The sequence below is a fragment of the Massilia sp. Root335 genome, from assembly GCF_001425685.1.
Taxonomy (GTDB): Bacteria; Pseudomonadota; Gammaproteobacteria; order Burkholderiales; family Burkholderiaceae_D; genus Telluria; species Telluria luteola.
This window is the reverse complement of sequence record NZ_LMCY01000003.1, coordinates 341,863-396,599: the sequence shown is the minus strand read 5'-3', so window position 1 is coordinate 396,599 and position 54,737 is coordinate 341,863. Positions and strand designations below refer to the sequence as shown.

Annotated in this window: 50 protein-coding genes and 1 tRNA gene; 36 read left to right on the top strand and 15 right to left on the bottom strand. The window is 67.2% G+C overall.

Annotated elements, in window-relative coordinates; genetic code table 11:
- The 9 genes from ASC93_RS02140 to ASC93_RS02100 form a co-directional block, all read right to left on the bottom strand.
- Positions 1-1,010 (bottom strand): MFS transporter (locus ASC93_RS02140; RefSeq protein ID WP_229412572.1); only part of this gene is annotated, 1,010 nt, incomplete at its 3' end.
- 28 nt (positions 1,011-1,038) lie between these two features.
- Positions 1,039-1,563, bottom strand: coding sequence for a TssQ family T6SS-associated lipoprotein (locus ASC93_RS02135; protein ID WP_056436199.1), 525 nt, complete (start codon positions 1,561-1,563; stop codon positions 1,039-1,041).
- A gap of 14 nt (positions 1,564-1,577) precedes the next feature.
- On the bottom strand, positions 1,578-2,807 hold the full coding sequence (locus ASC93_RS02130) for a hypothetical protein (RefSeq protein ID WP_056436196.1): 1,230 nt from the start codon (positions 2,805-2,807) through the stop codon (positions 1,578-1,580).
- 124 nt (positions 2,808-2,931) lie between these two features.
- The gene (gene dbpA, locus ASC93_RS02125; protein WP_056436193.1) at positions 2,932-4,344 is read right to left on the bottom strand and encodes an ATP-dependent RNA helicase DbpA; all 1,413 of its coding nucleotides are present in this window, start codon (positions 4,342-4,344) and stop codon (positions 2,932-2,934) included.
- Between the two features lie 62 nt (positions 4,345-4,406).
- The gene (locus tag ASC93_RS02120; RefSeq protein WP_056436190.1) at positions 4,407-4,682 is read right to left on the bottom strand and encodes a hypothetical protein; all 276 of its coding nucleotides are present in this window, start codon (positions 4,680-4,682) and stop codon (positions 4,407-4,409) included.
- 63 nt (positions 4,683-4,745) lie between these two features.
- Positions 4,746-4,822: transfer RNA gene (locus ASC93_RS02115), tRNA-Met, on the bottom strand.
- Between the two features lie 184 nt (positions 4,823-5,006).
- Positions 5,007-6,164, bottom strand: a complete 1,158-nt coding sequence (locus ASC93_RS02110) for a class I SAM-dependent methyltransferase (RefSeq protein WP_056436187.1) — start codon at positions 6,162-6,164, stop codon at positions 5,007-5,009.
- Between the two features lie 11 nt (positions 6,165-6,175).
- Positions 6,176-6,388: a hypothetical protein gene (locus ASC93_RS02105; RefSeq protein ID WP_056436912.1), complete on the bottom strand. Its 213-nt coding sequence runs from the start codon at positions 6,386-6,388 to the stop codon at positions 6,176-6,178.
- 38 nt (positions 6,389-6,426) lie between these two features.
- On the bottom strand, positions 6,427-10,293 hold the full coding sequence (locus ASC93_RS02100) for an AAA family ATPase (protein ID WP_056436186.1): 3,867 nt from the start codon (positions 10,291-10,293) through the stop codon (positions 6,427-6,429).
- A gap of 233 nt (positions 10,294-10,526) precedes the next feature.
- Between ASC93_RS02100 and ASC93_RS02095 the strand changes: the two genes are divergently transcribed.
- Entirely contained in the window at positions 10,527-11,705 is a 1,179-nt protein-coding gene (locus ASC93_RS02095; RefSeq protein WP_056436183.1) for an IS110 family transposase, read from the top strand.
- Positions 11,706-11,713: 8 nt separating this feature from the next.
- Here the strand turns inward: ASC93_RS02095 and ASC93_RS02090 are convergent, their stop codons facing one another.
- Positions 11,714-12,982: an exonuclease SbcCD subunit D C-terminal domain-containing protein gene (locus ASC93_RS02090; RefSeq protein WP_056436180.1), complete on the bottom strand. Its 1,269-nt coding sequence runs from the start codon at positions 12,980-12,982 to the stop codon at positions 11,714-11,716.
- A gap of 136 nt (positions 12,983-13,118) precedes the next feature.
- On the opposite strand from ASC93_RS02090, the gene ASC93_RS02085 reads away from it, so the two are divergent.
- The 6 genes from ASC93_RS02085 (at position 13,119) to yiaA (ending at position 19,403) form a co-directional block, all read left to right on the top strand.
- Positions 13,119-14,363: a winged helix-turn-helix domain-containing protein gene (locus ASC93_RS02085; protein WP_056436177.1), complete on the top strand. Its 1,245-nt coding sequence runs from the start codon at positions 13,119-13,121 to the stop codon at positions 14,361-14,363.
- A 244-nt stretch (positions 14,364-14,607) separates the two neighbouring features.
- On the top strand, positions 14,608-15,231 hold the full coding sequence (locus ASC93_RS02080; RefSeq protein WP_056436173.1) for a hemerythrin domain-containing protein: 624 nt from the start codon (positions 14,608-14,610) through the stop codon (positions 15,229-15,231).
- A 105-nt stretch (positions 15,232-15,336) separates the two neighbouring features.
- A complete protein-coding gene (locus tag ASC93_RS02075; protein ID WP_056436171.1) occupies positions 15,337-18,027 on the top strand; it encodes a DUF349 domain-containing protein in 2,691 nt (896 codons plus the stop codon).
- A 20-nt stretch (positions 18,028-18,047) separates the two neighbouring features.
- Positions 18,048-18,527, top strand: coding sequence for a molybdopterin synthase catalytic subunit MoaE (moaE, locus tag ASC93_RS02070; protein WP_056436170.1), 480 nt, complete (start codon positions 18,048-18,050; stop codon positions 18,525-18,527).
- Complete coding sequence (gene crcB / locus ASC93_RS02065) at positions 18,512-18,895, top strand: fluoride efflux transporter CrcB (protein ID WP_229412571.1); 384 nt, start codon at positions 18,512-18,514, stop codon at positions 18,893-18,895. The genes moaE and crcB overlap by 16 nt, the downstream gene beginning before the upstream one ends.
- 82 nt (positions 18,896-18,977) lie before the next feature.
- On the top strand, positions 18,978-19,403 hold the full coding sequence (gene yiaA / locus ASC93_RS02060; RefSeq protein WP_056436168.1) for an inner membrane protein YiaA: 426 nt from the start codon (positions 18,978-18,980) through the stop codon (positions 19,401-19,403).
- Positions 19,404-19,425: 22 nt separating this feature from the next.
- Here yiaA and ASC93_RS02055 read toward each other — a convergent pair whose 3' ends face one another.
- Positions 19,426-20,751, bottom strand: a complete 1,326-nt coding sequence (locus tag ASC93_RS02055; protein WP_056436905.1) for a voltage-gated chloride channel family protein — start codon at positions 20,749-20,751, stop codon at positions 19,426-19,428.
- Between the two features lie 127 nt (positions 20,752-20,878).
- On the opposite strand from ASC93_RS02055, the gene clpB reads away from it, so the two are divergent.
- Entirely contained in the window at positions 20,879-23,491 is a 2,613-nt protein-coding gene (gene clpB, locus ASC93_RS02050) for an ATP-dependent chaperone ClpB (protein WP_056436166.1), read from the top strand.
- A gap of 77 nt (positions 23,492-23,568) precedes the next feature.
- Here the strand turns inward: clpB and ASC93_RS02045 are convergent, their stop codons facing one another.
- Complete coding sequence (locus tag ASC93_RS02045) at positions 23,569-24,147, bottom strand: FxDxF family PEP-CTERM protein (RefSeq protein ID WP_056436164.1); 579 nt, start codon at positions 24,145-24,147, stop codon at positions 23,569-23,571.
- Positions 24,148-24,675: 528 nt separating this feature from the next.
- Between ASC93_RS02045 and aceA the strand changes: the two genes are divergently transcribed.
- The 3 genes from aceA (at position 24,676) to ASC93_RS02030 (ending at position 28,903) form a co-directional block, all read left to right on the top strand.
- Positions 24,676-25,974, top strand: coding sequence for an isocitrate lyase (gene aceA, locus ASC93_RS02040; RefSeq protein WP_056436161.1), 1,299 nt, complete (start codon positions 24,676-24,678; stop codon positions 25,972-25,974).
- A gap of 327 nt (positions 25,975-26,301) precedes the next feature.
- A complete protein-coding gene (locus tag ASC93_RS02035) occupies positions 26,302-27,465 on the top strand; it encodes a 23S rRNA (adenine(2030)-N(6))-methyltransferase RlmJ (RefSeq protein ID WP_229412570.1) in 1,164 nt (387 codons plus the stop codon).
- 163 nt (positions 27,466-27,628) lie between these two features.
- The gene (locus tag ASC93_RS02030) at positions 27,629-28,903 is read left to right on the top strand and encodes an EAL and HDOD domain-containing protein (RefSeq protein WP_056436902.1); all 1,275 of its coding nucleotides are present in this window, start codon (positions 27,629-27,631) and stop codon (positions 28,901-28,903) included.
- Between the two features lie 3 nt (positions 28,904-28,906).
- Here the strand turns inward: ASC93_RS02030 and ASC93_RS02025 are convergent, their stop codons facing one another.
- Both ASC93_RS02025 and ASC93_RS02020 read right to left on the bottom strand, forming a co-directional pair.
- On the bottom strand, positions 28,907-29,656 hold the full coding sequence (locus tag ASC93_RS02025; RefSeq protein WP_056436158.1) for an SAM-dependent methyltransferase: 750 nt from the start codon (positions 29,654-29,656) through the stop codon (positions 28,907-28,909).
- A gap of 5 nt (positions 29,657-29,661) precedes the next feature.
- On the bottom strand, positions 29,662-30,285 hold the full coding sequence (locus ASC93_RS02020; RefSeq protein WP_056436155.1) for a Maf-like protein: 624 nt from the start codon (positions 30,283-30,285) through the stop codon (positions 29,662-29,664).
- 106 nt (positions 30,286-30,391) lie between these two features.
- On the opposite strand from ASC93_RS02020, the gene ASC93_RS02015 reads away from it, so the two are divergent.
- The 15 genes from ASC93_RS02015 to ASC93_RS01945 all read left to right on the top strand — a co-directional run bounded on the left by ASC93_RS02015 (position 30,392) and on the right by ASC93_RS01945 (position 43,411).
- Complete coding sequence (locus ASC93_RS02015; protein WP_082547735.1) at positions 30,392-30,889, top strand: DUF177 domain-containing protein; 498 nt, start codon at positions 30,392-30,394, stop codon at positions 30,887-30,889.
- A gap of 210 nt (positions 30,890-31,099) precedes the next feature.
- The gene (gene rpmF, locus ASC93_RS02010; RefSeq protein ID WP_005666806.1) at positions 31,100-31,282 is read left to right on the top strand and encodes a 50S ribosomal protein L32; all 183 of its coding nucleotides are present in this window, start codon (positions 31,100-31,102) and stop codon (positions 31,280-31,282) included.
- Positions 31,283-31,458: 176 nt separating this feature from the next.
- Entirely contained in the window at positions 31,459-32,499 is a 1,041-nt protein-coding gene (gene plsX, locus ASC93_RS02005) for a phosphate acyltransferase PlsX (RefSeq protein ID WP_056436149.1), read from the top strand.
- Between the two features lie 2 nt (positions 32,500-32,501).
- Positions 32,502-33,482, top strand: coding sequence for a beta-ketoacyl-ACP synthase III (locus ASC93_RS02000; RefSeq protein ID WP_056436146.1), 981 nt, complete (start codon positions 32,502-32,504; stop codon positions 33,480-33,482).
- A gap of 83 nt (positions 33,483-33,565) precedes the next feature.
- Complete coding sequence (gene fabD, locus ASC93_RS01995) at positions 33,566-34,501, top strand: ACP S-malonyltransferase (protein ID WP_056436143.1); 936 nt, start codon at positions 33,566-33,568, stop codon at positions 34,499-34,501.
- A gap of 36 nt (positions 34,502-34,537) precedes the next feature.
- A complete protein-coding gene (gene fabG / locus ASC93_RS01990) occupies positions 34,538-35,275 on the top strand; it encodes a 3-oxoacyl-ACP reductase FabG (RefSeq protein WP_056436140.1) in 738 nt (245 codons plus the stop codon).
- Positions 35,276-35,453: 178 nt separating this feature from the next.
- Positions 35,454-35,693: an acyl carrier protein gene (acpP, locus tag ASC93_RS01985; protein ID WP_036168404.1), complete on the top strand. Its 240-nt coding sequence runs from the start codon at positions 35,454-35,456 to the stop codon at positions 35,691-35,693.
- Between the two features lie 25 nt (positions 35,694-35,718).
- A complete protein-coding gene (gene fabF, locus ASC93_RS01980) occupies positions 35,719-36,963 on the top strand; it encodes a beta-ketoacyl-ACP synthase II (protein ID WP_056436137.1) in 1,245 nt (414 codons plus the stop codon).
- 104 nt (positions 36,964-37,067) lie between these two features.
- Positions 37,068-37,568, top strand: coding sequence for a hypothetical protein (locus tag ASC93_RS01975; RefSeq protein WP_056436135.1), 501 nt, complete (start codon positions 37,068-37,070; stop codon positions 37,566-37,568).
- A 98-nt stretch (positions 37,569-37,666) separates the two neighbouring features.
- Positions 37,667-38,269, top strand: a complete 603-nt coding sequence (rpoE, locus tag ASC93_RS01970) for an RNA polymerase sigma factor RpoE (RefSeq protein ID WP_056436132.1) — start codon at positions 37,667-37,669, stop codon at positions 38,267-38,269.
- A 112-nt stretch (positions 38,270-38,381) separates the two neighbouring features.
- On the top strand, positions 38,382-38,687 hold the full coding sequence (locus tag ASC93_RS01965; RefSeq protein WP_056436129.1) for a sigma-E factor negative regulatory protein: 306 nt from the start codon (positions 38,382-38,384) through the stop codon (positions 38,685-38,687).
- A gap of 204 nt (positions 38,688-38,891) precedes the next feature.
- On the top strand, positions 38,892-40,346 hold the full coding sequence (locus ASC93_RS01960; protein ID WP_056436126.1) for a DegQ family serine endoprotease: 1,455 nt from the start codon (positions 38,892-38,894) through the stop codon (positions 40,344-40,346).
- Entirely contained in the window at positions 40,343-40,618 is a 276-nt protein-coding gene (locus tag ASC93_RS01955) for a glutaredoxin family protein (RefSeq protein WP_056436123.1), read from the top strand. Before ASC93_RS01960 ends, ASC93_RS01955 begins: the two co-directional genes overlap by 4 nt.
- An 88-nt stretch (positions 40,619-40,706) precedes the next feature.
- Positions 40,707-42,164, top strand: coding sequence for a pyridoxal-dependent decarboxylase (locus tag ASC93_RS01950; protein ID WP_056436120.1), 1,458 nt, complete (start codon positions 40,707-40,709; stop codon positions 42,162-42,164).
- Complete coding sequence (locus ASC93_RS01945; protein WP_056436118.1) at positions 42,161-43,411, top strand: RimK family alpha-L-glutamate ligase; 1,251 nt, start codon at positions 42,161-42,163, stop codon at positions 43,409-43,411. Before ASC93_RS01950 ends, ASC93_RS01945 begins: the two co-directional genes overlap by 4 nt.
- Before the next feature lie 118 nt (positions 43,412-43,529).
- On the opposite strand, the gene ASC93_RS01940 is transcribed toward ASC93_RS01945, so the two are convergent.
- Entirely contained in the window at positions 43,530-44,504 is a 975-nt protein-coding gene (locus ASC93_RS01940) for a hypothetical protein (protein WP_056436115.1), read from the bottom strand.
- A gap of 410 nt (positions 44,505-44,914) precedes the next feature.
- Here ASC93_RS01940 and lepA point away from each other — a divergent pair, with 410 nt between their 5' ends.
- From lepA to pgsA, 10 genes are all read left to right on the top strand, one after another.
- A complete protein-coding gene (lepA, locus tag ASC93_RS01935) occupies positions 44,915-46,708 on the top strand; it encodes a translation elongation factor 4 (protein WP_056436112.1) in 1,794 nt (597 codons plus the stop codon).
- A 17-nt stretch (positions 46,709-46,725) separates the two neighbouring features.
- Positions 46,726-47,640: a signal peptidase I gene (gene lepB / locus ASC93_RS01930; RefSeq protein ID WP_056436109.1), complete on the top strand. Its 915-nt coding sequence runs from the start codon at positions 46,726-46,728 to the stop codon at positions 47,638-47,640.
- A 19-nt stretch (positions 47,641-47,659) separates the two neighbouring features.
- Positions 47,660-48,067: a DUF4845 domain-containing protein gene (locus tag ASC93_RS01925; protein ID WP_056436106.1), complete on the top strand. Its 408-nt coding sequence runs from the start codon at positions 47,660-47,662 to the stop codon at positions 48,065-48,067.
- 63 nt (positions 48,068-48,130) lie between these two features.
- Positions 48,131-48,964: a ribonuclease III gene (rnc, locus tag ASC93_RS01920; RefSeq protein ID WP_056436102.1), complete on the top strand. Its 834-nt coding sequence runs from the start codon at positions 48,131-48,133 to the stop codon at positions 48,962-48,964.
- Positions 48,965-48,966: 2 nt separating this feature from the next.
- On the top strand, positions 48,967-49,893 hold the full coding sequence (gene era / locus ASC93_RS01915) for a GTPase Era (protein ID WP_056436897.1): 927 nt from the start codon (positions 48,967-48,969) through the stop codon (positions 49,891-49,893).
- A 21-nt stretch (positions 49,894-49,914) separates the two neighbouring features.
- Entirely contained in the window at positions 49,915-50,712 is a 798-nt protein-coding gene (gene recO / locus ASC93_RS01910; RefSeq protein WP_056436100.1) for a DNA repair protein RecO, read from the top strand.
- A gap of 22 nt (positions 50,713-50,734) precedes the next feature.
- Positions 50,735-51,520 carry a pyridoxine 5'-phosphate synthase gene (pdxJ, locus tag ASC93_RS01905; RefSeq protein ID WP_056436097.1) on the top strand — a complete coding sequence of 262 codons (786 nt, stop codon included), beginning with the start codon at positions 50,735-50,737 and terminating at the stop codon, positions 51,518-51,520.
- 2 nt (positions 51,521-51,522) lie between these two features.
- Positions 51,523-51,933: a holo-ACP synthase gene (gene acpS / locus ASC93_RS01900; RefSeq protein ID WP_056436894.1), complete on the top strand. Its 411-nt coding sequence runs from the start codon at positions 51,523-51,525 to the stop codon at positions 51,931-51,933.
- A gap of 143 nt (positions 51,934-52,076) precedes the next feature.
- Entirely contained in the window at positions 52,077-53,945 is a 1,869-nt protein-coding gene (gene uvrC, locus ASC93_RS01895) for an excinuclease ABC subunit UvrC (RefSeq protein ID WP_056436891.1), read from the top strand.
- Positions 53,946-54,069: 124 nt separating this feature from the next.
- Positions 54,070-54,654 carry a CDP-diacylglycerol--glycerol-3-phosphate 3-phosphatidyltransferase gene (gene pgsA / locus ASC93_RS01890; protein WP_056436094.1) on the top strand — a complete coding sequence of 195 codons (585 nt, stop codon included), beginning with the start codon at positions 54,070-54,072 and terminating at the stop codon, positions 54,652-54,654.
- Positions 54,655-54,737 lie beyond the last annotated feature (83 nt).

The following is a 54,737-nucleotide window of genomic DNA, read 5'->3' as shown; positions in this document are numbered from 1 at the left end:
CCCATCAGCGGCGAGCCGATCGCCAGGACGATCGGGAACGGCAGCAGCGCCGCGCCCGCCTGCTTGGCCGTGTAGTGCAGGGCCTGGATCAGCACATAGGGCACGAGCAGCATCAGCGCGCCCAGCGCGCCGTACAGCAGGAACGTCATCAGGTTCAGGCCGGAGAAACCGTGCGACCCGAACAGTTTCAGCGGCAGCATGGCCTTGTCGCCGGCGCGCCGCTCGACCCACAGGAACGCGAGCAGGACGACGACGCCGGCCGCCATCGCCAGGCTGGACGTCGTCGTCACGCCCTTGTCGGCCGAGGCGGCGGCCAGTCCCCACGTCAGGCAGCCGAGGCCGGCGCTGGCCAGCAGGGCCCCGGCCGGATCGAGCGCGACCGGCTTGTCGCCGCGCGGCACGCGCACGTAGCGCCAGCCGAGCAGCATCGCCAGCGCCGCGATGGGCAGGTTGATGTAAAAGACGGCGCGCCAGCCAACCGTGTCGATCAGCCAGCCGCCGAGCAGCGGCCCGATGGCGCCCGCGGCGGCGCCGGCCGCGGCCCAGATCCCGATCGCGCGGCCGCGCGCCTTGCCTTCGAATGTGGCGCCGAGGATGGCGAGGCTGTTCGGCAGCAGCAGGGCGGCGCCGACGCCCTGCAGCACGCGCCCGCCGACGAGCAGCCACAGGCGTGGCGCCCACGCGCACAGCAGCGAGGCGAGCGCGAACGCCGCGATGCCGGCAAGCAGGATGCGGCGCCGGCCGTAGCGGTCGCCGGCGGCGCCGCCCAGCAGTAACAGGGAACTCAGCGGCAAGAGATAGCCGCTGACCACCCACGACAGGTTCGCGCCCGCACCGCCCAGGTCGTGGCCGATGGCGGACAGGCCCACGTTGACGACCGAGCCGTCGATGAACGCGAGGCTGCTGGCCAGGATCGACGTGGCCAGCACGAGGTTCGGATGCGCGGCATGGCCGCTGGCCGGGGTGCTGTCGGCCAGCGGGCGGTCGCAGTGGGCGGGCACGGTGCTCATGTGGCGCGCGGTCCGGGGCCGGCCGCGGTCAGCGCGGCGTGGCCGCCTGTTTGGCCTTGGTGAACACGGGCCCCCACAGCGGATGGCCGTGCTCGCCCGGCGCCAGGTCGAACGACGGATCGAGCCGCAACGCGCGGTCGAACGCCTGCCGGCACGGGCCCGGCCGCGACGTCACGCAATAGCTGAAGGCCATGTATTTCAGGGCCGTGAGGCGCGTGGCGAGCGGGCCGTTGTTGACGTCGCGCGCGGACAGGCGCCGGATCGCGCCGTTGTAATCGCCGTCGTTGTACAGGCGGATGCCTTCCTGCAAGCCGGCGCTTGGGGCCGGCGTCTCGTCGCGGTCGCGGTCGCGCGGCCTTTCCCTGGGACGCGACGGCGGTTCGCGCGGCGGCGGCGCCTCCCGTTCCACCGGCGCGACCGCCTTCGGATGGCTGGGCGTGCGCGCCGGTTTCCTGTCGAAGCCGGGAAAGTCGGCGCACCCGCCGAGCAGGGCGGCCGTGACGGCCAGCAGCACGGCGTGGACGAGGGGACGGGCGGGGCGCTGGATAGTCATGGGTCTCCGGGCGGTCATCGGGACTCGTCGTTGAAGTCGACGCCGATCAGGCCATCGCCGCTCGCCGTGTCGACCTCGAGCACGCGGTCGTGGAAATTCGGGTTCGTGACGCGGATCGCGTGGCGGCCGGGCGTCAGCACGAGGCGTTTGACGGGCGGGCTGACGCCGCGGTCGACGCCATCCACGTAGACGATGCCCCAGGGCTGGATTTGCAGCCTGTACAGATTGCCGTTCGGCGTCACGACGACGCCCGGCAGGCGGCTCGCAGGCAGCGGGCGGTCTTGCGCGCCGGCAGCTGCCAGGGCGGCCGCCGGCGCCGCGGCGGCGCCGTCGGCGGTGGGGCCGGCCGCGTTCGCGTCGGGCGCCACCGATGCCTGGGGCGCCGAGGCGGGATAGCCCGCGCTGCTTTCCGTCGCGCTGCCTGCCGGATTGGGACCGTTGTCTGCGGCGCGTGTCCCGTCGCCTTGCTGCGGCAGGGTCAGCACGATGTGGTCGAAGGAGCCCGTGTCGCGCATCTCGGCGAACATGGTGACGACGAGCGCGACGAGGACCGCGCCGCCGCCCGCCGCGACGGCCCAGCGTTGCCAGCGGCTCAGGCTGAATGCCCGGCGCGGCCGTTCGGCGCCCTGCATGAAGGCGGGCAGGCCGGCGCCGCCGGACGCCGCCGCACGCAGGGTGCCGGCGTCAGGCGCGACGGCAGGTGGATCTGCGGGGCCCGGCTGCGGCGCGACGGCGTCCGGTGCCGCGTGCATGTGCGGTACCGCCGCGGCGCCCACGGCCGGCCCGAGCGGGACGATGCCGAGCAGGTCGCGCAATTCCCCGATGCTGCGCGGACGGCGCGCCGGGTCGGGATCCATGCAGCGGTCCACGGCCGTGACGAGGGAGTCGCTATAGCCCTCCGCCCGGCCTGCCAGCGGTCCGGCGGGCGCGAGCTCGTGCGTGATCGCGTAATGGACGATGCGCGCCAGCGCGTTCAGGTCGTCGCTCTCCTGCGCGTCCGGCGGGCCGACGTCGGTGGGGATGAGCAGGGGCTCGCCATTTTCGTGGAACACGATCGTGTCGGGCGTGATGGCGCGATGCGGCATGTGCATCGCGTACTGCAATTCGAGCGACTGCAGGATCTGGCGGAAGATCTTGCGGCACCAGACCTCGTTGACCTGCTCGGGACTGTATTCGACGATGTCCCTGACGGTGCGGCCTTCGAGGTGATGCTGCTCCGGTCCGATGGTAGTTAGGCTGGTCATTTTGCTAAGGCATGGGCTTGGCAAAATCATGCCAGATTTGGAGGTCCCATGCCCCGCGCTCTGCTCAACCGTGCGCGCCTGTTACAAATGTTACAAAGTGGCCGGCCGCGCAGGCGGCCCTGGCTCAGTCTTCGATGAAGCGCATCTTGAAGTTGCGGCCCTTGATGACGCCGAAATCCGGGCCCAGCGGATTGCCGTCGTTCAGCCGGTCGAATGCCTGGTGCGCGATGCGGCGGTCGAGCGCGACGTAGCTGACGAATTCGAAGATATTGATCTTGCCGACCTGTTCCTTCAGCAAGCCCGCATCGCCGGTCAGCGCGCCCAGCAGGTCGCCGGGCCGCAGCTTGTCCTTCTTGCCGCCCGACACGCACAGCGTCACCATCGGCGCCGGATCGACCACAGCGTCGGCATCGTCGCCAAGCTCGGCGAGGGCGTGCCACTCGGCCGTGAAGCCCTGCGCGTCCTCGATCAGCCGGACCCAGCGTTTTTCGTTCGGCGCGCACAGCGACAGCGCCAGGCCGGCCGCGCCCGCGCGTCCCGTCCTGCCGACGCGGTGCACGTGCACTTCCGGGTCCTTGGAGACGTCCACGTTGATGACCGCTGCCAGCCCGGCGATATCGATGCCGCGCGCCGCGACGTCGGTGGCGACGAGCACCGCGCAACTGCGGTTGGCGAAGCGCACGAGCGTCTCGTCGCGCTCGCGTTGTTCCATTTCGCCGTACAGGGCCAGCGCGGAAAAGCCGCGCTCGCGCAGCGCGTCGGCCACCTCGCGGCAGCGCGCCTTCGTGTTGCAGAACGCGATCGCGGACTCGGGCCGGTGATGCCGCAGCAACTGCGCCACGGCATCCACGCGCCCGTCGAAGCCGATCTCGTAGAAGCGTTGCTCGATGCGGGCCGGCGCGTGCGCGGTGTCGACCGCCACGTCGAGCGGATCGCGCAGGAAGCGTGCGGTGGCGACGCGGATGTCGTCGGGATAGGTCGCGGAGAACAGCAAGGTCTGGCGATGCGCGGGGCAGGCGTGCACGATCGCGGCGATCTCGTCGTAGAACCCCATGTCGGTCATCCGGTCGGCTTCGTCCAGCACGAGGGTGCGCAGGCGCGCGAGGTCGAGCGTGCCGCGCTGCAGGTGATCGCGGATGCGCCCTGGCGTGCCGACGACGATGTGCGCGCCGAATTCCAGGCTGGCGATCTGCGGCCGCATCGGGATGCCGCCCGTCAGCACGACGACCTTGACGTTGCCGATGCCGCGCGCCAGCCGGCGCAGCTCGTTCGCGACCTGGTCGGCCAGCTCGCGCGTCGGGCACATGACGAGGCCCTGCACGGCGAACAGGGTCGGATTCAGTTTCAGCAGCATGCCGATGCCGAACGCGGCCGTCTTGCCGCTGCCCGTCTTTGCCTGCGCGATCAGGTCGCGGCCTTCGAGGGCCAGCGGGAGCGTGGCCGCCTGCACGGGCGTCATCTGTTTATAGCCGAGCTGGTCCAGGTTGGCCAGGAAGGGAGCTGCCAGCAGCAGCGAGGAAAAGGCGGTGTCGGACATGTCGTCGGCCGCGCCCGAGCGCGGCGGTTGGTTTGCCGCGTCGGGCGGCGTTTGGTTGCCGCTCAGGCCGCCGGCTTCCAGACAGGCAAGCCGGTCAGGTCGAGATCGGGATCGTGTTTCCAGACCGGCAGACCGGTCGCATCCGTGTGCGCCAGGTCGACCAGCATCAGTTGTTCCTGCTTCGGCAACGTGCGCCGCGCGCGGGTGCGTTTGGGTGCCGGCGCAGGGTCGGCGGAAGGATCGAACGGCGCAGCGGCAGAGACAGCGGCGGTATCGTCGTGCGGCGCCGGCTCGAAGCCGGGCAGGTCGAAGGTCGCGTTGTCTTTCTTGTCTCTCATGCGCTGCACTGGCCCAGAAAACAAAAGCCCGGCTGCAAGAGTCGGGCTTGTTGTTACGGTATTTGGTTGCGGGGACAGGATTTGAACCTGTGACCTTCGGGTTATGAGCCCGACGAGCTGCCAGACTGCTCCACCCCGCGTCTGAGAACGCTATTTTAACCGGTTCGGCGCCGAAGCGCAAATCGGGTTGCACAGTTGCTCATTCGGCGCGTGCGTACACGGCGTTCGGCCGCGCGCGTCATCCGGCGTTTGCGCATGGCGCTTCGGCCACGCCCGTCATCCGGCACGTGCGCACGCGGCGCTCCGGCCACGCCCGTACCGCATTCATGCCGCGCGCAGGCGCCACAGCGACGTCACCTCGGCCATGCGCGCCGCCGCCAGGGGATCGTCGGGATCGCTGGCCTTGGCATGCGTGGGACGGATGTCATGGCGGCCGGTGACGTCCAGGCCCGCATCGCTTATCCAGCCGAGCAATTGATCGCGCGAACGCAGACCCAGGTGCTCGGCCAGGTCGGACAGGATGAGCCAGCCTTCGCCATTGGCGCGCAGATGCGCCTTCAGTCCGGCGAGAAAGCCCCTGAGCATGCGGCTGTCCGGATCGTAGACGGCGTATTCGATGGCGGAACTCGGCTTGCCCGGCAGCCAGGGCGGATTGCAGACGACGAGGTCGGCGCTGCCCTCGGGATACAGGTCGGCCCGCACGACTTCCACCTGCCCGGCGAGGCCGAGGCGCTCGACGTTGGCGCGGGCGCAGCCGAGTGCGCGCTCGTCCATGTCGGTGGCGAGCACGCCTTGCAGGCCGCGGTGCGCCAGCACGGCCGACAGCACGCCGGTGCCGGCGCCGATGTCGAACGCGAGCTTGGCGTCCGCCGGCAGCGGCGCCTGCGCGACGAGCTCGACGTATTCGCCGCGCACGGGCGAGAACACGCCGTACCAGGGGTGGATACGCTCGTCGAGGGCCGGGATGAACACGCCCTTGCGGCGCCATTCGTGCGCGCCGATCACGCCCAGCAGTTCGCGCAGCGACGCCACGTACGGCTCGGCCGCCGGCCCATACGCTTCCGTGCACGCCTCGTGCACGTCGGGCGCCCGGCGCAGCGGAATCGCGTGGCCGGCATCGAACGGGACCAGGAGCATTGCCAGCGTGCGTGCGCGCTGCAGTTGCGCGAGGCGGTGGCGGTGGAATTGTTCGGTGAGCGACGTGGCGGCCTTGCCGGGCTTGGCGCGCCGGGCCCGCGGGCCCTTGTGGTCGACGCGGCGCACGAGCGCCTGCAGCAACTGGCGCGCGTTCTGGAAGTCGCCGCGCCACAGCAGCGCGGTGCCGTCCAGCGCGAGACGCCAGGCCGTGTCGGCATTCATCGTGTCGTCGGCGAGCACGACCTTGCGGGGCGCCGGCCAGCCGCTTTCCGAGCGCCAGTGCGCCGAGCGTTCCTCGCCGTGTTCGATCCAGTGGATGCGCGCCGCGCCGTCGTGAGTCGTCATCGCCGTTCCGATCAGTGGTGGTGATGCCAGTGGAGTTCGTTCGACTCGACGAAGGATTTCACCGCATCGGGGTTGCCGGTCGCGTGGCGCTTGATCTCGCCGCATTCGCAAATGCCCTGGTAGGGCTGGACGTGCGAGCAGGCGGACACTTTTTGCAGGGTGAGCTTGACCGGCTTGGCGCATTTGGCGCACTTGAAGGTCAGGAAGCGGGCGGGTTTGGACATGATGAGTAAGAACAACGGGTCAATGGAAGGCGCGCATTTTAGCATTGCACCGTCACGGCGCTGCTGCCGCCACCCGCCGGGCGCACGAGTACCTTGGTGGCGATCCGCTCCGTCATTTCCTGCACGTGCGAGATCACGCCGACCTTGCGGCCCAGCGATTGCAGCGCGTCCAGCGCATCCATCGCCACGCCCAGCGTGTCGCTGTCCAGGCTGCCGAACCCCTCGTCGATGAACAGGGACTCCACCTTGACGCGATTCGACGACAGCGACGCCAGGCCCAGCGCGAGCGCCAGCGAGACGAGGAACGATTCGCCGCCCGACAGCGAATTCACGGAGCGCACTTCGCCGCCCATGTCCTGGTCGCGCACCATCAGCGCGAGCGACGGACCGGCCATGTTGACGACGCGCTCCAGCCGGTAGCGCCGCGCCAGTTGCGCGAGGTGGGTGTTGGCATAGCCGAGCAGTACGTCGAGCGTGAATTGCTGGGCGTAGTTGCGGAATTTCTTGCCGTCGGCCGAGCCGATCAGCTCCGCCAGCTTCGCCCACCGGTCTTCGACGGCTCGCTGGCGTTCGATCTCCGCCATCATCGAGCGTGCCCGTTCGCGGCGCTGCTCGTCCTCGCGGATGCGCATGGCCAGGCCGGCGGCCGACTCGTGCGCCGCATCGCGTTCGGCCTGGGCACGGCGCAGTGCGGCGGCGACCGTGTCGACGTCGTGCGGCGGTGCCTGCGTGAAGGCCGGCACGGCCTCGGCCGCCTCGCGATCCCCGTCCGCATCGGGTTGTGCGTCGTCCGCGTTCGCCTCCGTACCCGCCGGCACCGCCTCCTCGCGTACGCTTTCGTGCTGCTCGCGCTGCGTGCGGCGTTCGGCCAGCACGGCCGTCGCCTGGCGCACGGCCGTGTCCAGTTCCTGCAGGACGGCGCGCTCCTGGGCAATCCAGCCGGCGCCGACCTGGAGCAGGGCGGCCAGTTGCTGTTCGTTGGATACGCTCTCCAGCGCCGGGTCGCTGCCGTCGAATTCCTGGATCCACAGCGCCAGGCGCTCGCCGGCATCGGCCAGTTCGCCTTGCAGGTCGGTGATGCGCGCGGCGGCCTGGGTTTGCGCGGCGCGCACCCGCGCTTCCGCCTGGGCCGCCTGCAGGCTCGCCGCCTGGCATGCGTTCAATGCGTTGCGCGCGGCGCTCACCGCGGCGGCGTGCAACTGTTCGACGTCGCGCGCGGCACGGCCTTCGAACAGTTCCCCGCGCTCCGTGCGGCGCGCGGCCAGTTCCGCGTCCAGGCGGGCGAATTCGCCGTCCGCTTCCGCGAGGCGTTCGGCGGCGTGCTGCACGCGCGTTGCCAGCGCCGCGTGTTCGGCCTCGAGGGTGCCGATGGCGCCCTGCAGCCGGGCCTGGCGCGCGGCCTGGTCGTTCCACTCGCGGGCTTCCTCGGCGCGGGCCTCGCGCCAGCCGGCCGGATCGCGCTGCCAATGGTCCTGCCAGCCGTCGCCGCAAGCCTCGGCCAGCACCGGATCGAGTTCGGCCAGCAGCTCGGCCAGCGCGGCGGCGGCAGCTTCGCGCCGCGCGGCCAGCGCCGCGATCTCGGCATCCAGCCGGGCCAGCGTGCCCTGGGCCGTCTGGGCCGCGTCGAGCAGGCGCGCGTGTTCACGGTTGGCATGGTCCCAGGCCTGCTGGGCGGCATCGCGCGCCAGCACGGCGCGGCGCAGGTCGGCGTCGCGCGTTTCCAGGCTTTCGTAGGACGTGCGCAGCGCGGCCAGTTCGGCCGCCAGCCAGCGCCCGCGGGCGTCGAGGCCGTCGTCGTCCGGGGCTTCGGCCGCGAGCGGATTGTCGGCCCATTCGGCATCCAGCTGGGCGAGCGCGGCGCACAGCCCGTCGCGCTCGCGCGCCAGCGTCGCCAGCCGTTCGCCGGCCGCGTCGAACGCCGCGCGCTGGCCGGCCTGCCGGTCGACGTTGGCGCGCTGCTCGGCGCGGCGCCCGGCCAGCTCGGCGGACAGGTTGTCGAGGACGGCGTGCAGCCGGTCGTCCTGGTGGCGGTAAGGATGTTCGGTGCCACCGCACACGGGACAGGCGTCGCCGTCCACGAGCGTGGCGCGGAGTTTTTCGACGCCGTCGGCGCAGGCCAGCTGGGCCGCCTTGAGCATGCGTTCGGCCTGGGCCACGGCCGCGTCCAGCGCGATGCCGGCGCCGCGTGCCGCGTCGAGGCCCTCGTGCGCGCCCGTACGCGCCTGCGAGGCCTGGGCCGCCTGCGCGTCGAGGTCGGCCAGGCGGCCGCGGTTGGTACGCAGCGCCTGCCACGTGTGGTCGAGCGAAGCGAGGTGTTCGCGCCGCTTGTCGAGCGTGCGGCGTTCCGCGCGCAGGGCGTCGGCGTCGATGCCGTCCAGCGCCTCGGTCGCATGGCGGCGCGCGGCCTCGTGCACGTCGAGCAGTTCGATCGACGCGGCCAGTGCGTGCGCCGTGCGCTGGGCCATGGCCGCGGCCTGCTCGGCGCCGGCCCTGGCGTCATCCAGTGCCCGGGCGCTGGCGCCGTCCTGGCGCGCGGCCTGCTCGGCCTGGGCCAGGCGCTGGTCCCAGCGCGTCCATTGCGTGGCCTGCGACGCGCGACTGCCGTGCGCGGCGAGCCAGGCGCCCGTGTCGTGCAGGGCGCGCCGGCTTGCCTCCAGTTCGGCCGCCTTGGCCTGCAGGGCGGCCTGGGCCCGGGTCGATTCCGTGCGCATGCCGTCCAGCGCCGCGCGGGCCTTGGCGTGGGCCGGCGCCAGCGTGTCCAGCGTGGCGTCGAGGGCTTTCGCGCGGTCCAGTTGCGGGGCGGCGGCGCGCTGCGCATCCTCGGCCGCTTCCAGCTTGCGCTCCGCGTCCATCAGGCCGCGCGCGGCCTGCTGCTGGGCGTCGAGGGCGCGTGCCAGGTCGTGTTCGCTGGCGGCCAGTTGCGCCTGCACCTGGCGCTGTTCGCCGGCGAGGCGGTTCAGGTCGGCCACGAGGGCGCGTGCCGGCTGCACGGCGTCCAGCGTGGCCAGGCGGCGCCGGCGCTCGGAGGCCGCATCGACCGCGGCGCGGGCGTGCGCGAGCGCGCCGTCCGCCTGGGCTTCGGCAGCACGCAGGCGGTCCAGCTCCTGGTGCCAGCGCAGTTGCCGCTCGAGACCGGCCCGGCGCGTTTCGGCAGCCGCCAGCGTGGCTTGCGCGGCGGCGTGCCCGGCGTCGAGTTCGGCCCGTGCGTCCGGGCTCAGCGGTGCATGGTCCTGCAGGCGCGCGGTGAGGCGGCGCATGGCTTCCTGCTCCAGCCGCCAGCGCTCGTAGGCGCGGCGCGAGATGTCGCTGTAGACGGCGCTGCCCGTCAGCGTCTCGAGCAGTTCGCCGCGTTCGTTGTCGTCGGTGCGCAGGAACGCGGAAAACTCGTTCTGCGCCAGCAGCACGGAGCGGGTGAACTGTTCGAACGACAGGCCGATGCGGCGCTCGACCTCGGCCAGCACCTCGGTCTTGGTGCCGCCCAGCGGTTGCAGGCCGGGCAGTTGCTGCAGGCTCATCGTGGACGGCTGCAGGGCGCCGGCGGCGCGGTTGCGCGAGCGCCGCACGCTCCAGCGCGCGCGGTAGCGCTGCTCGTCGTTGCCGACGAAATCGACCTCGGCGAAGGCGTCCGCCGTGCCGCGCCGCATCAGGGTGCGGCGGTCGGCCACGGACAGCGTTTCGTCGCCGACGTCGGGCAGGTAATTGCCCACGCGCGGCCCCTTGATGAGGCGCGGGGTCGCGTCGTACAGGGCCAGGCACAAGGCGTCCAGCAGGGTGCTCTTGCCGGCGCCGGTCGGGCCGCTGATGGCGAACAGGCCGGCGGTCGCCAGCGGTTCGCTCTCGAAGTCCACCTCGAACTCGCCCGCCAGCGAGGCCAGGTTCTTGCCGCCGATGCGCAGGATCTTCATGCGGCCCTACCTTTCTCAGTACCGTGCAAACGGTGCCGAATGTCGATTGTCCAAGATTGCGTCCGGCTGCGGACGGGGATGGTTTTCATGCTGGCTGCCATCGATGGCTCAGGAGGCACATCCCCCCGTTCCGCTATTTCCTGTTGACCGCTGATTAGGCTATGCGAGCGATCGCTGTGTAGGGCGAGGCAGGCAATCAGGAAAGGCTGAGCCACGTAAAAGGGAGGCCACTGATGAGCACGTTTGTCGGTATTGATATTGCCAAGGAAATCCATTGGGCCTGTGCGGTCGATTCCGTTGGCAGGGTAGTGTTGAACCGGAAGGTGATGAATACGCCCGTCGATTTGACCCTGCTGGTCGAGGAGTTGAGCAAGCTTGCCCAGCCCTGCCGGGTGGGCATTGATGTGCTGGGCGGGATTGCAGCCTTTGCCCAGGCGGTGTTGCTGCACGCCGGCGTCGAGCTGGTCCATATCCCGGGCCTGGCGGTCAACCGTGCCCGCCAAGGAACGGTCGGCGGCGAAGCGAAAAGCGATCCGCGTGATGCCCGCGTCATTGCCGACCAGGTCCGGACGCGGAGCGACTTGCGCCCAGTCGTGGCTGAGACTGAACTGGACATTGAAATCCGTTTGCTGGTGTCGCACCGGGCCGACCTGACGCAGGAGCAGACCCGCCGCATCGCGCGCATGCATGATTTGCTGGTCGGTATTTTTCCTGAACTTGAACACCGGATCGACATGACGACGAAGATGGGTTTGCGCCTGCTGGCCTGCGCTGTCACGCCGGAAGAGTTTCGAACTCTGAGCCTGAGCGATTTGCTGACGGCGTTGGGTTCGACCGGCAAGCGCACCTGTGGGCAAGAGCTGGCGATGGCTGCGCGGGCGGCGGCACTGCGGCAAGCTACCGTCGTGCCGGGCAGCCGTACCGTGGGCCGGTTGATCAAGGAACTGGCCGAGGAGTCTCTCGCAGCCGTCGCCAGACTTGACCGGATCGACGGCGAACTCGAAGAATTGTTGCGACGCCACCCTGACGCGGCCCTCATCCGCAGCCTGCCCGGGATGGGGGCCATCATGACGGCGGAATTCATCGCCGAGGTTGGGCAGATCAGCCGCTTTCGATCCGGCGACGCGCTGGCCGCTGCAGCCGGCCTCGCGCCCGTGCTCAAACAATCCGGCAAGACGCGTTGGCTCAAGCGCCCGCTGGGCGGCAACAAGGGGCTCAAACGCGTCTTCTATCAATCCGCCTTCGCGTCCCTGCGATGTCCCGCCAGCCGCCAGTTCTACGACCGAAAACGGCGCGAGGGCAAGCGCCATCATCAGGCCATCATCGCGCTGGCGCGCCGGCGTGTGAACGTCCTGTGGGCCATGCTCACCTACCGCCGCCCCTTCGATCCAACGCCCACCGAGTTTGCTTGACAAAGACATTAGGCTGCCTCCCGGTTCCTGGCGGTGCCGTCCGCCGGCAGCAGCAGCTCGGTGAACGCGGCCAACTGATCGTCCGGGGCATCGTCGCCGAAGCGCTGCTGCCACAGGAGGCGGAAGATATCGTCCGGCTGCAGCTGCGCGAGCTGGTCCAGGCTCAGTGCCGGCTCCACGCCGGCCGTCGTCGCGACGCGGCGCGTCGGTTCGATCTTCGCCAGGCGCACCGGCTTGCCTTCCAGCGCGGCCTCGACCTGGGCACGCAGGCCCGGCTCGGGCGCGTCGAGCAGCACGCGCACTTCCAGATATGGCCAGGCCTCGCGCGGCAGGTCCGGCAGGTCGAGGGCGACCAGTTCCGCGATCGCCTGCTTGACGGGCGCCGGGCTGGCCGGCACGCGCAGCAGCTCGACGGCGCGCGGCACGTGCAGGGGCGCGATGGCGGCGGCGCGCGTGCCGTCGAGGTCGATGCGCAGCACCTGGTGTTTGTAGCCGACTTCGGCGAACGACAGGGGGAGGGGACTGCCGCAATAGCGCAGGTGATCCTGCTGTCCGACGCGCTGGGCCAGGTGCAGGTGGCCCAGCGCCGCGTAGGCGATGTCCGGGCCGAACATGGATGCGGGCAGGGCCTCGGTGCCGCCGATGACGATGCGCCGCTCGGAGTCGGGCGACGCGTCGCCGCCGACCATGTGGCAATGGCCCATCGCCAGGATCGCCTGCCCCTCGCCGGCGCGCGCGCGCGCCAGTTCGCAGGCCTGCTGGTAGAGCAGCCGGATGCCGGCCAGGTAGGCGTCGAACGCGTCGTCCGTTGCCGGCGCGGCGACGCGGGGCACGTCGCCGGGACGCAGGAACGGGATCGCCACGCACCAGGCCCGCACCTGGCCGTCCGCGCCGGTCAGCGGCACGATGAAACGTTCGAGGTCGATGCTGCCTTCGGCGTCGCGCGTGACGTGGCCGACGACGCGCGTACCGTGCGCTTCCAGCAGCGGCCCGGGCGCTTCGAGCCGGCCCGGCGAATCGTGGTTGCCGGCGATGACGACGATGTCCAGCCGGGGCGAGCGCGCCCGCGCCTGCTGCAGGAAGCGGTACAGCTGGCGCTGCGACGCGGCGGACGGGTTCGCGTTGTCGAACACATCGCCGGCGATCAGGAGGACGTCCGCTTCCTCGGCGACGATCGTGTCGAGCAGCCAGTCGAGGAAGCACTGGTGCTCGTAGGTCCGGTCGAAATTGTGCAGGGTCTGGCCGAGGTGCCAGTCTGATGTGTGCAGCAGCCGCATGATCGTTAGGAAATCCGCAACAGGGTTGAGCCAGGGCGCCAACTATAGCGCAGACGGCGGGATACTGTAAAAAAAACCAGTACTTTTTTCTCGGCGACCCGTACAAATGTTGATGGGATGTCACTAGAATGTGCGGATGAGCGAACCAATTTTGACTCCCGCTGTCGCCCGATCCCTGCACCTGGCGGCCCAGGGCATGCTGCAGGCGAAGCGCGCCCGCGCCACGAAGGACGACGTGCTGGCCGCGATCCGGCGCATGGGCGTGTTGCAGATCGACACCATCAGCGTCGTCGCGCGCAGTCCCTATCTGGTGCTGTGGAGCCGCCTGGGCGACTACGATCCCTACTGGCTCGACCAGTTGCTGGCCGAGGGCCGGCTGTTCGAGTACTGGGCGCACGAGGCGTGCTTCATTCCGATCGAGGATTATGGCCTGTACCGGCACCGGATGGTCGATCCCGGCTCGCTCGGGTGGAAGTACGCGGGGACGTGGCTGGCGTCGCACCGGGACGAGGTCGAGCGCGTGCTGGCCCACATCCGCGCGAGCGGTCCGGTGCGCTCGGCCGACTTCGAGCGCACCGACGGCAAGGCCGGCGGCTGGTGGGAATGGAAGCCGGAAAAGCGCGCGCTGGAAGTCCTGTTCACGACGGGCCGGCTGATGATCGCCCGCCGCCAACAGTTTCATCGCGTGTACGACCTGGCCGAGCGCGTGCTGCCGGGGTGGATTGATGCCCGCATGCCGCCGGTCGAGGCGACGCGGCGCGAGTTCGTGCTGCGGGCCGTGCGCGCCCTGGGCGTCGCGAAGGCGGCCTGGATCCCGGACTACCACCGGACGAAGCCGCCGCACCTCGATCCGCAGGCGCTGGCCGACGAAGGCCTGCTGCTGCGCGCCCGTGTCGAGGGGTGGAAGGAGCCCGTGTACGTCCACCCGGACCACGCCGGATTGCTCGAACAGGCGGCGCGCGGCGCCCTGCAGGCGACGCTGACCAGCGTCTTGTCGCCGTTCGATCCCATCGTCTGGGACCGCCGCCGGGCGCTCGACCTGTTCGGCTTCGACTACCGGCTGGAGTGCTATACGCCGGCCGCAAAGCGGCGCTACGGCTATTTCACGTTGCCGCTGCTGCGGCGCGGGGCGCTCGTCGGCCGCGTCGACGCCAAGGCGCATCGCAAGGCCGGCGTGTTCGAGCTGAAATCGCTCGTGCTGGAGCCCGGCGTGCGCGTCAGCGAGCGCTTCGTGCGCGACCTGGCCGCCGCGTTGGGCCGGTGCGCGCGCTGGCATGGCTGCCCGCAGGTCGTGCTCACGCAGGCGGAACCGGCCGAGGTTGCCGCGCCGCTGGCCGCCGCGCTGGACCCGACGCTCGCGGCCCCGCTGGCCGCAGCCTAGCGGCGCTATCGGCATGCAAAATGGGCAGAGCTCCATTTGTCATAGATCAAACAGGTGCCCGTCCGGCCTCCTTACACTAGACCTTCCTTCAGGCCGATGACAACGATAGGGCACGCCGATGCCCAAGAGCACCACAGGCCTGTCAACAACGCTCCCACGGACTCTGCATCGCGCCGCGCTTGCCAGGCGGACGGACGGTTTTTGATGGGGCGGAACTCACTCGTGAGAAAAAGGTGGAGACCGAATGCTGACATCGACTTATACCCTCGTCGCCCTGTCCGTCGAACAGACGACCGTGCGCGCGGCCCTGCAGTCGCTGCTCGACGAACTGAGCGCGCTGCCGGGTGACTTCAGCACGCTGGCCGCCGGCCGGGCGGCGCAGCTGTGCGCCACCCTGCGCCAGGCCTATGACAATTGTCATTGGCGCAAGCTCGACAAATTCCTCGTGCCGGCCCTGCGCCGCAGCACGGCGGCAGCCGACGGCTTGCTGGCGGAGCTCGAACGGCTCAGCGGCCAGGCGGCCGCCGCGATGGGCGCGGCCGAAGCCTGCGTCGGCGCGGCCGACCATCCGGTGCCGCGCGACGTGTTCTGCGACGCCGTCGAGTGCTGCGTCGCGGCGCTGCGCAGCCGGCTGGAGCGCGAGGAACACGAGCTGTTCCCGCTGGCGCGGGCGGCGGTCGGCGGCGACGCCTGGTTTGCGGTCGCCAACCAGATGCTGGCCCACGATGCGTATGCGCAGGAACACCGCGGCGACCCGCGCCGTCCGCGCCGCGAGCTGGTCGGGCATGCCGGCCAGGCGGCCCAAGGGCGCGATCCGCTGCAGCCCGAATTCGGCCGCCGGCACGAGATACTGACCGCCGCTCACTGAGATCGAGAGGCGATGGCGAACATGTTGCTCGCACGCCCAGGGCTGGCGTTACGGGGCCATCAGGGTTCTTTGCTATGATGGCGATTTTGGAAGTGCGATTTCATCATGTTCGAGTTCCTATTCAAGCGGCCGGGCGACAAGCCCGGCGACAAGCCGGCCGGGCAGGGAGCACAAGCGGGGGCGCAAGCGGAACCGTCCGCATCCGCCTCCACGCAGGCGTCCAATCATCAACGTACGGCCCAGGCTGAAAAGCTGAGCCGCCTCGGCGATGACGAAGCCGCCGCGGTGGAATTCATCCTCCAATGCGAATTTTCCGAACTGCGGCTTTCCGCCGCCGAGTTCGTCCATAGCCCGGCGCAGCTCGAGCGTGTCCATACCGCGATGCGCAATACCGATCGCCGCGTCGCCAAGCTGATGCAGTCGCGCCTCGATGCGCACCGTCACCGCGAGGCCGAGCACCGGCGCGCCCAGGGCGCCGTCGAGCACGCCGAGTCGCTCCTCAAGGATACCTTGCTGACGCCGAACCACGTGGCCGACCTGGACCGCAAATGGTCCGTGATTTCCGCGCCCGAGCTCGATGCCGCCTTCCAGGCCGCGCGCGCCGCGCTGGCCCGGCGCCTGGAAGCGCAGGTGGCCCTGCAGCGCGCCATGATCGACCGCGTGGCCGCGTTGCGCCAGCTGGGCGCGGCCGGACTGTCCGCGGCCGAACTGGCCCGGCGCCTCGACGCGCTGGCGCAGGAACAGGACGCCGCCATGCGCTCGCCCGAGCATCCGTCGCTGCCGCGCACCCTCGTGGCGGAGGTCACGACCGAGATGCAGAAGCTGCGGGCCGGCTTGCAGGTGCAGGAAGCGGGGCAGGCCGCGCTGGCGGCACGCGGCGCGTTCCTCGACGCCCAGCAGGCCAGGCCCGTTGCCGAACTGAACGCGGAGGCGTTGCGGCGCGAATGGAAGGCCCTCCCGCCGCCGCCCCAGGTGGACGAGGCCGCCGAGCTGCAGCGTCGCTTCGACGCCTTGCTGGCCACGCTGCCGCAGCCCGAGCCGCGCAAGCCGAAGGAAGCGCGCGCGCCAGCGCCGGAAGGCGGTCACGCCGGCGGCAAGGCGATCGGCAAGGAAGGCAACAAGGACAACAAGGACAGCAAGGACAGCAAGGACAGCAAGGACAGCAAGGACAGCAAGGACAGCAAGCCGCGCGGCGCCGACCAGCATTTCATCGATACGATGGATGCGATGGAAGCGGCCTTGCAGCAGGGTTCGCTGGGCGCCGCCGCCGACCACGACAAGACGTTGAAGGACGCGCGCGAAAAGGGCATGCGCCTGAGTCCGGCCCAGTCCGACCGCCTGACCCATCTGCGTGCCGAGCTCAAGCGCCTGTCCGACTGGGCGCGCTGGGGCGGCAACGTGTCGCGCGAAGAACTCATCAAGACGGTCGAATCCCTGTCCACGCAAAACCTGGCGATGAGCGAGCTGGCCAAGAAGGTCGGCAGCATGCGCGACCGCTGGAAGGCGCTCGACAGCCTGTCCGGCGCCGCGCCCAAGAGCTTGTGGGAGCGTTTCGACGCCGCCTGCACGGCCGCCTATGCGCCGGCCGCGGCCCACTTCCGCCACCTGGCCGACGAGCGTCATGCGAACGCGGCGCGCGGCCAGGCGCTCGTCGACGAAGCGCAGGCCGAGATCGCGCGCCTGCGCGACGGCAGCGCCGAATGGAAGCACGTGGCCGGCACCGTCCAGCGGCTGCGCCTCGCGTGGAGCCACCTGGGCGCCATCGACCGCAAGGAAAAGAAACGCCTGGATGCCCAGTTCACGGATGCGCTGAACGTGCTGCAGGGACCGCTCGAAGAGCAGCGCAAGGCGGAAATGGCCGAGCGCGAAGCCATCATCGAGGAAGCGGCCGCCATCGATCCGCACGACCGCCATGCGATCGACGCGATGCGCGCGCTGCAGCAGCGCTGGCAGGAGCATGCGCGCGCGCTGCCGCTCGAGCGCAAGAGCGAGCAGGCGCTGTGGCAGCGTTTCCGCGCCGTGTGCGACGACGTGTTCCAGCGCCGCAAGGAGACGATGCACGAAGCGGACATCGAGCGCCGCGCCCACGAGGCCGCCAAGGAAGCGATCAGCGCGCGGCTGGAAGCGGCCGCCGCCGACGCCACCCCGGCCGCGGCCGCCAAGCTGCTGCGCGAGGCGCAGGCGGAGTGGCAGGCGATCGGCCCGGTGCCGCGCGCCCACGAGGCCCGTGTCGAAAAACGCTTTCACGCGGCCGTGGCGCACGTTCAACAGCATGTCGACCAGGCCCGCCGCGCCGCCGGCGTCGCCCAGGCGGGCATGTTGCGCGACAAGCTGCGCCTCGTGCAGGAGGTCGAGGATGCCGTCGCGTCGGCCGCCGCCTTCGACACCGACTGGGAGGCTCGCTGGACCGCGTTGCCGGCGCTCGACGCCGAGATGGAACGCGTGCTCCGGACCCGTTTCGACGCGGCCCTGGCCGCGCTGCTCGGCAGTCCGGAAGCAAGGGCCGCCTATGCGCGCGAGCTGGAAGACAACCGCGCCACGCTGTTGCATGACCTGCTGCGCCTGGAGATCGGCGCCGGCATCGACAGCGGTCTGGAATTCGCGCGCGAGCGCCTGAAATTGCAGGTCGAGGTGCTGCAATCCTCGCTCAAGGCCGGACACGGCGCGGGCCGCGGCGCCCAGGGCGGCGCGGGGACCCGCCTGCGCGACCTGTACGCGCTGCCGGCCCTCGTCGACGCGCGCACGGCGTCGCGCATCGAGCAGCTGGCGCTGCGCCTGGCCAAGGAGGGCAAGTGAACGGGCAAGTGAACGCGCAAATGAGCGGGCAACTGCGGGACACTACCGAGATCCGCGTCGAGAGCGCCGACTTCGACGTGAGTACCGAGCTCGCGCGCCTGCGCGCCGGCGACGCGCGCGTGGGAGCCGTCGTCAGCTTCGTCGGCACGGTGCGCGACATGAACGACGGCGACAGCGTGGCCGAGCTCGAGCTGGAGCATTATCCGGGCATGACGGAGCGGGCCCTGCACGACATCGTCGAGCAGGCGCGCGGCCGCTGGCCGCTGTACGGCGTCGTCGTCGTCCACCGCATCGGTCCGATGCGGCCGCTGGACCAGATCGTCCTCGTCGCCTGCACGGCCGCGCACCGTGGCGAAGCGTTCGCGGCCTGCGAATTCATCATGGATTACCTCAAGACGGACGCGCCGTTCTGGAAGAAGGAGCAGACGCCGAACGGCGCGCGCTGGGTCGATGCGCGCGTGACGGACGATACGGCCCGGGCCAAGTGGGCCAGCCGCTGAGCTGGATCGCGGTCGCCGTCGGGGCGGCCCTCGGCGCCTGGCTGCGCTGGGGCCTCACCATCCTGCTCGGGCAACTGCACGCCCACATCCAGCTGGGGACGCTCGTCGCCAACCTCGTCGGCGGCTACCTGATCGGGCTGGCGCTCGGATTCTTCGATACGCTGCCCGCATTGTCCCCGGCGTGGCGCCTGTTCGTCATCACGGGCTTCCTCGGCGGCCTGACGACGTTTTCCAGCTTTTCCGGCGAAGCGATGGTGTTGCTGCAACGGGGCCATTACAGCTGGGCATTGACGCATTCGGCACTGCACCTGCTGGGGTCGATCGGGTTCTGCATAGCGGGATATGCTACCTGGCGTGCCATTGCCTGATACCTCGTGCGTGTTCGCTTGCGCGCAAGGTGCTGGCGTTGCAATCTGGCAAAGTCCTATTTTCATTTAAAAGGAGAACGCCATGAACCAGCATCCGTCCGCGCGTCCGAGCCCCGCCTTCGTCGGCGCATCCTGGTGCGCCATGATCGTCGGCATCCTCGCTTATCTTGCCGGTCTGTGGAATGCACAGATGCAGCTCAACGAAAAAGGGTATTACCTGACCATCCTGCTGTACGGCTGCTTTGCCGCCGTGTCGCTGCAAAAGACCTTGCGCGACCGCGCCGAGAGCCTGCCGGTGACGGGTATGTACGTCGGGCTGTGCTGGGTCTCGTTGATCGCGGCCGTGGGGTTGCTGACGGTCGGCCTGTGGAATGCCACGCTGATGCCGAGCGAGAAAGGGTTTTATGCGATGTCGTTCGTGCTGACCCTGTTCGCCATCGTCGCCGTGCAGAAGAACGTGCGCGATCTCGCCGCGGCGGGCGAGGCCCCGCTGGCGCAGCAGGCCTGACCGGGTCGAGCGTGATGCGCGGTCAGGACGTGCCCGGCGGCTGACGGTGCGCGGCCAGGTCGGCGAGGCGCGTGTCCGCCGGCGGCGGCGCCGCCCGCCACCGATGCTTGGCCTGGCCGATGCGCTGGGCCCGGTAAATGCCCGTGTGGCCGGAAAACAGATAGGCCAGCACGCACCCGACGGCCGCATACACGCCCACGTCCGCGCCGAACAGCTCGATCGCCATCAGGGTCGACGCGATCGGCGTGTTGGCCGCGCCGGCGAACACGGCCACGAAGCCGACGCCGGCCAGCAGCGCGATCGGCAGGTGCAGCAGCGGCGCCAGCGCATTGCCGAGCGTGGCGCCGATGTAGAACAGCGGCGTCACTTCGCCGCCCTTGAAGCCGCTGCCCAGCGACGCGACCGTGAAGACCATCTTGCCCGCGAAATCCCAGGGGGCCAGCGGTTGCGTGAACGCGGCCTGGATGGTCGGGATGCCGAGGCCGATGTAGCGGTCCGCGCCAAGCGTCAACGCACAGGCCGCGACGACGATGCCGCCCAGCAGCGCACGCAGCGGGCCATACGATATGCGCCGCTTCATCCAGCTCGACAGTGCGTGGGTGCAATCCGCGAACAGCTTGCCCGCAAGCCCGAACAGGGCGCCCGCGCTGGCGACGGCCGCCAGCGGCCAGGCCGCGAGCACCGGCACGGCGGCAATCGCATAGTGCGTGTGGTGGATGCCCAGCGGCTGGCTCCACAGCAGGCAGACCTGGTCGCCGGCGACGGCGGCCACGAGGCAGGCGAGCAGGGCGTCGTAGCGCAGCCGTCCGATGGCCAGCACTTCCAGGCCGAAGATGGCGCCCGCCAGCGGCGTGCCGAACACGGAGGCGAAGCCGGCGCTGATGCCGGCCATCAGGACGATGCGCCGGTCCTCGTGTTTCAGCCTGAACACATGCGTGAGCTGGTCCGCCAGCGCGCCGCCCATCTGCACGGCCGTGCCCTCGCGCCCCACGGAGGCGCCGAACAGATGCGAGACGACGGTGCCGCCCAGCACGAGTGGGGCCATGCGCAGCGGAATCACTTTCCTGGGATCGTGGATTGCGTCGATCAGCAGGTTGTTGCCGGCCTCGACGGCGCTGCCGAAGCGCAGGTACAGCCAGGCGACGCCGAACCCGGCCAGCGGCAGCAGGGCGATCAGCCAGCGGTGGGCGATGCGCGTGCCGGTCGCCCAGTCGAGCGCGAACAGGAAGAAGGCGGACGCGGAGCCGGACAGCAGCCCGACGGCGAGGGCGAGCAGCAGCCACTTCGCCATGTATGGCAGCAGGCGCAGCGGTTCGTCGACATGTCTGGATAAGAAGGAGGGGGGCATGTCGAACATTTTATCGCAGCAACATTAAACGACCCGTGGCCGCGTGTTCACATCTTGAAAAGTCGCTATGGCATCCCTAACTGGGTGTCAATTCGAAATCCAACCCGAACACACAGGGGTACTGAATATGCGACAAGATAAATTGACGACCAAGCTCCAGGAAGCGCTCTCCGACGCGCAGAGCCTGGCGGTCGGCAACGACAACCAATACATCGAACCCGTCCACCTGCTGTCCGCCCTGCTGAGCCAGAGCGACGGCGGCGCGCGCTCGCTGCTGCAGCGGGCCGGCGTCAACGTCGGCGGCCTGCAGACGGCGCTGCGCTCGGCATTCGACCGCCTGCCGAAAGTGTCCGGCACGGGCGGCGACGTGCAGGTCGGCCGCGAGCTCGTCTCCCTGCTGAACCTGGCCGATCGCGAATCGCAGCGGCGCGGCGATCAGTTCCTGTCGAGCGAGATGGTCTTGCTGGCCTTTACGGAAGACAAGTCCGATGCCGGCCGCCTCGCGCGTGAGAACGGTCTTGCCCGCAAGGCGCTGGAGTCCGCGATTTCCGCCGTGCGCGGCGGCGAATCCGTGAATTCGCAGGATGCGGAAGGGCAACGCGAGGCCCTGAAGAAATATACACTCGACCTCACCGAACGTGCCCGCAATGGCAAGCTCGACCCGGTGATCGGCCGCGACGACGAGATCCGCCGCGCCATCCAGGTCTTGCAGCGCCGCACCAAGAACAATCCGGTGCTGATCGGCGAGCCGGGCGTCGGCAAGACCGCGATCGTGGAAGGCCTCGCGCAGCGCATCGTCAACGGCGAGGTGCCGGATTCGCTCAAGGGCAAGCGCGTGCTGTCGCTCGACATGGCCGCGCTGCTGGCCGGCGCCAAGTTCCGCGGCGAGTTCGAGGAACGCCTGAAAGCCGTGCTCAAGGAACTGTCGCACGACGAAGGCATGACGATCGTCTTCATCGACGAGATCCACACGATGGTCGGCGCCGGCAAGGCCGAAGGCGCGATGGACGCGGGCAATATGCTGAAACCGGCGCTGGCGCGCGGCGAGCTGCACTGCATCGGCGCGACCACGCTGGACGAGTACCGCAAATACGTCGAGAAGGATGCCGCGCTGGAGCGCCGCTTCCAGAAGATCCTGGTCGACGAGCCGAGCGTGGAGGCGACGATCGCCATCCTGCGTGGCCTGCAGGAAAAGTACGAGCTGCACCACAAGGTCGAGATCACGGACCCGGCGATCATCGCCGCGGCCGAGCTGTCGCACCGGTACATCACGGATCGCTTCCTGCCGGACAAGGCCATCGACCTGATCGACGAGGCCGCGTCGAAGATCAAGATCGAGATCGACTCCAAGCCGGAAGTCATGGACAAGCTCGACCGCCGGCTGATCCAGTTGAAGATCGAGCGCGAAGCCGTCAAGAAGGAAACCGACGAGGCCTCGCAGCGCCGTCTCGAACTGATCAACGACGAGATCGCCCGCCTGGAACGCGAATATGCCGACTACGAGGAAATCCTCAAGTCGGAGAAGGCGGCCGTGCAGGGCACGACGCACATCAAGGAAGAGATCGAGCGCATCCGCCTGCAGATGGACGAAGCGAAGCGCCAGAGCAATTGGCAGAAGGTGTCGGAACTGCAGTATGGCCGCCTGCCCGAGCTGGAAAAGCAGCTGAAGGACGCGGAGGCCGCCGGCGAGCAGCCGGAAGACGCGAACGGCAAGCCGCGCCTGCTGCGCACGCAGGTGGGGGCCGAGGAAATCGCGGAAGTCGTGTCGCGCGCGACCGGCATCCCCGTCGCCCGCATGATGCAGGGCGAACGCGACAAGCTGCTGCACATCGAGGAGAAGCTGCATGAGCGCGTCGTGGGCCAGGACGAGGCGATCGAGGCCGTGTCCGATGCGATCCGCCGTTCGCGCGCCGGGCTCGCGGACCCGAACCGGCCGTACGGCTCGTTCATGTTCCTGGGCCCGACGGGCGTCGGCAAGACCGAGCTGTGCAAGGCGCTGGCAAACTTCCTGTTCGATACCGAGGACGCCCTGATCCGCATCGACATGAGCGAGTTCATGGAGAAACATTCCGTGGCCCGCCTGATCGGCGCGCCGCCGGGCTATGTCGGCTACGAGGAAGGCGGCTACCTGACGGAAGCCGTGCGCCGCAAGCCGTACAGCGTGATCCTGCTGGACGAGATCGAGAAGGCGCATCCGGACGTGTTCAACGTGCTGCTGCAGGTGCTCGACGACGGCCGCATGACGGATGGCCAGGGCCGCACGGTGGACTTCAAGAACACCGTGATCGTGATGACGTCGAACCTGGGTTCGCACAAGATCCAGTCGATGGACAGCGACGAGCCGGCCGTCGTCAAGATGGCCGTGATGGCCGAGGTGCGCGGACACTTCCGCCCCGAGTTCATCAACCGCATCGACGAGATCGTCGTGTTCCATGCGCTCGACGAAAAGAACATCGGCGCGATCGCGAAGATCCAGCTGCAGGGCCTCGAGCAGCGCCTCGGGAAGATGGAGATGTCGCTCGACATCAGCGAGGAGGCCTTGCAGAAGATCGCGGAAGCGGGCTTCGACCCGGTGTACGGCGCCCGGCCGCTCAAGCGCGCGATCCAGCAGCAGATCGAGAATCCGCTGTCGAAGGACATCCTGGCCGGCCGCTTCGGGCCCAAGGATACGATCCGGGTCGGCGTGCGCGGCGGCCAGCTGGTGTTCGGCGAGGAACCTGCCGTCGAGCTGGCGAAGTAAGCCCGCGCGGCTGCGTGGAGCGAAAACGCCCTGTCGGCAAGTGCCGGCAGGGCGTTTTTTTTCGTGCGCGCCGCGCGTCAGCGCTTGCGGCGCCGCGCCATCAAGCCCATCAGGCCGAGGCCGCCGAGCAGCATCGCATAGGTCTGCGGCTCGGGCACGGCCGCGACCGGGAGCTGCGCGCCCATGAGGCTGCCGACCTTGCGGTCGCCGTCCGTGCCGAACATATTCACTTTGAGCTGGGGCGCGATGGGGTTGGGATTGCCGCCGGAAAAGGTGAACTGGAACACCATATCGTCCGTCAGCGCGACGTGCGCGCCCGAGAAGCACAGCCCGGTGCCGGCGTGGCTGCCGCCGGTGCAGCCGTTCGCGTTCAATTCATTGCTCGACAGCGTCCAGTGCGTCGCGCCCTGCGGCGCCGACGTGAGCGCCACGCTGTCGAAGTTGCCGAGGTCCTTCAGCTGCAGCGCCCCAAGGGTGGTGGCGTCGGCCCAGCTGCCGGTCGGGTTCGACGCGTCGATGGCCAGGGTCAGCACGTTGCCGGACCAGGACGACGTGAAGTCGACGCCCTGGTATGCCAGCGTGCCGGCCTGGGCCGACACGAGCGTGCCGGCGCCCAGCAGCGCGCCCAGCAGGGTACTGCGGATAAGCGATTTCATGTGTTCTCCTTCTCGCGAACCAACAAGGACCCGACGGCTCGCGTCCTGCGAGACCGCCGGGTACATACGGATGAGATCCGTGCCGCAAGGGTAGGAGGTGGTGCGATATGGCTCTGTTAGCCGACTAACGCATCACCGGTAACAACGGCTGAGCCGGGCAAATGCCTGGGTCGTTTGATGCATGTCGTCATTAATGATTCTCTTCGGCATTGCGCACTGCCCCGTCAAGGAAAACCGCGGCATTTGCGGCAGCATAGGCGACGTGCCTCGCGGAAATATCACTCGACATTCCACATCATGAAAATCTGTTCGCAGATGTGAAAAGCGCACAAGAGCGCCGCACCCGACGGTTTCCATTCTGAGAAATATGTTTTCGTATCATGAAAACAAGATTATAAGCATATGATTTTCAAGGAGATAAAAACTGTCCTATGTCTTATATAAGAGTATTGGTGCTGCGCACAACCGGCGCTATCATATTTTTAACGGAATCACTGTCCAACCCAGCTATTCAATCAGGAGAACGCCATGGCAACTCGTGAACAGCAAATCGCCGCCCTGCAACAGGATTGGGAGTCCAACCCCCGCTGGAAAGGTGTCGTCCGCAATTACACCGCGGAAGACGTCGTACGGCTGCGGGGCTCCGTCCAGATCGAACATACGCTCGCGCGGCGCGGCGCCGAGAAGCTGTGGGACCTGGTCAACAACGAACCGTATGTGAACGCCCTCGGCGCGCTGACGGGCAACCAGGCCATGCAGCAGGTCAAGGCCGGCCTGAAAGCCATCTACCTGTCGGGCTGGCAAGTCGCCGGCGACGCCAACCTGGCCGGCGAGATGTATCCGGACCAGTCGCTGTATCCGGCCAACTCGGTGCCGATGGTCGTTAAGCGGATCAACAACACGTTCCAGCGCGCCGACCAGATCCAATGGTCGGAAGGCAAGGATGACGTCGATTATTTCGCGCCGATCGTGGCCGACGCGGAGGCCGGCTTCGGCGGCGTGCTGAACGCGTTCGAGCTGATGAAGGCCATGATCGAAGCGGGCGCGGCCGGCGTGCACTTCGAAGACCAGCTGGCCGCCGTCAAGAAATGCGGCCACATGGGCGGCAAGGTGCTCGTGCCGACGCGCGAAGCCGTCGAGAAGCTGACGGCGGCCCGCCTCGCGGCCGACGTGATGGGTACGCCGACGATCCTCGTCGCCCGTACGGATGCCGAAGCGGCCGATCTGCTGACGGCCGACGTCGACGCCAACGACCAGCCGTTCTGCACGGGCGAGCGCACGGTCGAGGGCTTTTTCCGCGTCAAGCCGGGCGTCGACCAGGCGATCGCGCGCGGCCTGGCCTATGCGCCGTTTGCCGACCTCGTGTGGTGCGAGACGGGCAAGCCGGACCTGGAATTCGCCAAGCGCTTCGCCGACGCCATCCATGCGAAATTCCCGGGCAAGATGCTCGCTTATAACTGCTCGCCGTCGTTCAACTGGAAGAAGAACCTGGACGACGCCACGATCGCCAAGTTCCAGAAAGAACTGGGCGCCATGGGCTACAAATTCCAGTTCATCACGCTGGCCGGCTTCCATGCGCTGAACTACAGCATGTTCAACCTGGCGCACGGCTATGCGCGCCGTGGCATGTCGGCCTTCGTCGAGCTGCAGGAAGCGGAATTCTCCGCCGCCGACAAGGGTTTCACCGCCGTCAAGCACCAGCGCGAAGTGGGCACCGGCTATTTCGACGCCGTCACCCAGACCATCCAGCAACACCAGAGCTCGACGACGGCGCTGCACGGCTCGACGGAGGACGAACAGTTCTTCGACGAAAAGAAAGTCGCCTGACGCCCGCCAATCAACGTTTTCCTCCACCCATCCTCGCGATGGTCAGCCGCAGTGGCCACAAGCCGCTGCGGCTTTTTTTACTCGTCAATTCGGGGTCAGAGCCCTTTTTTGGGCAATTGCTGAGCCGAATGTGGTTCTGCGCCGGGGCGCTGTTGGGCGGCGGCCCTATCTGGTGGATAATGACGGTTGGCCCGCATTCGCGATCGCACCGCGGGCACCGCATCAATCAGATTGGAATCCTCTATGTTCAGCTACCGCCACGCCTTCCACGCGGGTAACCACGCCGATGTCCTGAAGCATTTTATTCAGGTTCAGTTGCACAAATACATGAACCAGAAAGACACGGCCTACACGTATATCGACACCCATGCCGGTGCCGGCGTGTACGCGCTCGACAGTGCGCAGGCGGTCAAGAGCGGCGAATACGTCGACGGCATCGCGCGCCTGTGGGGCCGCGACGACTTGCCGCCGGCGCTGGCCGAGTACGTGGACGTCGTGCGCAAGCTGAACCCGAGCGGCAAGCTGCGCTGGTATCCCGGCTCGCCGTGGGTCGCGGATGCCGAGACGCGGCTGGAGGATCGCCTGCGCCTGTTCGAGCTGCATCCGGCCGACATCCGGGTGCTGGCGGAGAACGTCCGCAAGCTCGAAGCGCACCATGCGGAGCAGGGCGCGCGGGCACGCGGACGCCGCATCCTCGTCGACCACGCGGACGGCTTCCACGGCCTCAAGGCGCTGCTGCCGCCGCCGTCGCGCCGGGCACTGGTGCTCGTCGATCCGCCGTACGAAGTCAAGCTCGACTACAAGCACGTGCGCGACGCGCTCGAGGAGGCGATCAAGCGCTTCCCGGCGGGCACGTACGCCGTCTGGTATCCGGCGCTGCAGCGCATGGAATCGCGCCAGTTCCCCGACCGCCTGAAGCGCCTGCCGGCCAAGGAATGGCTGCACGTGACCTTGAGCGTGGCCGGCCCGCGTGCCGACGGCAACGGGCTGCACAGCAGCGGCATGTTCATCCTGAACCCGCCGTACACGCTGGAAGCGACCTTGCGCGAGACGATGCCCTACCTTGTGCAGGTGCTGGGCCAGGATGCCGGCGCGACGTTCCGCATCGAGAAGGGCACGCCGGTCACGGGCGCCGTGGCGGCACGCGGCGGCATCGCCGGCGCGCCGCGCCAGCCGGTGGGCAATGCGCGCCGCGCGAGTCCACTGTCCGGCGGCGGCAGCCTGCGCCTGCCGGGCCAGGCGTTCGGCGACGGCGCGCGCCCGCGCGCGGAAGGCGAAGGCGAGCAGGGCGGCACCGCGGGACGCGCTCCGCGCGCTCAGGCGGCGGGCCAGCGTGGTCCGCGCAACGAGGAAACGGCGCGCGGCGAACGCGCTGCCGCCGCGCCGCGTGGCGCCGGCACGGGCAGCCGGACCCAGGCGCGCGGCCCGCGTACGGAGACGGCCGCCGCGCCGCGCGGGCCATCCAAACGCGGCGGATCGGGCCGTTCCTGACCCCCTTTGCATGGATCGTTTCGGGCTGGAACCTCTGGTCTGAAACGATTTGATACGATGTCGAAATGTAAAGACTTCCCGTCTGTAGTATAGTCGGACCGATATACCGGCCAGACCGGGCCCGGGGCGCATGGTGCGCGCCGTGCGTTTCAGGAGTTTTTACATGCATGCGGTAGCAACGGCAGCCACGTCCACGCCGTCCGACGAATTCTTTTTGGCGCGCCAGCCCATCCTCGGACGCGACCAGAAACTGGTGGCGTTCGAGTTGCTGTTCCGCGCCGCCCCGGAGCATGAGGACGCGCAGCTGACCGATTATGCCGCCGCCACCGCCGCCGTGATTTCCCATGCGTCGCAGCTGGGCATGAAGCAGGTGGTGGGCGAGCAGATCGCCTTCGTCAATGTCGACGAGGTCGTGTTGATGAGCGATTTCGTCCGCTTCCTGCCTCCCGATCAGGTCATCCTGGAAATCCTGGAAACCGTCCGTCCCACGACGCAATTGCTGGCGCGCATTAGAGAGTTGAAAGAGCTCGGTTTCAAGTTCGCTCTCGACGATGTTATAGGCCATTCCGAGCAGGTAAGCAAGCTCAGGAACCTCGTCGACGTCATCAAGATCGACTTGCAGGGCGTCGGCCGCGACGAGCTTGCCGGGCTCGTGCACGCATTGCGCGGGCCGCACCAGAAGCTGCTGGCGGAAAAGGTCGAAACGGTCGAGGAATTCCAGCTGTGCCTGGAACTCGGCTTCGAATATTTCCAGGGCTATTACTTTGCCCGGCCGGCCATCCTGTCCGGCAAGAAGATCTCGCCGTCGGAGCTCGTGCTGCTGCGCCTGACGGACCTGATCCACTCGGATGCCGACAACGAGGCCATCGAAGCCGCCGTCAAGCGCGATGCGCTGCTCAGCCTGAACCTGCTGCGCCTCGTCAACGGCCACCTGACGGGCGCGGGCGCGCCGCGCGTGGAATCGATCTCGCAGGCCCTCGTCCAGCTTGGCCGCAGCCAGCTGCAGCGCTGGGTGCAGATCCTGCTGTACAGCGGCCCGGAAGGGCAAGTGGAACTGAATTCGCCGCTGCTGCAGATGGCCACGACGCGCGGCCGCCTGCTCGAGCTGATGACATTGACGCTGCGTCCGGGCGACGTCGCCGGCGCCAACACGGCGTTCACGGTCGGCATCATGTCGCTGATGGATGCGCTGTTCGGCGTGCCGATGCGCGAGATCCTCGACAAGGTCGACATTTCGCGCGACGTCCGCGCGGCCCTGCTCGAGCGCGACGGCGACTACGCGGCCATGCTGAGCGTGGCGGAATCGCTGGAGCACGCGGAGCCGGGCCGTGAGCTGGGGGCGGCGCTGGGCCGGCTGGGGCTGTCCGTGAAGCAGGTGCGCGAGATCGAACTGGCCGCGTTCGGCTGGGTGCGCGAACTCGGCGCCGAGGTGCACTGATTCTTATTGGGCCAGGAACAGGAAGACGGTCGGCTTCTTGTGGAAATCCGGCGCGTTGCCGGCGGCCAACTGGGCCTTCCACTTGGCGGCCGTCTGCGTGCGCACGGTTTCCGTCGCCAGCGACAGGTCGGTCGCCACGCACACGAGCGTACCCGGCTGGCAGCCGGCAACGAGCGCTTCCAGCATCGCGCCGTTGCGGTAGGGCGTCTCGATCAGCAATTGCGTCTGTTTGTCGCTGCGCGAGCGCTGTTCCAGCTGCTGGATGCGCTTCGTGCGCTGGGCGGCATCCGTCGGGAGATAGCCGTTGAACGCGAAGCTTTGACCGTTCAGGCCGCTCGCCATGACGGCCAGCAGCAGCGACGAGGGGCCCACGAGCGGGCGCACGTTGACGCCGTGCTGGTGCGCCAGCCGGACGAGGTCGGCGCCCGGGTCGGCGACGGCCGGTACGCCCGCTTCCGACACGAGGCCGGCGTCACGTCCTTCGAGCAGCGGCGCCAGCAGCGCGGCCAGCGCCTGCGCGGGCGTGTTCACGTTCAGCTCGGCGATCTGGATGTCCTGCAATGGGCGCGCGAGCGGATGGTCGATGGCGACCAGTTTCAGGAACGCGCGCGCCGTCTTGGCGTTCTCGGCCACGAAATAATCGAGCTTGCTGGCGATGTCCTGCACGTGTTCGGGCAGGATGTGGGACAGCGCGTGCGGCGCCGCTTCGGTCGGGCCAAGGGTGTTTGGAATCAGGTAGAGCGTACCGGGCATATTGTTTATTGTTGGGTAGTAAAGAACGGCATGCCGGCACGGCGCAGCATGCCCGTCAGGGCGATCAGCGGGAGGCCCGTGAGGGCGGTCGGGTCGCTGCTGTCGATGCGTTCGAGCAGGGCGATGCCGAGCCCCTCGTTCTTGGCGCTGCCGGCGCAGTCGTACGGCTGCTCGATGCGCAGGTAGGCGTCGAGCTCGGCATCCGGCAGGTCGCGGAACGTGACGAACACCTGCACATTATCCAGTTGCGAGGCCTGCGCCGCGGCGTCGAAGGCCAGGCGGCCGTCCCACAGGCACAAGGCCGTGTGGAACACGACGCGGCGGCCGCGCATCATTTGTAGCTGGGCGAGGGCGCGGGCGTGGTCGCCGGGCTTGCCGATCTGGACGCCGTCCAGCGTCGCGACCTGGTCCGAGCCGATCACGAGGGCGCCCGGATGGGTGCTGGCGACGGCCGCCGCCTTCTCGCGCGCCAGCCGCAGCGCCGTCGTTTCCGGGGCTTCGCCGGGACGCGGGGTCTCGTCGATGTCGGGCGAGACGGCGTCGAACGGCAGGTGCAGGCGACCCAGCAGCTCGCGCCGGTAGGCGGAACCGGAGGCCAGGATGAGACGCGGGAGGGTGGAACTTGGCATCGATTTTCGTAAATAAAACAGGAAGATAGCGCTTTTGCGACGGAGTCTTTGACTGCGCGGGGCGAAGCCTGTTATTATCGCAGGTTTTCCGGGGATGTTTTTCCAAATGAGCGCTTTTGTCATCGACGCTTTTGAATTTTGTCGGAACAACGGCTATCGTGAAGGCGTCACGCCGGTGGCGGAAATGACCCGCCTGGCGACCGAATGCGCCGACCGGTCCGGTGAGATCGCCTGGTCCATCCAGGGCGGCCAGACCCGGCAGGGGTATCCGATGTTGACGCTGTCCGTCTCCGGTACCGTGCAGCTGGTCTGCCAGCGTTGCCTGACCCCGTTCGGCTACCCGCTCGATTCGTCGACCGTGCTGGTGCTGGGCAAGGACGACGCGGAAGCGGACGAGATCGAGGAAATCCTCGACGACGAGAGTATCGACGTGATCGTCGGCAGCCATACCTGCGACATCCGCGATCTGCTGGAAGATGAAGCCCTGCTGGCCTTGCCGCAGGCACCGAAACACGAGGTGTGCCCCGATACCAAGCTGCTGGACTCGATCAAGTCCGAGAAGGTGTCGCCGTTCGCGGCATTGAAGAGCCTCAAATCTGAATAAAAGAATTGCGGTGGGTGCTACGTACAGGTAGCATTCGCAGCGTCAAAACGTGTCAAACGCGTGCAGCTCGAGTATTGAGTCATCGTTGTAAGGCAGCGTTAAGCATGTCGGCAATGGCGTTCCCAAAGTTATTGCCGCTGGGATACTCGATGCGCATGTACTTGCAAGTCGAATGTGTTAGAATTTTAGAACTTATGTTTAGGAGTCATCATGGCAGTTCAACAGAATAAGAAGTCCCCGTCGAAGCGCGGCATGCACCGTTCGCACGATTTCCTGACCGCCCCGAACCTGGCAGTCGAGCCGACCACCGGCGAAACGCACCTGCGTCACCACATCAGCCCGAACGGTTTCTACCGTGGCCGTAAAGTGCTCAAGACCAAGAACGACGAGTAATCGACGTCTTGCTGTTTTGTTCCATGAAAGCGGTGCAACGTATGTCGAATGCGTGGCGCCGCTTTTTCTTTCGCGGTAACTCCGTCATTTACCATCCTGCTGACTCGGTCCGTTGTGTACCCCGCCGAGAACACGCCGCCGTCGGCCGACCTTGAGCCAGCGGTCCATCCCGACAAATGACAATCAAAATTTCCATCGACTGCATGGGCGGCGACCACGGCCCCACCGTGACCATCCCGGCAGCCCTCGCATTCCTCAAGCGCGAATCCGATGCCGAACTGATCCTCGTTGGCCAGGAAGAGCAGATCCGTGCTGAACTCAAGAAACATCACGCGGGCGACAACCCGCGCCTGACCGTCCGCCATGCGTCCGAAGTGGTCGCCATGGACGACCCGATCGAAGTCGCCCTGCGCCGCAAGAAGGATTCGTCGATGCGCGTGGCGATCGAGCTCGTCAAGGACGGCAGCGCCGCCGTCTGCGTCTCCGCCGGCAATACCGGTGCGCTGATGGCCATCTCGCGCTATGTGCTGAAAACCATGGCCGACGTGGATCGGCCGGCCATCTGCTCGATCCTGCCGAACCAGAAGGGCGGTCCGACGTACATGCTCGACCTGGGCGCGAACGTCGACTGCGAGCCCCACCACCTGCACCAGTTCGCCATCATGGGCGCCGTGCTGTTCGAGGCGATGGAAAAGCGCCGCCCGAGCATCGGCCTGCTCAATGTGGGCACGGAAGAAATCAAGGGCAACGAAGTGGTCAAGGCCACCGCGCCCCTGCTGCGGGCCGACCACGAACGCGGCGTGCTGAATTTCCACGGCAACGTCGAAGGCAACGACATCTTCAAGGGTACCGTGGACGTCGTCGTGTGCGACGGTTTCGTCGGCAACGTGACCCTGAAGGCGATCGAAGGCCTGTCCCGCTTCGTCAAATCGGTGTTCCTCGAAACGACGATGTCGAAGATAGGCGCCCTGTTCGCACGCAAGTCGCTCAAGAAGCTGAACCCCGAAAGTTATAACGGCGCCGGTCTGCTGGGCCTCAAGGGCCTGGTATTCAAGAGTCATGGCGGCGCCAACGCCTACGCCTACGAGTGGGCACTGCGACGCGCTTTTGACGCGGCGAAATATAATGTGCAGGCGCAACTCTCGACCTTGATCGCCGAAATGTTGCCGCAAGCTCCCGACCCGGAAGCGCCAGGCTCAACTATTCAGCAGGGTTAGTAATGACTTACAGCAAAATTATCGGCACCGGCAGCTATCTGCCCGAGCAGCGTGTCACGAACGACGACCTGGCGGCCCAGCTGGCCGTCAAGGGCATCGAGACGTCGGACGAGTGGATCGTGTCGCGCAGCGGCATCTCCGCCCGCCACTACGCGGCACCCGAGGAAAACGCGTCGGACCTCGCCGTGAATGCGGCGCGCAAGGCGCTCGAAGCGGCCGGCCTCGAAGCCGAGCAGATCGACCTGATCATCGTCGCCACGTCGACTCCGGACTTTTTCGGCAGCTTCCCCAGCACCGCCTGCATCGTCCAGAACAAGCTCGGCATGCGCAACAACAGCGCCGCGTTCGACATGGGCGCCGTGTGCAGCGGCTTCGTCTACGCCATGGCGACGGCCGACGCCTTCATCAAGGCCGGCAACGCGAAGAACGTGCTGGTGATCGGCACGGAAGTGTTCTCGCGCATCCTCGACTTCGACGACCGCAGCACCTGCGTGCTGTTCGGCGACGGCGCCGGCGCCATCGTGCTGGCGGCGTCCGAGGAACCGGGCGTGCTGGCCGTCAAGCTGCATGCCGACGGCAGCCATGGCGGCATCCTGTGCGGCCCGTCGAACCCGTCGAACCTGGCCGTCAACCAGAAATTCCTGTACATGGACGGCCCGGCCGTCTTCAAGCTGGCCGTCACCGTGCTGGAAAAGGTCGCCAACGAAGCGCTGGTCCATGCGCAAATGCCGGCCAGCAGCATCGACTGGCTGATCCCGCACCAGGCCAACCTGCGCATCATGACGGGCACGGCGAAAAAGCTGGGCCTGCCGACCGACAGGATGATCGTCACCGTCAACGAACACGGCAACACGTCGGCCGCATCGATCCCGCTGGCGCTCGACGTCGCCGTGCGCGACGGCCGTATCAAGCCCGGCCAGAACGTCATGATGGAAGGCGTGGGCGGCGGCTTCACATGGGGCGCCGTGCTGGCGCGCATGTGATTACAGTCAAGCTCGACTGAACAATCCACCGGGTGCCTGGCCGAGCCGGCGCCCGGCAACGAACAACAATCAAGGAGAACTTGATGAGCAAATTCGCATTTCTTTTCACCGGCCAGGGCGCGCAGGCCGTCGGCATGCTGAACGGCTTCGCCGGCAACCCGGTCGTCGCACAGACCGTCGCCGAGGCGTCGGACGCGCTGGGCCAGGACATCGGCAAGCTGATCGCCGAAGGCCCGAAGGAAGATCTGGACCTGACCACCAACACGCAGCCCGTGATGCTGACGGCCGCCGTCGCCGTGTACCGCGCGTGGATCGCCGTGGGCGGCCCCAGGCCGGCCGTCGTGGCCGGCCACAGCCTGGGTGAATACTCGGCCCTCGTCGCCGCCGGCGTGATCGACTTCAGGGACGCCGTGCCGCTGGTACGCTTCCGTGCCCAGTCCATGCAGGATGCCGTGCCGGTCGGGCAGGGCGGCATGGCCGTGATCCTCGGCCTCGCGGCCGACGACGTGCGCGCCGTGTGCGCCGAAGCGGCCCAGGGCGACGTCGTGGAAGCCGTCAACTTCAACGAACCGACGCAGATCGTGATCGCCGGCCACACCGCGGCCGTCGAGCGCGCCTGCGACATCGCCAAGGCGAAAGGCGCCAAGCGCGCCATGAAGCTGGCCGTGTCGGCGCCGTTCCACTCGTCGCTGCTGAAACCGGCGTCGGACCGCCTGCGCGACTACATGGCGAACCTGAAGTTTGCCGCACCGCAGATTGACTTGATCAACAACGTCGACGTGGCTATCCTGAACGATCCGGCCGCGATCAAGGACGCGCTGGTGCGCCAGGCTGCCGGTCCCGTGCGTTGGGTCGAGACGATGCAGAAGATGGCGGCCGACGGCGTGACGCAAGTCATCGAATGCGCGCCGAGCAAGACCCTGATCGGCATGGCCAAGCGGATCGACCCGGTGCTGGTGGGCGAAGCCCTGGTCGACCAGGCTGCGCTGGAGCGCGTGCTCGCCGCCGTCAAAGGCTGAGCGCAGCAAAATCCCGTTAGAAAAAAAGAGGACCAAATGAATCTGCAAAACCAAGTCGCCCTCGTCACCGGCGCGTCGCGCGGCATCGGCAAGGCCATCGCGCTCGAACTGGCCCGCCAGGGCGCGAAAGTGGTCGGCACCGCCACCACCGGCGCCGGCGCCGAAGCCATCAGCGCCTACCTCGCCGAATTCGGCGGCAAGGGCGTCGTGCTGAACGTTACCGACGCCGCGCAATGCGCCGCCGTCATCGACGACGTCAGCAAGAACGTGGGCGCCATCGGCATCCTCGTCAACAATGCCGGCATCACCCAGGATCAACTGGCGATGCGCATGAAGGACGAGGAGTGGGACAACGTGATCGCCACCAACCTGACCGCCGTCGGCCGCCTGTCGCGCGCCGTGCTGCGCGGGATGATGAAGGCGAAGCAGGGGCGTATCATCAACATCACGTCCGTCGTGGGCGCGTCCGGCAATCCGGGGCAGATGAATTACGCGGCCGCGAAGGCCGGCGTGGCCGGCATGACCCGCGCGCTGGCGCGCGAGATCGGCAGCCGCAACATCACCGTCAACTGCGTGGCGCCGGGCTTCATCGACACCGACATGACGAAGGCGCTGGGCGAAGGCCAGCACGAGGCGCTGCTGACGCAGATCCCGCTGGGCCGCCTGGGCCAGCCGGAAGACATCGCGCATGCGGTCGCCTTCCTGGCCGGTCCGCAGGCCGCCTACATCACGGGTACCGAGCTGCACGTCAACGGCGGCATGTACATGGGCTGATGGCCCGACGTGCCGGCAGGGCGTCGAATGGCGCAGCCGGCACGTTTTGCAAAGAAATCTCGGCAGTTGGCGGTAGTTTCAGCCGATTTAGCGTCAGACGCCGAAAATAGTTTTTCAACGCGCAAACCCTGATAAAATGCGCGCACTTTCCGCAACACATACCTAATGGAGCCATAACATGTCGGATATCGAACAACGCGTTAAAAAAATCGTCGCTGAGCAACTGGGCGTTGCCGAAGCAGACATCAAAATCGATTCCTCGTTCGTTGACGACCTCGGCGCTGACTCGCTGGACACCGTGGAACTGGTGATGGCCCTGGAAGACGAATTCGAAATGGAAATCCCGGACGAGCAGGCCGAGAAGATCACGACCGTTCGTCAGGCTATCGAGTACGCACAGGCACACGTCAAGGCCTAAGCTTTCAGGATTTCAGGAGAAGCGCTTGAGTTCACGCAACCGCCGTGTCGTCGTTACCGGCCTGGGTTGCATCTCTCCGATCGGCAACACCATTGCCGAGGCGTGGGAGGCAGCACTGGCGGGCAAATCGGGCATTGCCAACATCACCAAGTTTGACGCAGCGCCATTTTCGACCCGCTTCGCGGGCGAAGTGAAGAACTTTAACGTCGAGGACTACTTGCCGGGCAAGGAAGGCCGCCATATGGATACGTTCATCCATTTCGGCATGGCCGCCGGCATCCAGGCGATACAGGATTCGGGCCTCGTCGTCACCGAGGACAATGCCGACCGCATCGGCGTGCTCGTGGGCTCCGGCATCGGCGGCCTGCCGATGATCGAGGAGACCAAGGCCGAGTACGACACGCGCGGTCCGCGCCGTATTTCGCCGTTCTTCGTCCCCGCGTCGATCATCAACATGATCTCGGGCGACCTGTCGATCAAGTTCGGCCTGCGCGGCCCGAACCTGGCCATCGTGACCGCCTGCACGACCGGCCTGCACTGCATCGGCCAGGCCGCGCGCCTGATCGAATACGGCGACGCCGACGTGATGATCGCCGGCGGTGCCGAATCGACCATGTCGCCGCTGGGCCTCGGCGGTTTCGCCGCGGCGCGCGCGCTGTCGTCGCGCAATGACGATCCGGCGACGGCATCGCGTCCGTGGGACCGCGACCGCGACGGCTTCGTGCTGGGCGAGGGCGCCGGCGTCATGGTGCTCGAAGAGTACGAACACGCGAAGGCGCGCGGCGCCAGGATCTATGCGGAAGTCGTCGGCTTCGGCATGAGCGCGGACGCCAACCACATCACGGCACCCCTCGAGGACGGCAGCGGCGCATCGCGCTGCATGGTCGCCGCGATGCAGTACGCGGGCATCAACCCGGACCAGGTGCACTACGTGAACGCGCACGGCACGTCGACCCCGGTGGGCGACGTGGCGGAAGTGAAGGGCATCAAGCGCACCTTCGGCGACCATGCCGGCAAGCTGGTCGTCAACTCCACCAAGTCGATGACGGGTCACCTGCTGGGTGGCGCGGGCGGCCTGGAGTCGGTGTTCACCGTGCTCGCGATCCACAACCAGGTGTCGCCGCCGACGATCAACATCTTCAACCAGGACCCGGAGTGCGACCTGGACTTCTGCGCCAACACGGCGCGTGACATGAAGATCGATTATGCGGTGAAAAACTCCTTCGGTTTCGGCGGTACCAACGGTACGCTCGTCTTCGCGAAAATTTAATCGATTTCCGAAGATAGTCGAACTTTCAGACGCCCATTCCTGTCCAAGGAATGGGCGTTTGTCTTTTCTGGCCGAGCGGCCACGTTAACCCAACGAGTATTCCCATGTCGATCGCGGTTTCCGCGCTCGTCAGGCCGTCACGCATCCAGCGTTTCGTGTGGGGCGGTTGCGGCGTGGCGCAATGCGCATCGGCGCTGGCCGTCGGGCTGTTGGCGCCCGGACGTTTCCTGCTGACGCCCGTCGTGGCGTTCGCGCTGGCCGGCGCCGGCGCGGCCGTGCTGGGCGCCGCGGCCCGCCGTCCAAAGATGCACCGGATTGATATTTCTGGAACCGGCGACTTACGCGTGACGGTACAACAGGACGTGGGTGGCCCGCAGGACGGCAACGCGGTCTTGCTGCCCGGCTCGGTCATCTGGCCGATGCTGATGTTGTTGCGGTATGCCGCGCCGGGCACGGGGCCGCGGGTACTGGCCGTGTGGCGCGACAGCGTCGACGCCGCTTCGTGGCGCGCGCTGGCCGTCGCGCTGGCAGTGGTCGGCCGGCGCGGAGATGCAGACGAAGGATGCGAAGAATCGACGAACTTATTGCAGCGGACCAACTCTTAAAAAAGAAACGTCGTCCCGTCGCGCGTGTCGGCAACGCTCGGCGGGGTGTCCACGTTTCCGTATAACAGGGACGCCGCCGCAGCCAACGGGGCATTGCAGTGACGACCGAACGCGAATGTGATCAACTGCTGGTTGAGCGCGTCCAGGCGGGCGATCGCCGGGCGTTCGACCTGCTGGTGGCGAAATACCAGCGGCGCCTGATGCGGCTCGTGTCGCGTCTCGTGCACGATCCGGCCGAGGCGGAAGACGTCGTGCAGGAAACCTTCATCAAGGCGTTCCGTGCACTACGCCATTTCCGCGGCGATTCCGCGTTTTATACGTGGTTGTACAGGATAGGAATCAATACGGCAAAGAATTTTCTTGTTACGCAAGGCAGGCGGGCGCCGACCTCGACGGAAACCGATGCCGAACGTGCGGAAGGATTTGACGACGCGGATAGCTTGCGAGACATTAATACACCGGAATCGGTGTTGGCCAGCAAGCAGATCGCCTATACCGTGAATGCGGCCATGGAAGCCCTGCCGCTGGAATTACGGACAGCGATTGTCCTGCGCGAAATAGAAGGTTTAAGCTACGAGGAAATCTCCGAAGTGATGGCGTGTCCAATCGGTACGGTGCGGAGCCGGATTTTTCGGGCGCGCGAAGTCATCGCCGAGAAATTGCGGCCCCTGCTCGATATCTCGGCGGACAAGCGTCGGTAGGTAGCGATGATCGTGAAGGAATCTCGCACGACCGGAGGCGGCTGGCGGCCGGCCGGGTCGAGGTTCCCGATGTTGGAGACCAGGGATCACATACCGGCGTGATGGAACGACGATGGACACGAACAAGAAAAACCGCGAACTCATCTCGGCGCTGAGCGACGGCGAGATCCCGGATGCCGACCAGGAACTGGCGCTCGCCGCCCTGGACGGTCCGGACGGCCAGCAGGCCTGGGCGCTCTTTCACCAGATCGGCGACGTGCTGCGCGCGGCGCCCGCGCCCGACCTGTCGCCCGGCTTCGCGGAACGGCTGGCGGCACGCCTCGCGGCCGAGCCGCTGCCGGGCAAGCGCGCGGCCGTCGCCAGCGATGCGGCCGGTCCGGCGGCGCAGTTCGACCAGACCGTGGCCGGACCCACCTGAGCCACCGGCGCATTCCCCGGCGCGGCCATGCACCGGCCGCGCCGTCCCATGCCGGATCGCCGGACCGCCGGATCGCCGGACCGCCGGTGCGCCGTCACCTCCGCCCCGTCACCTCCGCCCCGTCCGCCACGGACGTGCCAACGCGACAACAATGCACTTTTGTCTTACCATACCATTCATTCAAGCACAGACCTTATCGATCCTATGACAAGCAAAACCGGAAGCGCGATCCTGTCCGCCCTCGTATTTGCGGGCGCGAGTCTGATGTTCTCCCCGGCGGCACACGCGGCCGCGCCCGTTGCCGTCCCGGCCGTCACCGGCCTGCCGGACTTTGCCGACCTCGTCGACAAGGTCGGTCCAGCCGTCGTCAACATCCGCACCACGGAACGCGTCCGCCTCGACCAGGGCGGGGGCGACGAGGAGATGCAGGAATTCCTGCGCCGCTTCTTCGGCGGCCAGATGACGCCGCGCGGACGCCGCGGCGGGCCCGTGGAGCAGCCGCAGGAAGAACGCGTGCAGCGCGGCGTCGGCTCCGGCTTCATCATTTCGGACGACGGGTTCGTGCTGACCAATGCCCACGTCGTGGAGGGTGCGGACGAGGTCGTCGTGACCCTGACCGACCGGCGCGAATTCAAGGCCAAGGTGCTCGGCTCGGACGCCCGCAGCGACGTGGCCCTGCTCAAGGTCGACGGGCGCAACCTGCCCAGCGTGCGCATCGGCGATTCCAGCCGGATCCGCGTGGGCGAGTGGGTGATCGCCATCGGCTCGCCGTTCAACCTGGAGAACACGGTGACGGCCGGCATCATCTCGGCCAAGGCGCGCGATACGGGAGAGTATTTGCCGCTGATCCAGAGCGACGTGGCCGTCAACCCCGGCAACTCGGGCGGGCCGCTGATCAATATGCGTGGCGAAGTCATCGGCATCAACTCGCAGATCGCGACCTTGTCCGGCGGCTACAACGGCATCTCGTTCGCCGTGCCGATCGACGAGGTCATGCGCGTGTCCGACCAGATCCGCAAGACGGGCAAGGTCACGCGCGGGCGCCTCGGCGTGCAGATCAGCGAAGTCACGACCGACGTGGCCGAATCACTGGGCCTGGGCCGCGCACGCGGTGCCGAGGTCGCGATGGTCGAGCCGGGCGGGCCGGCGGACAAGGCCGGCGTCAAGGTCGGCGACATCATCCTGAAGTTCAACGGCAAGGACATCGACCGGTCGTCCGACCTGCCGCGCCTCGTCGGCGGCAGCGCCGTCGGCAGCCGTGCCACCGTCACCGTGTGGCGCCGCGGCAGCCAGCTCGACCTGCCCGTGACCATCGTCGAACTGCAGGAAGAGAAATCGCCCACGGCACGCGCGACGCCCAAGAAACCGGCGCCGGACCAGGCCCCGAACGCGCTGGGCCTGCATGTCTCGGACCTGTCGGCCGTCCAGAAGCGCGAGCTCAAGACGGAAGCGGGCGTATTGGTCGAGTTCGCCGAAGGGCGCGCGGCGTCGGCCGGCATCCGCCAGGGCGACGTGATCCAGCAGATGAACAATGTCGAGATCACGGGCGCCGCCCAGTTCAACGGGCTCGTCGCCAAGCTCGACGCCAAGAAGCCGGTGGCCCTGCTGGTGCGGCGCGACAATGTCTCACGCTACCTCGTCATTCGACCGCGCCCATGAACGGTGCGCCGCGCTTCACGCTGTATTCGAGGTCGTACTGCCACCTGTGCGACGACATGCTGGCGGCGCTGCAGGCCTTCATGGCGCGCCAGGGGCAGGCCTACACGGTGGACGTGGTCGACGTCGACGCCGACCCGGCCCTGGTCAATCGTTTCGACGAGCTGGTGCCCGTGCTGGCCGGCGACCCGGCCGGCACCGAGATATGCCACTATTTCCTCGACGAGGCGGCGCTGCGGCGCCATCTCGGCCTGCAACCGGTGGCCGCGCTCTGATGTCCATGGCAATAGCCATAACATTCCTATCGTGTTCCCTGGATCGATTCGGCGGCGAACTGCGATAATCGGCGTCATCGATTCCTGAATGACGCATATGGCTGACGGCCCCGACACTACGCTCGACCCCGAGGACTGGAAGGACATCCGTGCCCTCGGGCACCGGATGCTGGACGATATGTTCGACCACCTGGAAGGCATCCGCGCGCGTCCCGTGTGGCAGCAGATGCCGCCGGAAGCGCGCGCGAGCCTGCATGCGCCGCTGCCGCGCGGTCCCGGTTCGCTGGCGGACGCCTACCGGACCCTGCAGGACAATGTGATTCCCTATACCGTCGGCAACCCGCATCCCGGCTTCATGGGCTGGGTGCACGGGGCCGGCACGCCGGTCGGCATGCTGGCCGAGATGATCGCCGGGGCGCTGAACGCCAATGTGGGCGGACGCAACCAGGCGCCCGTCGAGGTCGAGCACCAGGTGTCGGGCTGGATGGCGTCCCTGTTCGGCTTTCCGGCGAGTGCACGCGGCGTGTTCGTCACCGGCACGTCGATCGCCAACTTCATGGGCGTCGTCGTCGCGCGAACGAGCGCGCTCGGCCGCGACGTGCGCGCGCAAGGGCTCGCCGCCCACGCCGGCCTGCGCGCGTACGCGTCGACCGAGGCGCACGGCTGCATCGCCAAGGCGATGGACATGGCCGGCTTCGGCACCGACGCGCTGCGCAGCGTGCGCGTGGACGCGGCCGGCCGCATGGACCTCGCCGACCTCGCCGCGCAGGTCGAGGCCGACCGCAGCAACGGGCTGCGTCCGTTCCTCGTCGTCGCCAGCGTCGGGACGGTGAACACGGGCGCCATCGATCCGCTTCCCGCGCTGGCCGATTTTGCGCGCGCGCATTCGATGTGGCTGCACGTCGACGGCGCCTACGCGGCACTGGGCATGCTGGCGCCGGACGTCGCGCCGCTGCTCGACGGCATCGCGCGGGCCGATTCGATCGCCTTCGATTTCCACAAATGGGGCCAGGTGCCGTATGACGCCGGGTATTTTCTCGCGCGCGACGGCGAACGCCTGCTGGACGCCTTCGCGGCGCCGGCCGCCTACCTGCAGCGCGCGGGCCGCGGCCTTGCCGCCGGGACGGCGTGGCCGTGCGACGTCGGCCCCGACCTGTCGCGAGGCTTTCGCGCGCTCAAGACGTGGCTGACGTTCCAGGTCTACGGCGCCGACGCCATCGGCCGCTCGATCTCGGCCACGTGCGCGCTGGCGCGGCTGCTGGCCGAACGCGTCGCGGCCGAGCCGGAACTGGCGCTGGCGGCGCCCGTCACCCTGAACATCGTCTGCTTCCGCTACGTCTGCATTGACCCCGAACGCGTCAACCGCGAGATCGTGCTGGCGCTGTACGACGAAGGCCGCGTGGCGCCGTCGGCGACGACGCTCGATGGCCGCTATGCGATCCGCGCCGCGATCGTCAACCACCGCACCGGCCCCGCCGACATCGACGCGCTCGTCGACGCCGTGCTGCGGGCCGGCCGCCGTCTATCCTTACCTCCCACAGCATGATCACTCCTGAACTCGTCGACGCCGCCGCCACACCGCACGCCCCGCTGATCGGCGCCGCCGCGCTGATGCGCTGCGCCTTCTATCGCGCCGACCTGCGCCCCATCGGCGAACTGTTGCTGGCGCGCGCCCAGGCGAATCCGGACGATGCGAACGCCTGGCTCGATGCCAGCTTCGTCCTGCAATTGCTGGGCCAGCGCGCGGCGGGCCTGGACGTGCAGGCCCACGCGCTCGCCACCCGGTCGCTGTACGTGTTGCCGGCGCCGGCGCGCACGCCGACCCTGAACCTGCTCGTGTTGATGGGTCCGGGCGACTTCATGGCCAACACGCCGATCGAATTCCTGCTGCAGACGTCGGACATCGCCGCGCACGTGCAATACGTGACGCTCGACCTGCCGCTGCCGGAACAGGTGCCCGACCACGACGTACTGTTCGTGGCGCTCGCGCAATCGGACGCCAACGTGCCGCTGCTGCGCGACGTGGCGCAGATGCTGGACGGCTGGCCGCGGCCCGTCGTCAACCGGCCGGAGCAGATCGCGCACCTGTCGCGCGACGGCGCCCATGCGAAGCTCGACGGTGCGGCGGGCGTGCTGATGCCGCGCACGGTGCGCGTGGCGCGCGCGACGGCGGCGCAACTGGCGGACGGTGTGCTCGACGTGCAGGCGCTGTTGCCGGGCGCGGCGTTTCCCCTGATCGTGCGGCCGCTGGATTCGCACGCCGGCACCGATTTGCAGAAGGTGGCCGATGCGGCCGCGCTGCGCGACTATCTGGCGGCGCAGCCGTCGGGCGAGTTTTATCTCGCGCCGTTCGTCGATTATTCGGGTCCGGACGGCCAGTTCCGCAAATACCGCATCGTGCTGATCGACGGCCAGCCGTTCATCTGCCACCTGGCGATCTCGTCGCACTGGATGGTGCACTACCTGAACGCGGGCATGGACGACAGCGCCGCAAAACGGGCGGAGGAGGCGGCCGGCATGGCCGGTTTCGACGCCGGCTTCGCGCGGCGCCACGCGGGGGCGCTGGCGGACATCGATGCGCGCATCGGCTTGCCCTACCTCGGCATCGATTGCGCGGAAACGCGGGACGGCCGGCTGTTGATCTTCGAAGTGGACAATGCCATGGTCGTGCACGCGATGGACGACCCGGGCAAGTACCCGTACAAGGGACCCGCGATGGAGAAGGTGTTTCGCGCGTTCGAGGCGATGCTGCACCGGGCGGCAGGCGCGGCGCCAAACGCGGCCCCCGACTAACCGTCGCCCCCGCGCAGGCGGGGGCCCAGGTTTATTTCACATCTACGCAACGTAATTGGGTTCCCGCCTGCGCGGGAACGACGATGCACTGGTTCGCCTACTCGGAACGACGATGTGTTCAGGCCGCGACCAGCACGTCGGCGTCGTTGGCGACGGGCAGTACGGCCGCCGGCCCCAGCAGCGCGCGCATGAACGCCCGCTTCGCCGCGCTGCGCGGGCTGGCCCAGAAGCTGTCGAGGGTCGCCTGCGGCACGCCGTCGTAGTCGACGCGCAGCAGGTACGGCCGGCCCAGCAGTTCGCTGTGGACATAGCTCGCAAAGCATTCGGCGAAATCGTCGTAGGGATTCGTCGCGCCATACAGGCTGGGAAAGTCGCTGCCTTCCAGGCCCGAGTACGCTGTCAGGATGGCGTCGCTGTCCAGCTTGTTGGTGCCGTAGAAATCGACGACGCCGCGCAGTTCGAAATCCGAGCCGTCCCACGGCAGGAAGCGTCCTTGCGCATTGACGCCCCAGCTCAGGTCGAGGAAGGGGAAGGATGCGGCCGGCACCGGTTCCCACCAGCGCGGCAGGAACGTCCCGCCCGCCGTCACGACGTGGCCGAATTCGTGCAGCAGCAGGAATTGCAGGGCGTGCGCGCGGGTGTCGTCGTGCGGGTCCGCGATCGTCGCGGCCAGCGAAAAGCCGGGGCCGCCGAACGGCAGGTTTTCCTTCCACGTCGCCCAGGAATTGGCGGTGTGGGTTTCCAGCAGATCGATGTCGAGCAGCACGATGCAGCCGAGGATGCGGCCGTCGACGGCATCCGCGACGATGTCGGTTACGCCCGACGAGCCGAGCGCGCGGCCCACGCAGACGCCCAGCAGCAGCGGGCTCACCAGGTCGCGCACGGCGGCCGGCATGCCGGCCAGCGCGGCGCGCAGGTCCGCCTGCAGCGCGCCGTCCGGCGTGCACGGGGCGGGCACGGCATCATCCATGCCGGAGGCCATGTTCACCTGATGCACGAATTCGCGCACTTCGTCGGGCAGGGGCAGGATACGGGTCTCGATGGGCTGGCCCAGCAGGGCGCTCCATTGCTGCGGATCGGACGTGTAGATCATGGTGTCGACGTATCGGGATGGCGGCGGGCCGCTGATGTCCCATTAACGGCGCTTCCATTGCCAACTTGACGGTTGGAAATTAATTTCCGAGAGCCGTTGACAGCACGACAAGACCGCACGCGCGCCCTTGCGGCCCGTGTTTCGCACCGCATCGATCCGCGCCATCGTGCGGGTTCCCGGGAGGCGCCCCCCGGAAACCGGGCTTTCTGGCTCGAAATCCGGTAAAATGGGCAGCTTACGGGTGAACCTGCGGCGCTTGGGCGCCCGTTTCGCTCGATAAGGCGCTCGCCCGGGGAACGTCCCGTCCCCCAGACGCGGCGCTTTTTTCGTATTGCGCCGGCGGGCCCTCGGCTGTTATCCGTCCGCACCGGCCTGGCCGCGTGCCGCTCTTTTTGGTTTTGAGTTTGTTAATGAAAAACATACGTAACTTTTCCATCATCGCCCACATCGATCACGGTAAATCGACGCTGGCCGACCGCATCATCCAGCTGTGCGGCGGCTTGTCGGAACGTGAAATGGATGCGCAGGTCCTCGACTCGATGGACCTGGAGCGCGAGCGCGGCATCACCATCAAGGCGCAGACCGCGGCGCTGCAATACAAGGCGCGCGACGGCCAGACCTACAACCTGAACCTGATCGATACGCCGGGCCACGTCGACTTTTCCTACGAAGTCTCGCGCTCGCTGTCAGCCTGCGAAGGCGCGCTGCTGGTCGTCGACGCGTCGCAGGGCGTGGAAGCGCAGACCGTCGCCAACTGCTACACGGCGCTCGACCTGGGCGTGGAAGTCGTGCCGATCCTGAACAAGATCGACCTGCCGCACGCCGATCCGGACAACGCCAAGAAAGAAATCGAGGACGTGATCGGCATCGACGCGTCCGACGCCACCACCTGCTCGGCCAAGACCGGCCTCGGCGTGGAAGACGTGCTCGAGACCCTGATCGCCAAGGTCCCGCCGCCGCAAGGCGACCCGGACGCGCCGCTGCAGGCGCTGATCGTCGACTCCTGGTACGACTCCTACGTCGGCGTCGTCATGCTGGTGCGCGTGGTTAACGGCACGCTGCGCCCGAAGGACAAGATCCTGCTGATGGCGACGGACTCGGTGAACCTGGTCGAGAACATCGGCGTCTTCACGCCGCGCTCGGTCTCGCTGCCGGAACTGTCGGCGGGCCAGGTGGGCTTCGTCATCGCCGGCATCAAGGAACTGACCGCCGCCAAGGTGGGCGATACCGTGACCCTGGCCAACCGTCCGGCGCCGGCGCCGCTGCCGGGCTTCAAGGAAGTCCAGCCGCAGGTGTTCGCCGGCCTGTTCCCGGTGGAAGCGAACCAGTACGACGCGCTGCGCGACTCGCTGGAAAAGCTGAAGCTGAACGACGCCGCCCTGATGTACGAGCCGGAAGTGTCGCAGGCGCTGGGCTTCGGCTTCCGCTGCGGCTTCCTCGGCCTGCTGCACATGGAAATCGTGCAGGAGCGCCTGGAACGCGAATTCGACATGGACCTGATCACGACGGCGCCGACCGTGGTGTACGAGGTCGAGATGCGCGACGGTTCCATCGTCCGCGTCGACAATCCATCGAAGATGCCGGAGCCGTCCAAGATCAACGAGGTGCGCGAACCGATCGTCGACGTCAATCTCTACATGCCGCAGGAATACGTGGGCGCGGTGATGACCCTGTGTAACGGCAAGCGCGGCATCCAGATGGACATGGCCTACCACGGCCGCCAGGTCAAGCTGCACTACGAAATCCCGATGGCCGAGATCGTGCTGGACTTCTTCGACCGCCTGAAGTCGACGTCGCGCGGCTATGCCTCGATGGACTACGAGTTCAAGGAAAACCGCGCGGCCGACGTCGTCAAGGTCGACATGCTGATCAACAGCGAGAAGGTCGATGCGCTGGCGATCATCGTGCACCGCGCGAACGCGCCTTACCGCGGCCGCCAGGTGGCCGCGAAGATGCGCGAACTGATCCCGCGCCAGATGTTCGACGTGGCGATCCAGGCCGCGATCGGCGCGACGATCATCTCGCGCGAGAACGTCAAGGCGCTGCGCAAGAACGTGCTGGCCAAGTGCTACGGCGGCGACGTCAGCCGCAAGAAGAAGCTGCTGGAAAAGCAAAAGGCCGGCAAGAAGCGCATGAAGCAGGTCGGCTCCGTGGAGATTCCGCAAGAGGCCTTCCTGGCCATCCTCCAAGTGGAAGAAAAGTAAGGAAAGAATAACAAGCGATGAACCTGCAACCGATCCTTGGCAACTTTGCCTTAATCCTGTTCGTGGCCATGGTCGTCACGGGCGTCATCTGGTGCCTGGACGTGTTCGTGCTGGCCAAGCAGCGCCGCGCGAAGGCGGATGCGGCCCTGGCCGAGTACGACGCGCGCCTCGCCAAGCTGACCGCCGACGGCATCAAGCTGGACAACGGCAACCGCGCCGTGCTGGAAGCGTCGATCCTGCGTCAGCCGACGTGGGTCGAGTATTCCGGCAGCTTCTTCCCCGTGATCGCGCTCGTGTTCGTGCTGCGGTCCTTCCTGTTCGAGCCGTTCAAGATCCCGTCGTCGTCGATGGTGCCGACCCTGCTCGTGGGCGACCTGATCCTCGTGAACAAGTTCGACTACGGCATCCGCCTGCCGGTGATCAACAAGAAGATCGTCCAGATCGGCAACCCGCAGCGGGGCGACGTCATGGTGTTCAAGTACCCCAAGGATCCGAGCCAGGACTACATCAAGCGCGTGATCGGCGTGCCGGGTGATAAAATCACTTACGAGAACAAGCGCCTGACCGTCAACGGCCAGCCGGTCGAGTACCAGCCGCTGGACGATTACCTGGACGACGAGCGCCCGGTCTACCACAAGCAGTTCCTGGAAAAACTGCCTGCCGCGCCGCACCGCATCCTGAACATGGACGGTGCGCGCACGATCAACCTGAGTGCCGTGGAAGAGTTCCCGCATCACGAAAATTGCACCTATTCCTACGATGGATTTACCTGTATCGTACCGGAGGGCAATTATTTCATGATGGGCGATAACCGCGACAACAGCGCAGACAGCCGCTACTGGGGCTTCGTGCCGGACAAGAACATCGTCGGCAAGGCTGTGTTTGTTTGGATGAACTTCGGCAACCTGAAGCGCATCGGCGGTATCCACTGAGCCGGACGCGGAGGGTGAGATGAAGAGCAGCAAGCAGTATCGGATCGGCGCGGAGAGCGGTGTGTCGCTGTCCGGCCTGATCGTCGTGTTGATCGTGCTGGGCGCGCTGGCGCTGGTGGCCATCAAGGTGGCCCCGGCGTTCTTCGAGTACCGGGCCGTGAAGGATTCGATCGTCAAGGCGAAGGCGGAAGCCGGCAGCGGTACGGTGCGCGACATCCAGCAAGCCTTCGACAAGAATGCCGGCGTCAACGACGTCGACGCCATCTCCGGGCACGACCTGGTGATCACGCGCGACGGCGGCGATACCGAAATCAGCTTTTCCTACGAGAAGCGGATCCCGCTGACGGGCAACGTCAGCCTGCTGCTCGACTTTGCCGGCACCACGGACCCGAGCGGCGTCGTCGCCGCCAAGGCCGATACGAAGTAACACAGCCGGGAGGGCGCGCGATGGGATCGGCGCGCGGCGCCGGCCCATTAGATTGGTACGACAATGAATCTTCAGTTATTGCAAACCCGCCTAGGCTATACGTTCCGGGACCCCGGCCTGCTGCAACAGGCGCTGACCCACCGTAGCCACAGCAGTGTGCATAACGAGCGCCTCGAATTCCTCGGCGACTCGATCCTGAACTGCGTCGTCGCCTCGATCCTGTACGACCGCTTCAACAACCTGGCGGAAGGCGACCTGTCGCGCCTGCGCGCCAACCTCGTCAAGCAGCAGTCGCTGTTCGAGATCGCCCAGAAGCTGGAGCTGTCGCAATTCCTGCGCCTGGGCGAGGGCGAGCTGAAATCCGGCGGCTTCCGCCGGCCGTCGATCCTGGCCGATACGCTGGAAGCCCTGCTGGGCGCCATCTTCCTCGACAGCGGCTTCGACGCGGCGCGCGCCGCGATCCGCGCGTTTTATATTCCGCTGCTCGATTCCGTCGACCCGCGCACGCTCGGCAAGGATGCCAAGACCCTGTTGCAGGAATTCTTGCAGAGCAAAAAGATCTCGCTGCCGACGTACAACGTGGTCGCCACGCACGGCGCCGCGCACAGCCAGGAATTCGAGATCGAATGCCTCGTGCCGAAACTCGGCATCCAGGTGTTCGGCCGCGGCGGCAGCCGCCGCGCGGGCGAGCAGGCCGCGGCGCGCCTAGCGCTGGAAACGGCCGAGCAGCTGTTGCAGAAGAGCCCGTCCACGGCGCGCAAGTCGCGGCCCCGTTCCGCCCAGCTGAAACTGGCCGGGATCGCCACCGACCAGAGCGAGCTGACGGTGCAGGCCGAGGAACCGCAGTCGCAGCAGAAACCATCACAGCCCCAGAAGTCAGGAAACACGCCAGCATGAACATGGAAACTACCCCCAACGACACACCCGAAGAAGGCACGCCGCCGGAAGGCTTCCGCTGCGGCTACATCGCCATCGTCGGCCGTCCGAACGTGGGCAAGTCGACGCTCATGAACGTGCTGATCGGCGCCAAGGTGTCGATCACGTCGCGCAAGGCGCAGACGACGCGCCACCGCATCACGGGCATCCAGACCCGCGACGACGCCCAGTTCATCTACGTCGACACGCCGGGTTTCCAGACCCGCCACGCGAACGCGCTGAACAAGACGCTGAACAAGACCGTGTCGAACACGCTGACGGCATCCGACGTGATCCTGTTCCTCGTCGAGGCCGGCACGTTCGGCCCGGCCGACCAGCAAGTGCTCGACCTGTTGCCGAAGAACGTGCCCGTCATCCTCGTCATCAACAAGTCCGATCGCATGAAGGACAAGGCCGAGCTGATGCCGTTCGCGGCCAAGGTGGCCGGCCTGCGCGATTTCACGGCGGTCGTGCCCGTGTCCGCGAAGCTGCGCTTCCAGGTCGACGCGCTGGAAGGCGAGATCAAGCGCCACCTGCCCGAAAATGCGCCGATCTTCGGCCCGGACGACATCACGGACCGCAGCGAGAAATTCCTCGCGGCCGAGATCGTGCGCGAAAAAGTGTTCCGCCTGCTGGGCGACGAGCTGCCGTACACGAGCACCGTGCTGATCGAGCAATTCCTGCAGGAAGGCGATCTGCGCCGCGTGTTCGCCGCCATCCTCGTCGAGCGCGACACGCACAAGTCCATGATCATCGGTAACAAGGGCGCGCGCCTGAAAGAGATTTCCACGCAGTCCCGCCTCGACATGGAAAAACTGTTCGGCGGTCCGGTTTACCTGGAGATCTGGGTCAAGGTGAAATCCGGCTGGGCCGACAACGAAGCGGGCCTGCGCGCTTACGGCTACGAGTGAAGCCGGGGTAAGATAGCCCGCATGCCCAGCCGCGACGACGAACTCATCGACAACGACCAGGACGCGCATTCCCCGGCGACGGTGAGCAAGCGTCGCGCGCCCGTGCGCGAAAGCCGCGTCAACGGCCAGCCGGGGTTCGTGCTGCACAGCTATCCGTACAAGGAAACGAGCCTCATCGTCGACATGTTCACGCGCGACCACGGCCGCATCGGCGTCGTGGCGAAGGGCGCGAAACGGCCGACGTCGAAACTGCGCGGCGTGCTGCAGACCTTTCAGCCGCTGTCCGTGTCGTTTTCCGGCAAGTCCGAGCTGCGCACGCTGATCGACGCCGAATGGGTCGGCGGCATGCTGCCGCTGGAAAAAGCGGCGCTGCTGTGCGGCTTCTATCTCAATGAATTGCTGGTGAAACTGCTGGCGCGCGACGATCCGCATCCGGCGCTGTTCAACCATTACGTCTCGACCCTCAACGAACTGGCGCACGGCGAACCGGCCCCGATCGCCTTGCGAAAATTCGAACGGGCCCTGCTTAAAGAGACCGGCGTCGCCGCCGACCTCACGCGCTGCACGACGACGCGCGCGGCCGTCGAGCCGGACGGCCTGTACGTCGTCGACCCGGAGCGCGGCGCGCGCGCGGCGGCGGCCGTCGAATCGTGGCCGATCGTGTCCGGCAAGACGCTGGTCGACATGGAACGCGAACACTACGCCGACCCGCAGACACAGGCGCAGAGCAAACAGCTGATGCGCTTCCTGCTGGCCTATCACCTGGGCGGCGCGCCGCTGAACACGCGCCAGATTTTGATCGACCTGATGCAGCTTTGACAAAGAATACGAGAATACGACCATGAGCTTCCTGCAACCCGCCGGCCAGGTGATCGACCTGGGCGTGAACATCGACCACATCGCCACCGTCCGCAACGCGCGCGGCACCGTCTATCCCGACCCGCTGCGCGCCGCGCTGATCGCCGAGCAGGCGGGCGCCGACCTGATCACCCTGCACCTGCGCGAGGACCGCCGCCACATCAAGGACGCCGACGTCCTCGCCATCCGCCCGCAACTGGCGACGCGCATGAACCTGGAAGCGGCCGTCACGCAGGAGATGATCGACTTCGCCTGCAAGGTGAAGCCGCAGGACGTGTGCCTCGTGCCCGAGCGCCGCGAGGAAGTGACGACCGAGGGCGGCCTGGACGTCATCCGCTACCAGAAGGAAGTGGAAGCCGCGGTGCGCCAGCTGCAAGGCGAGGGCATCCGCGTCTCGCTGTTCATCGATGCGGACGACGCGCAGATCGCAGCCGCCGCGCAGGTGGGCGCCACCGTCATCGAGCTGCACACGGGCCGCTACGCCGAGGCCGGGAACGCCGACGACCTGGCGCGCGAACTGGAACGCATCAAGCTGGGCGTGCGTGCCGGCGTGAAGCACGGCCTGCGCGTGAACGCCGGCCACGGCCTGCACTACACCAACGTGCAGCCGATCGCGGCGATTCCCGAGATCCACGAACTGAACATCGGCCATGCGATCGTCGCGCACGCGCTGTTCGCGGGTTTCGAAAACGCCGTGCGCGAGATGAAGGCGATCATGGTCGCCGCGCGCCTGGGCGTGTCCTACGCCGCGCACGGAGCCGGGCAGTGACGATCTACGGGATCGGCACGGACATCGTCCAGATCTCGCGCGTCGAGGCGGCCCTCGCGCGCAGCGGGCCACGCTTCGCCGAAAAAATCCTCGGCCCCGAGGAACTCGTCAAATACCACGCCCGCCGCGCCAAGAACGAGGTGCGGGGGCTGCGCTTCCTGGCCACGCGGTTCTCGGCCAAGGAGGCGTTCTCGAAAGCGATCGGCCTGGGCATGCGCATGCCCATGACGTGGCGCTCGGCCCAGATGCTCAACGCGCCCAGCGGCAAGCCGGTGATCGTGTGCAGCGGGGCGCTCGACGAATTCATGCGGACGCACCGCCTCACGGCCCAGGTGACGATCAGCGACGAGGCCGACTACGGCGTCGCGTTCGTGATCGTCACCCAGGCCCCGGAAGGAGCGTCCGCGACGTAGCAGGTGCAGCGGAAGTGAAAGACGAAGTCGTAGTACCGGCCAGGCCGAAGACGCCGCGGCGCACGCCGCGGCCGGCCCCGCCGAACATGCCGCGCGCCCGCCCGGACGCGTGGCAAGCCATGAAAGAGGAATTGATCGCGACGATGACGAAGGATGCGGAATCTCCCGTGCGCCCCAGCGAGGAAGCGCGCGAACAAGTCCTGGCGACGGTGGCCAGGCTGCCCGACCTGCCGGGCGTCTATCGCTATTTCGACGGCGAGGACAAGGTCCTGTACGTGGGCAAGGCGCGCAACCTCAAGAAGCGCGTGTCGAGCTATTTCCAGAAGACGTTGTCGAGCCCGCGCATCGCGATGATGGTGTCGCAGATCGCGCGCCTCGAGACGACGGTGACGCACAGCGAGGCCGAGGCCCTGATCCTGGAAAACAACCTGATCAAGAGCCTCAAGCCGCGCTACAACATCCTGTTCCGCGACGACAAATCGTACCCGTACCTGAAACTTACGGGCGGCGCCTTTCCGCGCATGGCCTATTATCGCGGCGCGCTGGACAAGAAGAACCAGTACTTCGGACCGTTCCCCAGCGCATGGGCCGTCAAGGAATCCATGCAGCTGCTGCAAAAGGTGTTCATGCTGCGCACGTGCGAGGACAGCGTCTTCGCCAACCGCACGCGGCCGTGCCTGCTGCACCAGATCGGGCGCTGCAGCGGCCCGTGCGTGGAGCTGATCGCGCCCGAGGACTACCAGCGCGACGTCGACAACGCGGCGAAATTCCTGCGCGGGCGCCAGACCGAGGTGCTGGAAGAACTCGAGAAGAAGATGCTCGCCTATGCCGAGGACCTGAAATTCGAGCAGGCGGCCAGCGTGCGCAACCAGATCCAGGCGCTGTCGCGCGTGCTGCACCAGCAGAGCATGGAGACGACCGGCGACGCCGACGTCGACATCATCGCCGTCGTCGTGCAGGGCGGCCGCGCCTGCGTCAACCTGGCGATGGTGCGCGGCGGCCGCCATCTGGGCGACCGCGCCTACTTCCCGACGCAGGTGGGCGAGGCGATGGATGAATGTCCCATCGAAGTGGAGGTGCTGGCGGCGTTCCTGGCCCAGCACTACGGCGACAAGTTCGTGCCGGGCACGTTCATCCTCAACATCGAGTTCGACCAGCCCGAGCTGATGATGGCGCTGACGGAGCAGTGCGGCCACCGCATCAACCTCGTGTTCCAGCCGCAGGGCCAGCGCCGCCAGTGGCTGGAGCTGGCGCAGAAGGGCGCGGAGATCTCGCTGGCCCGGCTGCTGTCCGAACAGGGTTCGCAGCAGTCGCGCACACGCGCGCTGGCCGACGTGCTCGGCCTGGACAGCGAGGATCTCGACGCGCTGCGCATCGAATGCTTCGACATCAGCCATACGGCCGGCGAAGCGACGCAGGCGTCGTGCGTCGTGTTCCACCACCACCAGATGCAGAACGGCGAATACCGGCGCTACAACATCACCGGCATCACGCCGGGCGACGACTACGCCGCCATGCGCCAGGTCCTGACGCGGCGCTACGAAAAGGTGGCGAACGGCGACGGCGTGATGCCGGACATCGCGCTGATCGACGGCGGCAAGGGGCAGGTCGAGATGGCGCGCCAGGTGTTCACGGAACTGGGGCTGGACATCGGCTCCATCGTCGGCGTGGCGAAAGGGGAGGGGCGCCGCGTCGGCCTCGAGACGCTGATCTTCGCGGACGGCCGCGGCCCGCAGGAACTGGGCAAGGAATCGGCCGCGCTGATGCTCGTGGCGATGATCCGCGACGAGGCGCACCGCTTCGCCATCACCGGCATGCGCGCCAAACGCGCCAAGACGCGCCAGGCGTCGCGCCTGGAAGAGATCGAGGGCATCGGCGCCAAACGCCGCCAGAAGCTCCTGGCGCGCTTTGGCGGGCTGCGCGGCGTGGTCGATGCGAGCGTCGAGGACCTGATGTCGGTGGACGGGATTTCGAGCACGCTGGCCGAGGAAATCTATCGCCAGCTGCACTGAACGTCACACTCGTTTGTATTGACCGGGGCGCGCCACGGCTGGGCTCAACTGGTTTAAACGGCAAGAGCCATGTAGACTAGCGCGCACGAAACTCAACAAGTCCAGCACCGACCAGCCTCACCCCATGCCTTTCAATATTCCGATTCTCCTGACCTGGCTACGCGTCGCACTCATCCCGCTGGTCGTCGGCGTCTACTACCTCCCCGATCACTGGCTGCACGTGGCCGACCGCAACCTCGCCTCCACGCTGGTGTTCATCGTGGCCGCGATCACCGACTGGTTCGATGGCTATCTGGCCCGGCGCTGGAACGAGACGTCCGCCTTCGGCGCCTTCCTCGATCCCGTGGCGGACAAGCTGATGGTGGCGGGCGCGCTGCTCGTGCTGGTGCAGCTGGACCGCGTAAGCGCCATCATCGCCTTCATCATCATCGGCCGCGAGATCACGATTTCGGCGCTGCGCGAATGGATGGCCGAGATCGGGGCGCGCAAGTCGGTCGCGGTGAGCTCGCTCGGAAAGATCAAGACGGCCGCGCAGATGGTCGCCATTCCCATGCTGCTGTTCCACGACCCGCTGTTCGACGGCACGCTCGATATCCACCGCTGCGGCGAACTGCTGCTGTGGGTCGCGGCCGTGCTGACGGTCTGGTCGATGTTTTATTACCTGCGCCGCGCCTGGCCGCTCATCAAGGAAAAGTCCGGCGCCGTATAGCTTTACGACATTCATCCTTGACACATAGCTCAGCATCTCTATAATGCCTGCCTGTTGCGAACGACATCGCGGCAAACGGAACG

What these genes read in the sequence shown, in the direction of transcription:
- ASC93_RS02135 (WP_056436199.1), bottom strand. Translation starts at nt 1,563, where the DNA reads ATGACTATCCAGCGCCCCGCCCGTCCCCTCGTCCACGCCGTGCTGCTG.
- ASC93_RS02130 (WP_056436196.1), bottom strand. Translation starts at nt 2,807, where the DNA reads ATGACCAGCCTAACTACCATCGGACCGGAGCAGCATCACCTCGAAGGC.
- dbpA (WP_056436193.1), bottom strand. Translation starts at nt 4,344, where the DNA reads ATGTCCGACACCGCCTTTTCCTCGCTGCTGCTGGCAGCTCCCTTCCTG.
- ASC93_RS02120 (WP_056436190.1), bottom strand. Translation starts at nt 4,682, where the DNA reads ATGAGAGACAAGAAAGACAACGCGACCTTCGACCTGCCCGGCTTCGAG.
- ASC93_RS02110 (WP_056436187.1), bottom strand. Translation starts at nt 6,164, where the DNA reads ATGACGACTCACGACGGCGCGGCGCGCATCCACTGGATCGAACACGGC.
- ASC93_RS02105 (WP_056436912.1), bottom strand. Translation starts at nt 6,388, where the DNA reads ATGTCCAAACCCGCCCGCTTCCTGACCTTCAAGTGCGCCAAATGCGCC.
- ASC93_RS02100 (WP_056436186.1), bottom strand. Translation starts at nt 10,293, where the DNA reads ATGAAGATCCTGCGCATCGGCGGCAAGAACCTGGCCTCGCTGGCGGGC.
- ASC93_RS02095 (WP_056436183.1), top strand. Translation starts at nt 10,527, where the DNA reads ATGAGCACGTTTGTCGGTATTGATATTGCCAAGGAAATCCATTGGGCC.
- ASC93_RS02090 (WP_056436180.1), bottom strand. Translation starts at nt 12,982, where the DNA reads ATGCGGCTGCTGCACACATCAGACTGGCACCTCGGCCAGACCCTGCAC.
- ASC93_RS02085 (WP_056436177.1), top strand. Translation starts at nt 13,119, where the DNA reads ATGAGCGAACCAATTTTGACTCCCGCTGTCGCCCGATCCCTGCACCTG.
- ASC93_RS02080 (WP_056436173.1), top strand. Translation starts at nt 14,608, where the DNA reads ATGCTGACATCGACTTATACCCTCGTCGCCCTGTCCGTCGAACAGACG.
- ASC93_RS02075 (WP_056436171.1), top strand. Translation starts at nt 15,337, where the DNA reads ATGTTCGAGTTCCTATTCAAGCGGCCGGGCGACAAGCCCGGCGACAAG.
- moaE (WP_056436170.1), top strand. Translation starts at nt 18,048, where the DNA reads ATGAGCGGGCAACTGCGGGACACTACCGAGATCCGCGTCGAGAGCGCC.
- yiaA (WP_056436168.1), top strand. Translation starts at nt 18,978, where the DNA reads ATGAACCAGCATCCGTCCGCGCGTCCGAGCCCCGCCTTCGTCGGCGCA.
- ASC93_RS02055 (WP_056436905.1), bottom strand. Translation starts at nt 20,751, where the DNA reads ATGCCCCCCTCCTTCTTATCCAGACATGTCGACGAACCGCTGCGCCTG.
- clpB (WP_056436166.1), top strand. Translation starts at nt 20,879, where the DNA reads ATGCGACAAGATAAATTGACGACCAAGCTCCAGGAAGCGCTCTCCGAC.
- ASC93_RS02045 (WP_056436164.1), bottom strand. Translation starts at nt 24,147, where the DNA reads ATGAAATCGCTTATCCGCAGTACCCTGCTGGGCGCGCTGCTGGGCGCC.
- aceA (WP_056436161.1), top strand. Translation starts at nt 24,676, where the DNA reads ATGGCAACTCGTGAACAGCAAATCGCCGCCCTGCAACAGGATTGGGAG.
- ASC93_RS02035 (WP_229412570.1), top strand. Translation starts at nt 26,302, where the DNA reads ATGAACCAGAAAGACACGGCCTACACGTATATCGACACCCATGCCGGT.
- ASC93_RS02030 (WP_056436902.1), top strand. Translation starts at nt 27,629, where the DNA reads ATGCATGCGGTAGCAACGGCAGCCACGTCCACGCCGTCCGACGAATTC.
- ASC93_RS02025 (WP_056436158.1), bottom strand. Translation starts at nt 29,656, where the DNA reads ATGCCCGGTACGCTCTACCTGATTCCAAACACCCTTGGCCCGACCGAA.
- ASC93_RS02020 (WP_056436155.1), bottom strand. Translation starts at nt 30,285, where the DNA reads ATGCCAAGTTCCACCCTCCCGCGTCTCATCCTGGCCTCCGGTTCCGCC.
- ASC93_RS02015 (WP_082547735.1), top strand. Translation starts at nt 30,392, where the DNA reads ATGAGCGCTTTTGTCATCGACGCTTTTGAATTTTGTCGGAACAACGGC.
- rpmF (WP_005666806.1), top strand. Translation starts at nt 31,100, where the DNA reads ATGGCAGTTCAACAGAATAAGAAGTCCCCGTCGAAGCGCGGCATGCAC.
- plsX (WP_056436149.1), top strand. Translation starts at nt 31,459, where the DNA reads ATGACAATCAAAATTTCCATCGACTGCATGGGCGGCGACCACGGCCCC.
- ASC93_RS02000 (WP_056436146.1), top strand. Translation starts at nt 32,502, where the DNA reads ATGACTTACAGCAAAATTATCGGCACCGGCAGCTATCTGCCCGAGCAG.
- fabD (WP_056436143.1), top strand. Translation starts at nt 33,566, where the DNA reads ATGAGCAAATTCGCATTTCTTTTCACCGGCCAGGGCGCGCAGGCCGTC.
- fabG (WP_056436140.1), top strand. Translation starts at nt 34,538, where the DNA reads ATGAATCTGCAAAACCAAGTCGCCCTCGTCACCGGCGCGTCGCGCGGC.
- acpP (WP_036168404.1), top strand. Translation starts at nt 35,454, where the DNA reads ATGTCGGATATCGAACAACGCGTTAAAAAAATCGTCGCTGAGCAACTG.
- ASC93_RS01975 (WP_056436135.1), top strand. Translation starts at nt 37,068, where the DNA reads ATGTCGATCGCGGTTTCCGCGCTCGTCAGGCCGTCACGCATCCAGCGT.
- ASC93_RS01965 (WP_056436129.1), top strand. Translation starts at nt 38,382, where the DNA reads ATGGACACGAACAAGAAAAACCGCGAACTCATCTCGGCGCTGAGCGAC.
- ASC93_RS01960 (WP_056436126.1), top strand. Translation starts at nt 38,892, where the DNA reads ATGACAAGCAAAACCGGAAGCGCGATCCTGTCCGCCCTCGTATTTGCG.
- ASC93_RS01955 (WP_056436123.1), top strand. Translation starts at nt 40,343, where the DNA reads ATGAACGGTGCGCCGCGCTTCACGCTGTATTCGAGGTCGTACTGCCAC.
- ASC93_RS01950 (WP_056436120.1), top strand. Translation starts at nt 40,707, where the DNA reads ATGACGCATATGGCTGACGGCCCCGACACTACGCTCGACCCCGAGGAC.
- ASC93_RS01945 (WP_056436118.1), top strand. Translation starts at nt 42,161, where the DNA reads ATGATCACTCCTGAACTCGTCGACGCCGCCGCCACACCGCACGCCCCG.
- ASC93_RS01940 (WP_056436115.1), bottom strand. Translation starts at nt 44,504, where the DNA reads ATGATCTACACGTCCGATCCGCAGCAATGGAGCGCCCTGCTGGGCCAG.
- lepA (WP_056436112.1), top strand. Translation starts at nt 44,915, where the DNA reads ATGAAAAACATACGTAACTTTTCCATCATCGCCCACATCGATCACGGT.
- lepB (WP_056436109.1), top strand. Translation starts at nt 46,726, where the DNA reads ATGAACCTGCAACCGATCCTTGGCAACTTTGCCTTAATCCTGTTCGTG.
- ASC93_RS01925 (WP_056436106.1), top strand. Translation starts at nt 47,660, where the DNA reads ATGAAGAGCAGCAAGCAGTATCGGATCGGCGCGGAGAGCGGTGTGTCG.
- rnc (WP_056436102.1), top strand. Translation starts at nt 48,131, where the DNA reads ATGAATCTTCAGTTATTGCAAACCCGCCTAGGCTATACGTTCCGGGAC.
- era (WP_056436897.1), top strand. Translation starts at nt 48,967, where the DNA reads ATGGAAACTACCCCCAACGACACACCCGAAGAAGGCACGCCGCCGGAA.
- recO (WP_056436100.1), top strand. Translation starts at nt 49,915, where the DNA reads ATGCCCAGCCGCGACGACGAACTCATCGACAACGACCAGGACGCGCAT.
- pdxJ (WP_056436097.1), top strand. Translation starts at nt 50,735, where the DNA reads ATGAGCTTCCTGCAACCCGCCGGCCAGGTGATCGACCTGGGCGTGAAC.
- uvrC (WP_056436891.1), top strand. Translation starts at nt 52,077, where the DNA reads ATGACGAAGGATGCGGAATCTCCCGTGCGCCCCAGCGAGGAAGCGCGC.
- pgsA (WP_056436094.1), top strand. Translation starts at nt 54,070, where the DNA reads ATGCCTTTCAATATTCCGATTCTCCTGACCTGGCTACGCGTCGCACTC.